This is a genomic window from Coprococcus sp. TM115-187 (assembly GCF_027679115.1).
GTDB classification, from domain to species: domain Bacteria; phylum Bacillota; class Clostridia; order Lachnospirales; family Lachnospiraceae; genus Allocoprococcus; species Allocoprococcus comes.
Genome location: NZ_JAQEKS010000004.1, coordinates 101,183 through 158,853, shown reverse-complemented (window position 1 = coordinate 158,853; position 57,671 = coordinate 101,183). Strand labels below are relative to the sequence as shown.

General features: G+C 44.1%; 59 protein-coding genes, 2 pseudogenes and 1 other annotated feature (1 of these 62 cut by a window edge). Of the genes and pseudogenes, 2 read left to right on the top strand and 59 right to left on the bottom strand.

Features of this window, described 5'->3' with window-relative positions; all coding sequences use genetic code 11:
• From PGW42_RS04885 to PGW42_RS04610, 56 genes and pseudogenes are all read right to left on the bottom strand, one after another.
• On the bottom strand, positions 1 to 1,054 hold the 5' portion of the coding sequence (locus PGW42_RS04885) for a glycoside hydrolase family 32 protein (protein WP_270202875.1). The gene continues 413 nt to the left of window position 1, outside the view; only the first 1,054 of its 1,467 coding nucleotides appear in the window; the start codon lies at positions 1,052 to 1,054; the stop codon falls past the left edge of the window.
• A 13-nt stretch (positions 1,055 to 1,067) separates the two neighbouring features.
• Positions 1,068 to 1,331: pseudogene (locus PGW42_RS04880) on the bottom strand (ABC transporter substrate-binding protein); the annotation flags it as partial.
• A 48-nt stretch (positions 1,332 to 1,379) separates the two neighbouring features.
• Positions 1,380 to 3,014 (bottom strand): Na/Pi cotransporter family protein, encoded by a 1,635-nt coding sequence (locus PGW42_RS04875; RefSeq protein ID WP_055248996.1) that lies wholly within the window; start codon positions 3,012 to 3,014, stop codon positions 1,380 to 1,382.
• Positions 3,015 to 3,162: 148 nt separating this feature from the next.
• A complete protein-coding gene (locus PGW42_RS04870; protein WP_022220978.1) occupies positions 3,163 to 3,519 on the bottom strand; it encodes a SpoVA/SpoVAEb family sporulation membrane protein in 357 nt (118 codons plus the stop codon).
• Positions 3,520 to 3,532: 13 nt separating this feature from the next.
• The gene (spoVAD, locus tag PGW42_RS04865) at positions 3,533 to 4,543 is read right to left on the bottom strand and encodes a stage V sporulation protein AD (protein ID WP_022220979.1); all 1,011 of its coding nucleotides are present in this window, start codon (positions 4,541 to 4,543) and stop codon (positions 3,533 to 3,535) included.
• 16 nt (positions 4,544 to 4,559) lie between these two features.
• Entirely contained in the window at positions 4,560 to 5,018 is a 459-nt protein-coding gene (locus PGW42_RS04860) for a SpoVA/SpoVAEb family sporulation membrane protein (RefSeq protein ID WP_008372960.1), read from the bottom strand.
• A 12-nt stretch (positions 5,019 to 5,030) separates the two neighbouring features.
• Complete coding sequence (locus tag PGW42_RS04855) at positions 5,031 to 5,447, bottom strand: stage V sporulation protein AB (RefSeq protein ID WP_022220980.1); 417 nt, start codon at positions 5,445 to 5,447, stop codon at positions 5,031 to 5,033.
• Complete coding sequence (locus tag PGW42_RS04850) at positions 5,437 to 6,072, bottom strand: stage V sporulation protein AA (RefSeq protein ID WP_022220981.1); 636 nt, start codon at positions 6,070 to 6,072, stop codon at positions 5,437 to 5,439. The genes PGW42_RS04855 and PGW42_RS04850 overlap by 11 nt, the downstream gene beginning before the upstream one ends.
• On the bottom strand, positions 6,056 to 6,238 hold the full coding sequence (locus PGW42_RS04845; protein ID WP_044999057.1) for a hypothetical protein: 183 nt from the start codon (positions 6,236 to 6,238) through the stop codon (positions 6,056 to 6,058). Before PGW42_RS04845 ends, PGW42_RS04850 begins: the two co-directional genes overlap by 17 nt.
• Positions 6,239 to 6,312: 74 nt before the next feature.
• A complete protein-coding gene (gene sigF / locus PGW42_RS04840; protein ID WP_008372953.1) occupies positions 6,313 to 7,032 on the bottom strand; it encodes an RNA polymerase sporulation sigma factor SigF in 720 nt (239 codons plus the stop codon).
• Positions 7,011 to 7,481 carry an anti-sigma F factor gene (spoIIAB, locus tag PGW42_RS04835; protein WP_008372952.1) on the bottom strand — a complete coding sequence of 157 codons (471 nt, stop codon included), beginning with the start codon at positions 7,479 to 7,481 and terminating at the stop codon, positions 7,011 to 7,013. The genes sigF and spoIIAB overlap by 22 nt, the downstream gene beginning before the upstream one ends.
• Complete coding sequence (locus PGW42_RS04830) at positions 7,481 to 7,795, bottom strand: STAS domain-containing protein (RefSeq protein ID WP_008372950.1); 315 nt, start codon at positions 7,793 to 7,795, stop codon at positions 7,481 to 7,483. Before PGW42_RS04830 ends, spoIIAB begins: the two co-directional genes overlap by 1 nt.
• Before the next feature lie 193 nt (positions 7,796 to 7,988).
• Positions 7,989 to 9,359 carry a tetratricopeptide repeat protein gene (locus PGW42_RS04825; protein ID WP_008372948.1) on the bottom strand — a complete coding sequence of 457 codons (1,371 nt, stop codon included), beginning with the start codon at positions 9,357 to 9,359 and terminating at the stop codon, positions 7,989 to 7,991.
• 11 nt (positions 9,360 to 9,370) lie between these two features.
• Positions 9,371 to 9,505 (bottom strand): hypothetical protein, encoded by a 135-nt coding sequence (locus PGW42_RS04820; RefSeq protein WP_270202876.1) that lies wholly within the window; start codon positions 9,503 to 9,505, stop codon positions 9,371 to 9,373.
• Positions 9,498 to 10,805 carry a bifunctional folylpolyglutamate synthase/dihydrofolate synthase gene (locus tag PGW42_RS04815; protein ID WP_270202877.1) on the bottom strand — a complete coding sequence of 436 codons (1,308 nt, stop codon included), beginning with the start codon at positions 10,803 to 10,805 and terminating at the stop codon, positions 9,498 to 9,500. The genes PGW42_RS04820 and PGW42_RS04815 overlap by 8 nt, the downstream gene beginning before the upstream one ends.
• Before the next feature lie 29 nt (positions 10,806 to 10,834).
• A complete protein-coding gene (locus tag PGW42_RS04810) occupies positions 10,835 to 13,063 on the bottom strand; it encodes an LTA synthase family protein (RefSeq protein ID WP_270202933.1) in 2,229 nt (742 codons plus the stop codon).
• 182 nt (positions 13,064 to 13,245) lie between these two features.
• Positions 13,246 to 15,900: a valine--tRNA ligase gene (locus PGW42_RS04805; RefSeq protein ID WP_270202878.1), complete on the bottom strand. Its 2,655-nt coding sequence runs from the start codon at positions 15,898 to 15,900 to the stop codon at positions 13,246 to 13,248.
• Positions 15,901 to 15,974: 74 nt separating this feature from the next.
• Positions 15,975 to 16,206: a binding site (T-box leader), on the bottom strand.
• 144 nt (positions 16,207 to 16,350) lie between these two features.
• Positions 16,351 to 17,622: a phosphoribosylamine--glycine ligase gene (gene purD / locus PGW42_RS04800; protein ID WP_022220987.1), complete on the bottom strand. Its 1,272-nt coding sequence runs from the start codon at positions 17,620 to 17,622 to the stop codon at positions 16,351 to 16,353.
• A 16-nt stretch (positions 17,623 to 17,638) separates the two neighbouring features.
• A complete protein-coding gene (gene purN / locus PGW42_RS04795; RefSeq protein WP_022220988.1) occupies positions 17,639 to 18,265 on the bottom strand; it encodes a phosphoribosylglycinamide formyltransferase in 627 nt (208 codons plus the stop codon).
• Complete coding sequence (gene purM, locus PGW42_RS04790) at positions 18,259 to 19,284, bottom strand: phosphoribosylformylglycinamidine cyclo-ligase (RefSeq protein ID WP_270202934.1); 1,026 nt, start codon at positions 19,282 to 19,284, stop codon at positions 18,259 to 18,261. Before purM ends, purN begins: the two co-directional genes overlap by 7 nt.
• Before the next feature lie 43 nt (positions 19,285 to 19,327).
• Complete coding sequence (gene purE / locus PGW42_RS04785) at positions 19,328 to 19,840, bottom strand: 5-(carboxyamino)imidazole ribonucleotide mutase (RefSeq protein ID WP_008372927.1); 513 nt, start codon at positions 19,838 to 19,840, stop codon at positions 19,328 to 19,330.
• Positions 19,841 to 19,993: 153 nt separating this feature from the next.
• On the bottom strand, positions 19,994 to 22,030 hold the full coding sequence (locus PGW42_RS04780; protein WP_117823525.1) for an aminopeptidase: 2,037 nt from the start codon (positions 22,028 to 22,030) through the stop codon (positions 19,994 to 19,996).
• Positions 22,031 to 22,393 (bottom strand): DUF6142 family protein, encoded by a 363-nt coding sequence (locus tag PGW42_RS04775; protein ID WP_117823523.1) that lies wholly within the window; start codon positions 22,391 to 22,393, stop codon positions 22,031 to 22,033.
• Positions 22,374 to 22,838: a VanZ family protein gene (locus PGW42_RS04770; protein ID WP_117834969.1), complete on the bottom strand. Its 465-nt coding sequence runs from the start codon at positions 22,836 to 22,838 to the stop codon at positions 22,374 to 22,376. The genes PGW42_RS04775 and PGW42_RS04770 overlap by 20 nt, the downstream gene beginning before the upstream one ends.
• 15 nt (positions 22,839 to 22,853) lie before the next feature.
• Positions 22,854 to 23,006, bottom strand: a complete 153-nt coding sequence (locus PGW42_RS04765) for a hypothetical protein (RefSeq protein ID WP_008372918.1) — start codon at positions 23,004 to 23,006, stop codon at positions 22,854 to 22,856.
• Between the two features lie 12 nt (positions 23,007 to 23,018).
• The gene (gene pyrE / locus PGW42_RS04760) at positions 23,019 to 23,699 is read right to left on the bottom strand and encodes an orotate phosphoribosyltransferase (protein WP_270202879.1); all 681 of its coding nucleotides are present in this window, start codon (positions 23,697 to 23,699) and stop codon (positions 23,019 to 23,021) included.
• Between the two features lie 30 nt (positions 23,700 to 23,729).
• Entirely contained in the window at positions 23,730 to 24,632 is a 903-nt protein-coding gene (locus PGW42_RS04755) for a dihydroorotate dehydrogenase (protein ID WP_008372915.1), read from the bottom strand.
• The gene (locus PGW42_RS04750; protein ID WP_022220989.1) at positions 24,632 to 25,417 is read right to left on the bottom strand and encodes a dihydroorotate dehydrogenase electron transfer subunit; all 786 of its coding nucleotides are present in this window, start codon (positions 25,415 to 25,417) and stop codon (positions 24,632 to 24,634) included. Before PGW42_RS04750 ends, PGW42_RS04755 begins: the two co-directional genes overlap by 1 nt.
• A gap of 71 nt (positions 25,418 to 25,488) precedes the next feature.
• The gene (pyrF, locus tag PGW42_RS04745) at positions 25,489 to 26,415 is read right to left on the bottom strand and encodes an orotidine-5'-phosphate decarboxylase (RefSeq protein ID WP_008372910.1); all 927 of its coding nucleotides are present in this window, start codon (positions 26,413 to 26,415) and stop codon (positions 25,489 to 25,491) included.
• A 146-nt stretch (positions 26,416 to 26,561) separates the two neighbouring features.
• The gene (locus PGW42_RS04740) at positions 26,562 to 27,770 is read right to left on the bottom strand and encodes a S41 family peptidase (protein WP_441047115.1); all 1,209 of its coding nucleotides are present in this window, start codon (positions 27,768 to 27,770) and stop codon (positions 26,562 to 26,564) included.
• A 29-nt stretch (positions 27,771 to 27,799) separates the two neighbouring features.
• Positions 27,800 to 28,972, bottom strand: coding sequence for a murein hydrolase activator EnvC family protein (locus tag PGW42_RS04735; RefSeq protein WP_270202881.1), 1,173 nt, complete (start codon positions 28,970 to 28,972; stop codon positions 27,800 to 27,802).
• 26 nt (positions 28,973 to 28,998) lie between these two features.
• Complete coding sequence (gene ftsX, locus PGW42_RS04730; protein ID WP_175305341.1) at positions 28,999 to 29,907, bottom strand: permease-like cell division protein FtsX; 909 nt, start codon at positions 29,905 to 29,907, stop codon at positions 28,999 to 29,001.
• Positions 29,897 to 30,583 carry a cell division ATP-binding protein FtsE gene (gene ftsE / locus PGW42_RS04725; RefSeq protein WP_008372900.1) on the bottom strand — a complete coding sequence of 229 codons (687 nt, stop codon included), beginning with the start codon at positions 30,581 to 30,583 and terminating at the stop codon, positions 29,897 to 29,899. The genes ftsX and ftsE overlap by 11 nt, the downstream gene beginning before the upstream one ends.
• Before the next feature lie 34 nt (positions 30,584 to 30,617).
• Positions 30,618 to 31,706 (bottom strand): PucR family transcriptional regulator, encoded by a 1,089-nt coding sequence (locus PGW42_RS04720; RefSeq protein WP_008372899.1) that lies wholly within the window; start codon positions 31,704 to 31,706, stop codon positions 30,618 to 30,620.
• Positions 31,707 to 31,934: 228 nt separating this feature from the next.
• Entirely contained in the window at positions 31,935 to 32,615 is a 681-nt protein-coding gene (locus tag PGW42_RS04715) for a WecB/TagA/CpsF family glycosyltransferase (protein ID WP_270202882.1), read from the bottom strand.
• A 112-nt stretch (positions 32,616 to 32,727) separates the two neighbouring features.
• Complete coding sequence (locus PGW42_RS04710) at positions 32,728 to 32,940, bottom strand: small, acid-soluble spore protein, alpha/beta type (RefSeq protein WP_022220993.1); 213 nt, start codon at positions 32,938 to 32,940, stop codon at positions 32,728 to 32,730.
• Positions 32,941 to 33,082: 142 nt separating this feature from the next.
• Positions 33,083 to 33,274 carry a PspC domain-containing protein gene (locus tag PGW42_RS04705; protein ID WP_008372894.1) on the bottom strand — a complete coding sequence of 64 codons (192 nt, stop codon included), beginning with the start codon at positions 33,272 to 33,274 and terminating at the stop codon, positions 33,083 to 33,085.
• 89 nt (positions 33,275 to 33,363) lie between these two features.
• Positions 33,364 to 34,227, bottom strand: coding sequence for a DUF4097 family beta strand repeat-containing protein (locus PGW42_RS04700; protein WP_270202883.1), 864 nt, complete (start codon positions 34,225 to 34,227; stop codon positions 33,364 to 33,366).
• Positions 34,224 to 35,063, bottom strand: a complete 840-nt coding sequence (locus tag PGW42_RS04695) for a DUF1700 domain-containing protein (protein ID WP_270202884.1) — start codon at positions 35,061 to 35,063, stop codon at positions 34,224 to 34,226. The genes PGW42_RS04700 and PGW42_RS04695 overlap by 4 nt, the downstream gene beginning before the upstream one ends.
• Positions 35,060 to 35,383: a PadR family transcriptional regulator gene (locus tag PGW42_RS04690; RefSeq protein WP_117557754.1), complete on the bottom strand. Its 324-nt coding sequence runs from the start codon at positions 35,381 to 35,383 to the stop codon at positions 35,060 to 35,062. The genes PGW42_RS04695 and PGW42_RS04690 overlap by 4 nt, the downstream gene beginning before the upstream one ends.
• 544 nt (positions 35,384 to 35,927) lie before the next feature.
• A complete protein-coding gene (locus tag PGW42_RS04685) occupies positions 35,928 to 36,200 on the bottom strand; it encodes a DUF1294 domain-containing protein (RefSeq protein ID WP_270202885.1) in 273 nt (90 codons plus the stop codon).
• The gene (gene addA, locus PGW42_RS04680) at positions 36,193 to 39,834 is read right to left on the bottom strand and encodes a helicase-exonuclease AddAB subunit AddA (RefSeq protein ID WP_270202886.1); all 3,642 of its coding nucleotides are present in this window, start codon (positions 39,832 to 39,834) and stop codon (positions 36,193 to 36,195) included. The genes PGW42_RS04685 and addA overlap by 8 nt, the downstream gene beginning before the upstream one ends.
• A complete protein-coding gene (locus PGW42_RS04675) occupies positions 39,825 to 43,178 on the bottom strand; it encodes a PD-(D/E)XK nuclease family protein (RefSeq protein ID WP_270202887.1) in 3,354 nt (1,117 codons plus the stop codon). The genes addA and PGW42_RS04675 overlap by 10 nt, the downstream gene beginning before the upstream one ends.
• 3 nt (positions 43,179 to 43,181) lie before the next feature.
• Positions 43,182 to 44,423 (bottom strand): GTPase HflX, encoded by a 1,242-nt coding sequence (gene hflX / locus PGW42_RS04670; RefSeq protein ID WP_022220997.1) that lies wholly within the window; start codon positions 44,421 to 44,423, stop codon positions 43,182 to 43,184.
• A 60-nt stretch (positions 44,424 to 44,483) separates the two neighbouring features.
• A complete protein-coding gene (locus PGW42_RS04665; RefSeq protein WP_182420291.1) occupies positions 44,484 to 45,038 on the bottom strand; it encodes a tetratricopeptide repeat protein in 555 nt (184 codons plus the stop codon).
• Positions 45,039 to 45,077: 39 nt separating this feature from the next.
• The gene (locus PGW42_RS04660) at positions 45,078 to 45,437 is read right to left on the bottom strand and encodes an ArsR/SmtB family transcription factor (protein ID WP_022220999.1); all 360 of its coding nucleotides are present in this window, start codon (positions 45,435 to 45,437) and stop codon (positions 45,078 to 45,080) included.
• 301 nt (positions 45,438 to 45,738) lie between these two features.
• Positions 45,739 to 46,413 (bottom strand): uracil-DNA glycosylase, encoded by a 675-nt coding sequence (locus PGW42_RS04655; RefSeq protein ID WP_117834952.1) that lies wholly within the window; start codon positions 46,411 to 46,413, stop codon positions 45,739 to 45,741.
• A 16-nt stretch (positions 46,414 to 46,429) separates the two neighbouring features.
• The gene (gene hisF / locus PGW42_RS04650) at positions 46,430 to 47,194 is read right to left on the bottom strand and encodes an imidazole glycerol phosphate synthase subunit HisF (RefSeq protein WP_270202888.1); all 765 of its coding nucleotides are present in this window, start codon (positions 47,192 to 47,194) and stop codon (positions 46,430 to 46,432) included.
• Positions 47,195 to 47,205: 11 nt separating this feature from the next.
• Positions 47,206 to 47,811 (bottom strand): imidazole glycerol phosphate synthase subunit HisH, encoded by a 606-nt coding sequence (gene hisH, locus PGW42_RS04645; RefSeq protein WP_270202889.1) that lies wholly within the window; start codon positions 47,809 to 47,811, stop codon positions 47,206 to 47,208.
• A gap of 143 nt (positions 47,812 to 47,954) precedes the next feature.
• Positions 47,955 to 49,415 carry a sensor histidine kinase gene (locus PGW42_RS04640; protein WP_270202890.1) on the bottom strand — a complete coding sequence of 487 codons (1,461 nt, stop codon included), beginning with the start codon at positions 49,413 to 49,415 and terminating at the stop codon, positions 47,955 to 47,957.
• Positions 49,412 to 50,092, bottom strand: coding sequence for a response regulator transcription factor (locus PGW42_RS04635; protein WP_022220129.1), 681 nt, complete (start codon positions 50,090 to 50,092; stop codon positions 49,412 to 49,414). Before PGW42_RS04635 ends, PGW42_RS04640 begins: the two co-directional genes overlap by 4 nt.
• A 113-nt stretch (positions 50,093 to 50,205) precedes the next feature.
• Complete coding sequence (locus PGW42_RS04630; protein WP_270202891.1) at positions 50,206 to 50,769, bottom strand: manganese efflux pump MntP; 564 nt, start codon at positions 50,767 to 50,769, stop codon at positions 50,206 to 50,208.
• 441 nt (positions 50,770 to 51,210) lie between these two features.
• Entirely contained in the window at positions 51,211 to 52,893 is a 1,683-nt protein-coding gene (locus tag PGW42_RS04625; RefSeq protein ID WP_055261806.1) for a phospho-sugar mutase, read from the bottom strand.
• 131 nt (positions 52,894 to 53,024) lie between these two features.
• Positions 53,025 to 53,177 (bottom strand): annotated as a pseudogene (locus tag PGW42_RS16080) (NADAR domain-containing protein); the annotation flags it as partial.
• A 97-nt stretch (positions 53,178 to 53,274) separates the two neighbouring features.
• The gene (locus PGW42_RS04615; protein ID WP_270202892.1) at positions 53,275 to 53,841 is read right to left on the bottom strand and encodes a chromate transporter; all 567 of its coding nucleotides are present in this window, start codon (positions 53,839 to 53,841) and stop codon (positions 53,275 to 53,277) included.
• Positions 53,838 to 54,404 (bottom strand): chromate transporter, encoded by a 567-nt coding sequence (locus PGW42_RS04610; RefSeq protein WP_118199680.1) that lies wholly within the window; start codon positions 54,402 to 54,404, stop codon positions 53,838 to 53,840. Before PGW42_RS04610 ends, PGW42_RS04615 begins: the two co-directional genes overlap by 4 nt.
• A gap of 181 nt (positions 54,405 to 54,585) precedes the next feature.
• Here PGW42_RS04610 and PGW42_RS04605 point away from each other — a divergent pair, with 181 nt between their 5' ends.
• A complete protein-coding gene (locus tag PGW42_RS04605) occupies positions 54,586 to 55,227 on the top strand; it encodes a GDSL-type esterase/lipase family protein (protein WP_270202893.1) in 642 nt (213 codons plus the stop codon).
• A 41-nt stretch (positions 55,228 to 55,268) separates the two neighbouring features.
• Here PGW42_RS04605 and PGW42_RS04600 read toward each other — a convergent pair whose 3' ends face one another.
• Together PGW42_RS04600 and PGW42_RS04595 are read right to left on the bottom strand one after the other, a co-directional pair.
• Positions 55,269 to 55,604, bottom strand: a complete 336-nt coding sequence (locus tag PGW42_RS04600) for a hypothetical protein (protein ID WP_195250434.1) — start codon at positions 55,602 to 55,604, stop codon at positions 55,269 to 55,271.
• Positions 55,605 to 55,617: 13 nt separating this feature from the next.
• On the bottom strand, positions 55,618 to 56,025 hold the full coding sequence (locus PGW42_RS04595) for a helix-turn-helix domain-containing protein (RefSeq protein WP_117557698.1): 408 nt from the start codon (positions 56,023 to 56,025) through the stop codon (positions 55,618 to 55,620).
• 213 nt (positions 56,026 to 56,238) lie between these two features.
• Between PGW42_RS04595 and PGW42_RS04590 the strand changes: the two genes are divergently transcribed.
• Complete coding sequence (locus PGW42_RS04590; protein ID WP_117834945.1) at positions 56,239 to 56,943, top strand: 3'-5' exonuclease; 705 nt, start codon at positions 56,239 to 56,241, stop codon at positions 56,941 to 56,943.
• 182 nt (positions 56,944 to 57,125) lie between these two features.
• On the opposite strand, the gene PGW42_RS04585 is transcribed toward PGW42_RS04590, so the two are convergent.
• The gene (locus PGW42_RS04585; RefSeq protein WP_117557694.1) at positions 57,126 to 57,467 is read right to left on the bottom strand and encodes a VOC family protein; all 342 of its coding nucleotides are present in this window, start codon (positions 57,465 to 57,467) and stop codon (positions 57,126 to 57,128) included.
• Between the last annotated feature and the right edge of the window lie 204 nt (positions 57,468 to 57,671).

The following is a 57,671-nucleotide window of genomic DNA, read 5'->3' as shown; positions in this document are numbered from 1 at the left end:
GTTCATAGCAACATGGATTCTGATGATAATTTTTCAGTTCTTTCACCGGATTCTGCCAGATACGGTTTTCTTTTATCTCCAATTCTCTCGGAAATGTCATCATTCCCTGCCAGTCCTGCGAATTCGGTATCACACAGGCATCCCATGATTTCATCCATGCGATCATGATCCGTCTGCCATCCGGAAGTTCTGTTGTCTGTGGAGCATAGAAATCCATACCATAGTCAAGTGTATGCGGCTGTTCTTTGCTGAATCTGCATCTGTTTGCATCGTAGTCTCCCAAAAAATACACCGAATTATGTCCATTGTGAAACTCATATTTCCGCGCCTTCATATCCTGTGGCGAACAGATCAGCACATGTTTGTCTTTTAAAGCAAAGAAATCCGGGCATTCCCACATCGTTCCTATATCACCATTTTCATTTGATGCCAGAATTGTCTCAAATTTCCAGTCTGTCAGATTTTTGCTCGAACAAAGCACAACTTGCCCAACCTGATTATCATTCTTATTTCCAACAATCAGATAATAGGTATCGTTTTCTTTCCAGATCTTCGGGTCGCGGAAATCAATCCGGCTGCATCCATCCGGAAGCATCTCACCTGTCACAACCGGATTCTTTTCATACTTTACATAATCTTTTCCATCACCAAATGCAATACACTGATTCTGCCGTTCCTGCTCACTTCCATCTGCCTGCTTTACTCTGGTAACTCCGGTATATACAAGTACATGCTTTCCATCTGCTTCGATCGCACTTCCGGAAAAACATCCTGCCTTATCATATTCCTGATCCGGTGCAATCGCTGCCGGAAGCTGCTCCCAGCGGACCATATCATCAGTCACACTATGTCCCCAATGCATTGGTCCCCACTCTCTCTGATATGGATTGTACTGATAGAACAAATGTATTTTCCCATCATATACGGAAAAACCATTCGGATCATTGATCCATCCGGTCGGTGCCGTAACATGGAACAGTGGTTTGGTCGTTTTCTTTACATACACTTGTTTTTCTGTCTCATAATTTCTTGCTTTTTCTAACATCTCACTCATGCATTTTCTCCTGCTACTTATTCTCTTCTGAAAGCGATTTCTGGTACTGGTCGAAATATTTCTGTTTAATAGCCAGATAATCGGAAAGTCCGTACTTTTCCATTTTATCAAGGTAAGAATCCCACTCTTTTTCAATTCCACCATTTAAGATCCAGTCGGCTTTCTTCTGCTCTGCATATTTTTTGATGTCGGTATCATACTGTGACACTTTATTGGTATCTTCGATACTCATGAATACATTTGGATATACATATTTGCTGTTCATATCTTTCAGAAAAGTGCATGCAGCCGTCAGGCCACATGCACTTTTGCATTTTCCTATCTTCTATTCCGCCAGCACTTCTTCCGCAATATTTCTGGCATGGTCGGAAATTCTTTCCAGGCATACCAGAGAATCAAGGAATACCACTCCGGCTTCTGTGTTACACTGCTGGTTGGTAAGACGCTTGATATGCTTTGCGCGGAGGGAAATCTCCAGCCCGTCTGCCTCTGTTTCTTTCTCGATGGTCTTTAACGCACTTTCGCGGTCATTGGACTCAAAGGCTTCCAACGCATACAGATAACTTGCAATGCAGACATCCAGCATCTTGTTCAGATGTTCCACTCCAACCTCAGAGAAATCCACCTGCTTTTCCAGCAGTGATTCCGCGAACTCAGAAATGTTTTCACAGTAATCACTGATACGTTCCATATCTGACACGATCTGGAGCATATGCGCCACCTCTTCATGCTCACGTTCATTGATCTGCAGAGTCGACAGCTTGATCGCATAGGATGTGATACCGGCACTTAACCGGTCTACCTTGCTTTCTTCTTCCTTCAGGAACGCAATCTGTTCTTCTTTTCGTTCGAACATAACTTTTCTTGCAACCTCCAGAGAATCCGCAACCACATGTCCCATTCGGACAAGCTCGGAAACGGTTGACTGAATCGCGATACCAGGGGTCTCCAGCATACGGTCATCCAGAAGGACTACACTTTCATCCTGTACCTCTTCTTCCACATGTCCGATCTTCTTGGCAAGCTTGATGATCCAGTCAGAAACCGGGAACAGCAGAACGGTTGTCACAATATTGAATACCGTATGCACCATACTGATCTGTGTCTGGGTAATATTTCCCTGCGCCCATGCCGGATTCACAATACTCAGATATGCGATCGCAATAATACTGAAAATGATCGTTCCGATGATATTAAAGATCAGATGCATCAGCGCTGCGGTTTTCGCATTTTTCTTTGCACCCACACTGGACAGGATTGCAGTTACGCAGGTACCGATATTCTGTCCCATGATAATATAGATTGCTGCGCCAAACGGTACAAGACCTGCTGCTGCAAGGCTCTGCAGGATTCCGACCGATGCAGATGAGCTCTGGATGATCGCCGTAACTGCTGCACCCGCCACAATTCCAAGCAACGGATTGTGTCCCAGTGATACGAAAATATTGCAGAATGCTGCATTATCTTTCAGTGGTTCCACCGCTGAGGACATGGATGAAATCCCGACAAATAAAAGTCCGAAACCAACCACAATACTTGCGATATCTTTTGTCGAACGCCTCTTTCCGGTCAGCATAATGATCACACCGATCATGATCGCAACCGGTGCCAGATTGGACGGACTTAAAAATTTGGCCCATTCCACACTGGATACCAGCCATCCGGTAACTGTTGTACCGATGTTCGCACCCATGATAACTCCCATCGCCTGCTGAAGGTTCATGATACCGGCATTTACAAAACCGACTACCATGACGGTCGTCGCAGATGAGCTCTGGATCACTGCGGTAATGAATGCTCCAAGCAATACGCCGAAGAACTTATTCTTTGTAAGTGCTTCAAGCAATGACTTCATCCGGTTGCCGGCAGCATTCTCCAGCCCCTGTGCCATGATCTGCATTCCATAAATGAACATACCAAGGCCTCCGACAAACGGAATAATGATACTTGTGTACTTCATAGTCGTGTTATCTCCTCTTATGTACTTTTTCTTTTTCACTCTGATTCTTATTTTACAGGCCATTTACACAGCCACGATTTCATCTTAACATCATTTTTCTCTCTGTACAATAAATTTTCTTTCGTAGTTCTGACGAAAATTATTTCCATTACCCCTTCATCTTTGGTTCAAATATCCATGATGCAATGTACCCAAAAATCAATGCGCCGCTGATTCCTGCCGCACTTGCCTTGAATCCTCCAAGAAAAATTCCGATAAATCCTTCCTTGTCGACTGCCTCTTTTACCCCGTTCCATAAAGTATTTCCAAAACCGAGCAGTGGCACGCTCACGCCTGCCCCCGCATACTCCTGCAATGGTTTAAATATCTGTACAAAACCAAGAATACAGCCAAGTACCACCAGGCTTACCATGACTCTTCCCGGCATCATTTTCGTCCGGTCAAGCAGAATCTGCGCCAGTGCACAGATGAGTCCTCCTACCCAGAATGCATTGATATAGTCCATTTTCTTTCCTCCTTTAACAATGTTCCAGCACAATTCCATGTGCAATTCCCGGAACGCTTTCTCCTTCATTGAAGCTGACCGTCGACATCAGCGCCCCCGTTGGTACAAAAAGGATCCTTTTCCACTCCCCCGATATCAGCTGTGGCATAATATATGCTGCAAGAGTGATCGCCGCGCAGCCGCAGCCGCTTCCACCGGAATTGGTATGCTGTGTCTGCTGATCGAATATCGTCATTCCGCAGTCCATATGATTTTCTTTGATATCCAGCCCTTTCTTACGAAGCAGGTCAAATAAAATCGATTGCCCCACATAGCCCAGGTCTCCGGTAATGATCCGGTCGTAATCCTTTTCACCTCTTCCAAAATCCATAAGATTCTGCAGAATCGTATCACACGCTGCCGGTGCCATACACGCTCCCATATTCTGTGAATCCTTCAGCCCATAATCCACAATTTTCCCAATCGTCACTCCACTGATCCGCACCCGGCTTTTCTTTTTTCCTACCAGAAAGGCTCCGCTTCCTGTCACTGTCCAGGTAGAAGAAAGTGGTCTCTGATTCGCATAGCCAAGTGGAAAACGGAATTCTTTTTCTGCACTTCCAAAATGACTCGATGTTGCAGCAAGCACCAGATCTCCATAGCCTGCCGCCACAGTCATTGCAGCAAGGGCAAGTGCCTCTCCGGATGTGGAACATGCGCCGAAAAGACCAAACACCGGGATCTGAAGTTCTTCCGCCCCCATCGATGTAGCAATTCCCTGTCTTAAAAGATCGCCGCCAAAGAGATAGCGTACCTCCTCCGGCTGTACTCCCGCATTTTTCAATGCCAGCTTACACGCAAGCTTCTGCATTGTTCCTTCTGCAAGCTCCCAGGTTTTCTCTCCGAAAAGGTCATCCTCCGATGCAATATCAAAATATTTTCCAAGTGGTCCTTCTCCTTCTTTTTTTCCGGCAACCGATCCGGCGCTTACCAGATACGGACTTTCCGAAAATGCAATACTCTGTGTCCCTTTCATCGCATTCATGTCCATCCCTCCTTGCTCACACAATTCCGATCAGCGTCCCAATCCAGTAGAGCAGTCCCAGAACCCAGCTGGTGAAAACTCCGTACAGGATCACAGGTCCTGCGATCGTAAATATCTTGCAGCCAATTCCGAAAACCTGCCCCTCTTTTTTGTATTCAATTGCCGGCGCCGCAACGGAATTGGCAAATCCGGTGATCGGCACCAGTGCTCCCGCTCCTCCCCAGTTCGCGATCTTCGGATAGATTCCAAATCCGGTCAGCACCACACTTGCCAGGATCAGGATCAGTGAACACCAGCTTGCAGAAATATCCTTTGACATTCCCGCCTTTTCGCACGCATTTAAGATCGTCTGTCCAATCGTACAGATGATCCCGCCGGTCACGAATGCTTTTGCCATCGCAGGTCCAGGCTTCCTGACCGGTGTTTTCTCTTTTACATATGTTTCATACTCTTTTTCTTTCTCTTGTTGCTTCATTTTCTCCTCCAGTTACCATCTTTTATAGAAAAACAGAAGTGCTCCAAGGCTTTTCCCAAGCGCCATCCCAAAAATCAGCCATGGCACACATTTCAGAATTTTGATCCTCCGGATAAAAATCGGAAAAATATTCAGGATTTCCGCAAGTGCCATTGACCAGCAACCAACAAAAATTCCGGAAAAAAGTCCAAACACCGGAACGATCCATTTGCCGCCAGGCATTGCGAGCCCGTATACCCAGAAAATATTTCCAAGGATCCCACCTGCCATAATGCAGTTTTCATACAGCATGACATGCTTCCCGGTATGTGTCCGGTCTGCAAAATCTGACACTACGCCAAGTCCGATAATAAATGAAAACAGTCCTGCCGCGACTGCAAATCCGGATGCAAGACCAACCACCGCCACCAGAATCTGCCTAATCCACATCGACTTCTTTTTCCTTTCTCGCATAAGCTTCGATCAAAGTTTCCTGAATATCATTTTCATACAAACGCATTTCCACTTCCATCGGCGTCGGATCTGCTGTAAATTTCTTTCTTCCTAAATGATTGAAGAAAATCAGGATCCCTACGATCAGCCCGATGCAGTAAGTCAGTTCTATCAGGGTAAATCCATTCGATTCTTCTCCGGTAAGAAGCAGATAAATCCGGGAAAACATCTTTGTCACCGACACATCATTGTTAAATGCCATGATGGAAAATGCTGCTCCGATAAATGTGATTCCCGCAACTACAACCACTTTAATTCCCTGCCAGATAGCATTTCGTTTTTTCTCCCCTTCATAGGTAATGATCAGGTCACTTTCTCCTTCGTTCTGAATCTGTAGTCCGGGAATTTCCCGATGGATACATTCTATGATTTTCAGAACAGACACCACATATCTGTGCTGTTCTTTTTTCGGGATTTTCAGGATCCGCAGTGGTTTAATCCTGTTCATGATGGAAGAATTGCTGCATTCCATTGTCAGGATATCTCCCAATGTCACATTTGGTTCTTTCACTTCGGTATTCTTTTCCCCTTTGATATAAAGTATTTCATTTCCCGAAGACATCTGTATCCGTCCTTTCTTTTACCGGTAGCGCCTGCCAGATCAGCGTTCCTTCACTTACCTGGTCTGTCCCCCGGACGTCATTATAATAGTAGATCATTCCGATCAGAACAGCTGTCAGCAGGGCACAAAGAACACAGCCCCAGATATATTTTTTTCTTCTTTCCAATCGCATCCGCCTCCTTTGTGATCTGTTTCAGATAGGAAATAGTATCCCTGTTTTTCCAGAAAACATACATCCTTTTATTCTTTTGCGTGTTCCCGCATGGTTTTCAGGATCTTTTTCTCCATCCGCGATACCTGCACCTGGGAAATTCCAAGCTCTTCGCCGATTTCTGTCTGCGTCTTATCTGCAAAATAGCGCAGATACAGAAGCTTTCTCTCGTCTTTTTTTAATTCTTTTATCAGCTCTGTAAGCAGAAGATGATCCAGGATCTTTTCTTCTGCACCGCCTGTATCTGCAATCTTTTCCAGCAGCATTACTTCATTTCCATCTTTCATACCGACCGGTCTGTGAAGCGATTCCACTTCTCCTGCTGCCTCCATCGCCATCACCAGCTCTTCTTTTTCCACACCCGTTTCTTCCGCAATTTCTTCCAGCAGCGGTTCTCTTCCAAGCTTTTCCGTGAGCGCCTCCTTTGCCTGATATGCTTTATATGCAATCTCTTTTAAGGAACGGCTGACCTTCAACATCCCATCATCACGCAGGAAACGCTTTATTTCTCCCGTGATCATCGGAACTGCATAGGTTGAAAATTTCACATCATAGCCCAGATCAAACTTATCGATCGCTTTTAAAAGCCCGATGCTTCCGATCTGAAATAAATCCTCTGCCTCTGTGCCCCGTCCGTAAAATCTTTTCACCACACACCAGATCAGACCGGTGTTTTCCTCCACAAGCTGTGCCCTCGCATTTTCATCCCCTTCGTGAGCCCGTCTGATCAATGCGATTGTGTGGTCCATACAGCTTCCTTCTTTTCCCCTCCTGTCGTTTTCTTCATCCAAACCGTAGTCCCTTTTCCAGGCACAGATTCCACCTGTACTTCATCCATAAATGCCTCCATAAATGCAAATCCCATCCCGGACCGATCCATATCCGGTCTGGTCGTATAGAGTGGCTCCATCGCCTGCTCCACGTTTTCGATACCGATGCCCTGATCCTTCACTGTGACCAGAATGGTCTTCTTATCTTTTTCAATCCCGCACCAGACCGTGATCTTTCCGGACGTCCGTCCCTCATATCCATGAATAATGCTGTTCGTCACTGCTTCGGAGACCGCTGTCTTCACGTCTGCCACTTCCTCCAGAACCGGATCCATCTGCGTCATAAACGCAGCCACTGCCACCCTTGCAAATCCCTCATTCTCCGATCTGCTGTCAAAAACTACTTCCATCTCGTTAAAATATTCCATTACATCATTCCCTCCTCATAAATCTGTATGATCTTCGTCACGCCGGACATATTCAGAATCTGCCGCATCCGTTCACTTGTATGTATCGCCCATACTTCCCCGCCAAGAAGAAAGATATGCCGGTACCGTCCCATGATCACTCCAATCCCGGAACTGTCCATAAAATTCGTTCTTCCAAAATCAAAGATCACATATTTGATATGTTGCTCCTCGATCACCTTATCCGCCTCCCGTTTGATCTCCTCCGCATTGTGATGATCCACCTCCGCCGGAAGAAAAATCGTAAGACAATTTTCTTTGATCTGATACTGCATTTTTGCTTAAACCCCTTTCTGTCTTTTTTATTTATACAAATACGCCAATAGCCTTGATGGATTTATAAAAAGAGTGCGCATTTACGGTACATAGTGCCTTTTGTTTTATAGGAAGTTCCTTCGGAATTTCCTATAAAACAAAAGAGAAAGTAACGCCTTTTTTCGCTACTTTCTCTTTTGTGCCTTTTATATTTTATTGTCCCTGGGTGCCTGTTCCACCGGAAGTATTCTCCGAAGTTCCATCTGATCCCATTGCATCCAGTGCGCTCTGTGCCGAATATGCTGCCTGTGTTCCCGGATAATCGGTCGCTGCTTTTTCGTAATTGCTCTTTGCATTGTCCTTATCACCTTTACCGGCATACGCGTCTCCAAGAAGCTTGTACACACCACCATCACTATAAGAGTCATCCATCTTCTGGATCTTTTCAAGATCCGAAATGGCATCATCATAATTTCCACTCTGCACTTCATACTGCGCGGTCGAATACAGGCTCACACATACTCGCGGGAACACGGAACCGGAGATCGAATCGTAGATTTTCTGTCCCTCTTCTCCCAACGAATCCCTGTTCAGTCCAAGCAACGTATCTGCCATATCCGCATTGCTCGTTGTTCCGCCATAATACTGCTGATATACCTTGATCAGGGCATCATAGCTGTCCTGTGTGGATGCGGCGGTCTGCTTTGCCGATTCTACCTCATCACTGCTGTTACGGTATCCCTCCAGTTCATCCTTAAGCGTCTGGATCTGTGTCTTCTGTGAAGCTATCTGCTCGCTTAGTGCAATGACATTCCGGTTTTTTGTAGACGACTTTGTCTGGTTTACCGCCGGAGCGATCAGGAACCACACCACTGCCGCTCCAACCACCATACCGATCAGAATATTGACAACTGTCATCACTGCCGCATTGTCTCGCAGTGTTGCTGCAGGCTGGATAATCGTCTCATTTCCCAAATTGTATGTGACAACCGACTGTCTGCCATGCTTTTCCTCTTTAATATGTGCAACCTGCCGATTCCGCTGACGGTTCAGCTCATGCATATACCGGAGCGTAATATCATTCGTCACATCCAGCTTGAGTGCCGTCTTCAGGCTCTGTCTTGCTTTGGAATACTGTCCGGAATGCATATAAAGAAGTGCCAGAAGCTGATATGCCTTCAGGAAAGACGGATGTGCCACAACCACCTTTTTCAGCTGGATGATCGCAAGATCTTCTCCATTCTGTCTACAGTATCCAAGACACTGGTTGTATTTGTGAACTGCCTGATTCACCTTCTCCAGCTCACTTGGATTATCCTGAACCTTACTGATATAGTAGCTGGCAATATTCTCTGAAGCCCTGAAGTTTTTACTGATGATCCACTCTACAAGAGCCTCCGCTACTTCTCCACGTCCATAATAGACAAGTCCGAGAAGATTCCTCGCTGTGATATTTTCTCTGTTAAACTGCAAACTTCTTTTTAACGACACAATTGCCCCGGACAGATCCCGGATCTGCGCTTTCTTCAGTCCATCATTGTACCAGTAGTTCGACTGGTACTCGAGTTTCTGCTTATAGTCCATCAAAATCTCCCCTATTTTTTCTGATCCATCATCTCTCTTAAGATATCTGTCATATCAGACAGATCCTCCTGATATACTGCATTCTCGATATCTTCTACTTCCAGACCTGGTTTGAACTTCTTAAGTTCTTCTTCAAAATTAAGCATCTTCTCCTCCTATCAGTTCTTTTAACTCCCCTACCAGATAGAGCGACCCCAGACAGTAAAGTTTCCCTTCGCTGCCCTTTTCATTCAGTGCACGTGTAAATGCATCAGCAAGCGTGTCCTCCCGATAGACCGGTCTGTCTGTATACTTCCGGAACAACGCGGCAAGTGTATCTGCCTGCGCTCCCCTTTTATTATCTACTTTGGCAATGACATAAGCATCTGCTTTCGATTCTCTGCATAAAAGCTCGATCATATGACTGTAATCCTTATCTGCAACGGCTGAAAAAAGGATTATCAGTGGATGGATTTCCCCTTCCGCCTCTCTTTGCAGCCGGATACTCTTTGTAAATTCACGGATTGCCGCAAGATTATGCGCCCCGTCAAAGATAACTCCGGGAAGAACCTCTTCCATTCTTCCCTGCCATTTAACAGATGCAACCACCTTCTGCCATTTGCAGATTTCTGCCTTGTCGCCAAATGTATATCTCATCGCCCGGATTGCAAGTGCTGCGTTCATCACCTGATAGATTCCGGTGCTGGCCACCTGCCATACGGTATTATTATCATACTCATCCAAAATAGAAAAAGCAATATGTTTGTCTGTAATTTCTTGAATTTTCAACGCATCTTTTTCCATTTTATACCACGGTGCTTCTACATTTTCGGCAGTTTCTTCTATAACCCGACTACTTCTTTCATCAGAGCCGTCAAAAAATACCGGTACGCCTTTTTTGATGATTCCGGCTTTTTCTCCCGCGATCTTTTCAATCGTATCTCCAAGGATCTCTGTGTGATCCAGTCCGATCGATGTGATCACGCTCAGGAACGGATGCTCGAAGGAATTAGTCGCATCCAGCCTTCCGCCAAGTCCTGTCTCCAGTACAATATACTCTGCATCATTCTCTTCAAATGCAAGCATACCCATTCCATACAGGAATTCAAAATAAGAAGGATGTTCCATCCCTTCCTTTTCCAGTTCTTCTGCCACCTGCCGCACCTTTGCAAAAATCCGGCAGAAGGTATCATCGTCAATATCTTTTCCATTGATCCGGATCCGCTCGTTGAGCTTCACCAGATGTGGTGATGTAAAAAATCCGACACGCTTTCCCTCAAAAAGAAGAATCGCCTGCATATATGCGCAGACGCTTCCCTTTCCGTTCGTCCCTGCCACATGAAGAACCTTTCTTCCCTGGCAGGGATTCCCCAATCTTCTCATAAATTCACGGGTATGCAAAAGCGTATGCTTCTTTGTAAATTTTGGTATGTCCTCTATATATCGGACTACTTCTTCATACTTCACAATCTTTCCCGTCTTTCTTAAGCGGAACTCTACTGCTGCCCGCTCTTTTCTTCTTTATTATTCTGATCCTGCTGTTCTCCGGACTGTCCGGCATTTTCTGTCTTCTGCTGATCGCCGTCCGTCTTTACAGAATTCTTCTGTTCTTTTTCTTTCTTTAGCTGTTCTTTTACTTCATCTGTATATTCCAGGATTTTTCCATCCATGTAAATATATTCGCTTGAAGTCCTGAAGATGGTATTGCTTGATCCGACCTGGCTGACCGTAATGATGTCTCCATCCTTCAGCTTACTGTCCGGAAGTTCAATCCTTGTATTATTGAGGAAAGTAGATTCCTGCTTTTCATCATTGATGTAAACCTTGCTCCATTTAGTAAAGTTTGTTCCGTAGAGGCTATAGGTCTCATCCAGATTTTCTACAAGATCCGTGAGCGTAACCTCCTTGATCCCCATCTGCATATGGCCTTCTGTGATCGGTGGCTTACCATTGTATACATACTGGTCTCCATACAGAATATCATACTGTAACAGCTCCAGATCCTTCAGATAATCCTTTGTCTGGCGTCTCTGCTGGTGATAGTTGAATACCGTACCGGAATGTAATCCCAGGCGGTCCATCACATCCGCCATGATCTGGTAGGACGGAATGTTCCGGTCCTCTTTCTGAAGTCCAAGATTGTCCCAGATCACATAATTTGTATTGTACAGATAACGGTTCTTCATATCCTTTGCTTCCAGTCCCATTGTCGGCAGATGGTCACCATAGAATACGATCACAGTCGGCTCACCGCGTTCTTCCATCATTTTTACCAGATTACCGGCAAACTGATCCATCTCATATACCTGGTTCACATAGTATTCCCAGGCATTGTTCTTCTCTTCTGTCGGTGCTCCTGTTACGGTGATCTTCGGGTTCTCAATCACTTTTTCTGTCGGATAATTTCCATGTCCCTGTACACTGACTGTAAATACAAAATCCTCCTGCTCGGTAGAGTCCAGAGCGTCTTTGATGTGCGTCAGAAGAATATCATCCTTCGACCATCCATTCTCTGTTGTCTGGAGAATATTCATAAACTCTTTACTTGTAAAGCTGTCAAAACCAATATTGTTAAATACCTTCGCACGGCTGTAGAAATTACCACCGTTGTTGTGAATCGCATGGGTTCCGTAACCGAATGCAGAAAATGCAGTTGCTGCACTTTCACATACCTGATTCTTAAGCTTTGTCTTATAAGGATACTCGCCCGGTCCGAAATAACGCAGGTTCATACCTGTCAGCACTTCAAATTCTGTATTGGCTGTTCCGGCTCCTACCGAAGGAACCTTAAAATATCCGGAAGAATAATTTTCAAACATCTTGCGCAGATTCGGAATCGGATCCTCTGACATCTGCAGATCCTCATATTCAATAGGATCAAAGAAAGATTCCAGCTGTACAAACAAGACATTCGGTCTCACACCATTGTCGGATGTGCTCTCTGTCATCTCTCTATTATCCGTGATCTTCTCGATCGTGTCTTTGTTATAATCATTCGGTTCTGAAATACCTGTATTAAAAAGGCTGGCCGAGAAACAATACGGAAGTCCGTAATCCTGATAAGCAAATGCGATATTTCCAAAGTAAGTAGAAATAATCCTCTTATCTACAGCAACATTTGTCAGTACAGAATATCCAAAAAACGCTGCAACAACAATAATCAGCATCGGAATCCTGTGCATCTTTCCTTCATACTGTCCGGCACGTCTCCACATGGCAACCAGCCAGATGAGTAGTGCCGGAACACCAATTCCCATCATCACAAGCTCTGCCACCGAGAAATAGTTTGTAAACAGTGACAGTCCTTCTGTAAATGTCTTTAGATCCTGTGCATTAAACGGCGTAACACGCTTTGCCAGCATCACTCCGTTAACAACACCCAGAAAGAGCCACAATGCACTGATGATCAGTCGTGTAAACACCCGGCGCCGCACCAGATAAGCGATTAAAAGTGTAACGAAAATCATTCCGGCATTGTACAAAAATACCAGCGGTGTTCCTGTCATATATTGCCAAGCTGCAATTGCAGAATGTCTGGACAGTGCTTCAATGATAAAGTTAATGATACAAGCCCACAGTGCCTGAAGCGGCAAAGAGAACCGGTTCATTATCTTATAGTACGGTGCCATCTTTTTTGCGAATTTGCTGTTTCGCCGCTTTTCAAGAATCTGCTGTCTTCGCTCATGCTGCTTTTTTAAATGCGCCTTTATATCTCCTGGCTTCATATTCTTCAGCTTCTGCCATTTTCCTTTCAGATCCGGTTTTTTCCACTGAATCTTTTTAAAATGAATTTCCTTCATCGTCTTTTAACCCCTTACGTGTTTCTGTACCGTCAGGCGCAGTTTATGCTACGCCTGACGGTATATCCGGCTAAAAAAGAATATGCCTTAGTACTTTCCTGCAGTGATTATCTTCCTGCCTTTAAAGCCTCCAGACGTTCTTTCACCTGTTCCATCATCTGTGTATACTTTTCAAGCTTTGCTTTTTCTTCATCAACCTTTGCCTGTGGTGCTTTGCTGACGAATTTTTCATTTGAAAGCATTCCCTTTGCACGGTTGATTTCTTTTGTAAGCTTTTCTTCTTCTTTTGTCAGACGCTCGATTTCCTGTTCGAAGTCAATCAGCTCTTCCAGTGGTACATATACAGAAGCATCCGGTACTACGATCGATACGGCATCATCCGCAATACCTGCCTTATCAGCCTGGACAGCAAGTTCAGAAGCACTCATAAGCGGGCATGCGCATGTTGTCAGCTCTTCGAATCCTTCACAGAGCTTCTCATCTTCGCATACTACATAAACCTTTGCTTTACGGCTCGGCGGTACATTCATTTCTGCCCGCGCATTTCTGACACCACGGATAACTTCTTTCATATGATCTGTTATATTTTCAGCGTCTGCATAGCACCAGTCTTCGCTAAACTGCGGCCAGTCTGACATCATCAGAGATTTTTCCTCCGGTACCAGTGCGCTGTAGATTTCTTCTGTTACAAATGGCATAAATGGATGTAACATCTTCAGTGCATTACCAAGAACCGTCTTCAGTGTCCAAAGTGCTGCATTAGCGCTCTTATAATTTTCATCAGAATGGTAGATCCTGTATTTTACAAGCTCGATGTACCAGTCACAGAATTCATCCCAGATAAAGTCATATACTTTCTGTACAGCAATACCCAGTTCAAATTTATCCATGTTCTCAGTTACATCTTTTGCAAGTGTATTTATCTTGGATAAAATCCATTTATCGGTTACTTCAAAGTCTGCCTCATCCGGTTTGGAAATTACCTTATCTTCCATGTTCATCATGATAAATCTGGATGCATTCCATACCTTATTGGCAAAGTTACGGCTGGATTCTACACGTTCGTTGTAGAAACGCATATCATTTCCGGGTGCATTTCCTGTGATCAGAGTCAGACGGAGTGCATCTGCACCGTACTCATCAATGACCTCCAGCGGATCGATACCATTTCCAAGAGATTTACTCATCTTACGTCCCTGGGAATCCCTTACCAGTCCATGGATCAGAACAGTATGGAACGGTGCTTTTCCAGTATGTGCATATCCGGAGAATACCATACGGATTACCCAGAAGAAAATAATATCATAACCGGTTACCAGTACATCTGTCGGATAGAAATACTTGAAGTCCTCTGTCTCTTCCGGCCATCCAAGTGTTGAGAACGGCCACAGTGCTGAACTGAACCAGGTATCCAGTGTATCTTCATCCTGTGTCAGATGTGTGCATCCGCAATGCGGGCATTTTTCCGGCATCTCACGTGCAACAACCACTTCTCCACATTCATCACAATAGTAGGCCGGAATTCTGTGTCCCCACCAGATCTGACGTGAAATACACCAGTCACGGATATTTTCCAGCCAGTTCAGGTAGATCTTACCAAAACGTTCCGGTACGAATTTTAATTCGCCGGTCTTGATCGCATTGATCGCCGGTTTGGCAAGCTCATCCATCTTAACAAACCACTGTGGTTTAATCATCGGTTCAACGGTTGTCTTACATCTGTCATGTGTTCCAACGTTGTGTACATGTTCTTCGATGCTTACAAGGTATCCTTCTTTTTCCAGATCTTCTACGATTGCTTTTCTTGCTTCGTAGCGATCCATTCCGGAATATCTTCCGTATCCTTCTACGATGGTAGCATCATCATTCAGGATGTTGATTTCCGGAAGATTATGTCTCTTTCCTACTTCAAAGTCATTCGGGTCATGTGCCGGTGTAATCTTAACCGCACCTGTTCCGAATTCTTTATCAACGTAAGCGTCTGCCACGATCGGGATTTCTCTTCCAACTAACGGAAGGATGACATTCTTTCCTACGATATCTTTGTACCTGTCATCGTCCGGGTGTACGGCGATCGCTGTATCTCCAAGCAGAGTTTCCGGACGTGTAGTTGCGATCTCAAGGAAACGTTCTGTTCCTACGATCGGGTACTTGATGTGCCAGAAATGTCCTGCCTGTTCCTCATGCTCAACTTCTGCGTCAGAAAGGGAAGTCTTACATACCGGACACCAGTTGATGATTCTGGAACCTTTGTAGATAAATCCTTTTTCGTGAAGACGAAGGAATACTTCTTTGACCGCATTCGAGCATCCTTCATCCATGGTGAAACGTTCTCTGTCCCAGTCACAGGATACACCAAGCTTTTTCAGCTGACCTTCGATGGTTCCTGCGTACTCTTCTTTCCACTGCCAGGTTCTCTTAAGGAATCCTTCTCTTCCGAGTTCTTTCTTATCAATTCCCTCTGCCTTTAACTGGTTTGTAACCTTTACTTCTGTTGAAATTGCAGCGTGGTCTGTTCCCGGGATCCACAGTGCATTATATCCCTGCATTCTCTTGTAACGGATCAGGATATCCTGAAGTGTATTATCGAGAGCATGTCCCATATGCAGCTTACCGGTGATATTCGGTGGCGGCATTACCGTTGTAAATGGTTTCTTACTTCTGTCAACTTCAGCGTGAAAATACTTTTCTTCACACCATTTTTCATAAAGTTTCGCTTCAATCTCTTTCGGATTGTAGGTCTTTTCAAGATTCTTACTCATTGTTTCCTCCTCTTATAAGTCCACCGCGCACTTTTGCTCTCTCTCTAAAGAATAAAAAAAGCCCTTTACAATATGTAAAGGGCGTGTATAAACGCGGTACCACCTTTGTTCCACGAAATAAATCCATCTCGTATCTCTCACAGTTCTATAACGGAAACCACCCCGTGATATCCTACTCGCCCTTTTTCAGATACCCGGCTCCAAAGCTACCTTCTGCAACCACTTCCCGTAAACCGTCTCTCAGCCTGTGAACGGTTCTCTCTTCTTCGGACCAGTCTGCATACTCCTCTTTCTCATTGCCTTTTCCCATAACTATTGATAATCATAGTATTCAAAGTCCGATTTGTCAAGAAGTTCATGAAATCTTTAGAACTTCTTAAAGATTAAATTTTTCACTTAACTCAAAAAAGGCGAAATCCCTCTGAATAAGAAAGATCCCGCCCTAAATTCCTAAGCCTCGTCAATCGCTTTTCCGATATCGTGGCGCATATATTTGTTATCAAATTTAACCCATTCGGTTGCTTTGTAAGCATTGGCACGGGCCTCTTTGAGCGTTGCTCCTTTGGCTGTCACACCGAGGACACGTCCTCCGTTTGTCACGATCTGGTCTCCGTCGAATTTGGTTCCGGCATGGAAGCAATAGTATCCTTCATGTTTCTTGAACTCGTCAAGACCTGTGATCGGAAGTCCTTTTTCATAAGCGACCGGATAACCGTCAGATGCAAGTACCACACAGACTGCTGCATTGTCTTCAAACTGAAGATCTACCTGATCCAGTGTTCCGTCGATACAGGCTTCGATCACATCGATCAGATCATTCTTCATACGCGGAAGAACAACCTGTGCCTCAGGATCTCCGAATCTGGCATTGTATTCCAGAACCTTCGGTCCGTCTTCGGTAAGCATCAGTCCGAAGAAGATGATCCCCTTGAACTCTCTTCCCTCTGCTGCCATTGCATCTACCGTCTTCTGGTACACATATTTCCGGCAGAATTCGTCAACTTCTTTTGTATAGAAAGGACTCGGTGAGAAAGTTCCCATACCACCGGTATTCAATCCCTGATCTCCGTCTTTGGCTCTCTTGTGATCCTGCGCGCTTGTCATAGTCTTGATGGTCTTTCCATCTACAAAGGAAAGAACAGAAACCTCACGTCCTGTCATGAATTCTTCTACAACCATGGTATTACCGGATGCACCGAATTTCTTGTCCAGCATGATCTCTTTCACGCCGGCTTTTGCTTCTTCCAACGTATTACAGATCAGTACACCTTTTCCAAGTGCCAGACCATCTGCCTTCAGAACGATCGGAAATTTGGCTGTCTCCAGATAAGCCAGCGCTTCGTCTGCATTGTCAAAATTCTCATATGCTGCGGTCGGGATGTCATATTTTTTCATCAGATCTTTTGAAAATGCCTTGCTTCCCTCCAGGATTGCTGCATTTTTTCTTGGTCCGAATGCGCGGATCCCGGCTTTTTCAAATTCATCTATAAGGCCGCCAACCAACGGATCATCCATTCCTACGATTGCCAGATCGATCTCTTTTTCCTTTGCAAATGTAACCAGCTTGTCAAATTCCATCGCACCAATCGGTACGCATTCTGCAAGCTCTGCAATCCCGGCATTTCCCGGTGCACAGTACATCTTCTCTACCTTGCTGCTCTTTGCTACACAATATGCAATTGCGTGTTCTCTTCCGCCACCGCCTACGATCAATACTTTCATTGGTGCTCCTCCTTCTCTAACGGGCAATTGACACTCTGCCATCTTTTACTGTTACTTTTCCATTTGCGATCAGGTCGATCGCATGTGGAAGGATCTTCCACTCCGCCTGCTCCATCACACGTCTCTGCAGAACCTCCGGTGTATCGCCTTCTTCTACTTCGACAGCCTTCTGGAGAATGATCGGACCGGTATCCGTTCCTTCGTCTACAAAATGTACGGTCGCTCCAACCACCTTTACCCCTCTGGCGAGTGCTGCCTCATGAACCTTCAGTCCATAGTATCCCGTTCCGCAGAATGACGGGATCAGAGATGGATGGATATTGATGATCTTATTCCGGTATCTGCTGATCATTTCTTCCGGGATCACAACCAAAAATCCCGCCAGAACGATCAGATCCGGTTTCAGTTCGTCTACCTTTTCAAGAAAAACTTTGTTAAACTCTTCTCTTGTCTCAAAATCCTTCGGCGAAACGCACTGTGCCGGGATCTGATGATTCCCGGCTCTTGTGAGTGCATATGCGTTCTTATTATTGCTGATGACACCGACCAGCTCTGTATTGGTGATCGTGCCATTTTCCACTGCATCAATGATTGCCTGCAGATTGGTTCCGCCTCCGGATACAAGTACAGCAACTCTTAACATAAAGTAACTCCTTTTTCTCCTGCTTCTACATAACCAACCACAAATGCTTCATCTCCAGATTCTTTCATTGCCTTAATTGTAGCATCTACATCCTTTTCATCGACAGCGACAACCATACCGATACCCATATTGAAGGTATTGTACATCATCTCTTCTGCAATGTTGCCAGTCTTTGCGATCAGGTTGAAGATTGCAGGGATTTCATAGCTGTCCTTCTTTACCACTGCACGGATTCCTTCCGGAAGCATTCTCGGAATATTTTCATAGAATCCACCGCCTGTGATATGGCTGCATCCTTTGACTCTTACACCGGCTTCTTTTACGTTCTTCAGTGCTTTTACATAAATTCTGGTCGGAGCAAGAAGTGCTTCGCCAAGTGTCTTTCCTAATTCATCATAGTATGTATTTAAGGATTCTTCTGTAATGTCGAATACCTTACGAACCAGTGAAAATCCATTGCTGTGAACCCCTGTAGACGGCATTGCAACAAGTACATCACCTGGCTTAATATCAGAACCATCGATAATATCTTTCTTATCTACAACTCCGACTGCAAAACCTGCAAGGTCGTAATCATTCTCCGGCATCAGTCCCGGATGTTCTGCTGTCTCTCCACCTACAAGTGCACATCCTGACTGCTTACAGCCCTCTGCCACACCGCTTACGATCGTAGCGATCTTTTCCGGGTAATTCTTGCCACAGGCAATATAATCCAGGAAGAATAACGGTTCTCCACCAGAGCATGCGATATCATTCACACACATGGCAACGGCATCAATACCGATCGTATCATGCTTGTCCATTACAAATGCAAGCTTCACCTTTGTTCCACATCCATCTGTTCCGGAAAGAAGTACTGGTTCTTCCATATTCTTGATTCCACTTAAATCAAATGCACCTGCAAAACCACCAAGCCCTCCTAACACTTCCGGTCTCATGGTTTCTTTTACATGCTTTTTCATAAGTTCTACTGATTTATATCCTGCCTCGATATCTACGCCGGCTGTCTTATAATCCAACATTTTCTATATCCTCCTGGTATTTTCACTGACATCTGTATGCCTACATCTGCTTGATATATTCTTTGTGTCCGATTTTTTCAAGCTTTTCTGCTTTTTTCTGGACGGTTTCTTTCATTTCTGCAGTGTAATCCTTCAGTTTCTGAAGAAGCTCAGGATCTGAGGTTGCAAGAATCTTTGCAGCCAGAATTGCTGCGTTTGCTCCGCCGTCGATCGCAACTGTGGCAACCGGGATTCCAGGCGGCATCTGAACGATTGAATAGAGTGCGTCGACACCCTCCAGATTCTTCCCTGACATTGGGATTCCGATAACCGGCATCGGGAAGATTGCTGCACACATTCCAGGAAGATGTGCTGCCATACCTGCACCTGCAATAATTACTTTGAAGTCTTTTGCTTCTGCAGACTTCGCATATTCATAGAATACGTCAGGCTCACGGTGTGCCGAGATGATCGTCATCTCATAATCGATTCCAAACTTTTCCAGCATGTCAGCAGCTTTTCCCATTACTTTCATATCTGAGTCGCTGCCCATTACGATTCCAACTTTTGGCATAATGATCTCCTTTTCTTTTATCTATAAGTATTTTAATAAATAGCTAACCACTTATAAGTTATTTTACTAAGTCTGTTGCGGTATGTCAACCGTTACTTATCTGACCATTATTTAATTTTACTTATTGGTATTATTGAAAATCCATAACTAATACTAATTCAGAGGTTCATTGAGGATCTCTGTTCCCGGAAGAACAAACCGTCCATCACGGATAATTTCTGTCTCTGTTCCGTCTTTCGCCACTACAACAATGCTTCCCAGCTCATCATAAGGGATGGTGATATCGGTATGGCACTGGAAATATGCTTTCGACGGATCCTCTTTTCTCAAGATCGATATACTGTTGTCTCTTGCAATAATCTCTTTTCCATCCGGATTGTAAACCTTTACATCCTCTGCCCAGCTATAGCAGGTATCCCCTACTGCAAAATGCGGTCCCGTCTTTTCAGCGATCAGAATCGTATATTTATCTGCAATATCATATTTCTTCGCAACCGCATAAGCTGTGGTATTGGTTCCGATCGCAAACTCGCCAATCGGAAGTGTCTGATGATTGTGCAGAATGTTATCGAAAATATATTTTTTATTTTCTTCTTCTGAATCAAAATTGGTGCAGGTATACTCTGTGATCTTTCCTTCTTTAAAACTGATCTTCAGATTGTAATACGGAAGTCCGTGAAGGAATACCTTGCTCACAAAAAGGGTACCTTCTGTTCCTTCCAGTACCGGAGAAGTGAACACCTCACCTACTGGGATATTGACATCGGCAACACAGTTTTCAAAGATCGTCTCTTTTGCCGGATCGGCAAGCGGATGAAGCATCACTTTCAGATCCGTCTGGTTTTCGCCTGAGCCTGTTACTTTTACATACTCTCCTTTATCCAGTGCATCGATCATTGTCTGCTGCACCTTCTGGTAAAGCTTGTAATCCAGAGTATTGATCTTGATCGTTTCATCAAAGATCTCATGATACTGCTCTCCGATTTCCGGAACCGGCCAGGAAATGATCGTAAAACTTCTCTCATCTCCCGGAAGATATTCATTGGTCAGACGTCCGGCCCTTCCATTCATCGCAACCAGAAGTTCTTCCTGCTTTTCGCTTAATTTAACTGCCTCTGGTTTAGCCTGCGGAACAAAAGTCTTTTCTCCGAAAATGTCGATCACTGCCGGTCCTGCATAGCCTGCTGCAATCTCTTTATTCTGCTCGTAAGTGGTACGCATCACTTCCAGCTTTCGCTCTACATACTGTTTATCCATCACAAGCCCGATATCATCTCTGTGGTCATAGACATACTGCTTGTTGCCGGAAATATTGAAAAATCCGATCTGGCTGTTGCGTCCTCTTGTGATCACGCTGTGACTTGTCCGGAAAATACTCGGCTTTAATCCCATTTTGGCAAAATTCTCAATGGCTTTTTTTACGATCCGTTCAAATCCCATTGCATAATAAATGTTGACTACAGATTTTTTTGACAGATCTTTTCCGGTATTTACAAAACCAATCCTGTATCCTTCACTGAAGGTATCTGCCATCTTATCAATCTTCTCCTGTGAAAGTGAATTTAAGTATGCGGCTGTCTCTCTTTCATTTACCCCCACATATTCTCCCATACGGTAGAGATAACGCAGATCGGAAAGATCTTCATTCATGATCATATTCACAATGAAGCATCCTCTTTCCGGATCGATCTGGTCTTTGATGCGGTCTGCCGCAAATACATCGCAGTAATCACTTGCATACCAGTAAAAGATTTCCTTCAGGCTTTCCGGCTGCGGCTGCTTTTCTTCTTCAAATTTGTTGTAAATTTCAATCAAAAGCTCTGCTCCGATCACAACATACTCCATACGCTGTTCCTGAACATAAGAAATGCCTCCGCGGATCTCGGTGTAAACCGCAGACAAAAAGCTTCCCAGTTCTCCTCCCAGCACCGAAACCGCATAAGCCGGATTTGCATAAGATTTCTCATAGTTTGCTTCCAGTTCGTCTGCATAAAGATCCTTCATCTCTTCCTGCAGCTCTTCTTCTGACATCTCTTTCTGCTTTCCGCTTTCCACATTCTGTTTCAGCTCATCAAGCTTTAAAATAAACCGAGCCACATGCTGGAAATACTCCCGATATGGCTCTGCTACTGTTTTTTCTTCTATTATTGCTTTCATTCTGTCAATTGCCAGATTATATCTTTCTTCCATTTATACACATCCTCTTATAAATACTAAGATCAGGGCAAGTAAAATAAGTCCGTTTACAACGATTCCGATCTTGCAGGTCAGATAATTTTTATCTCTTTCTTTAAATCCTTTTACACCAGTTACAATACCGATGCAGGCAAGAATCATATTGAAAACCCCAAAGCTTCCTACCATCGCTGCTGATTTCCCTTTATTCAAAAATGCCATTACAATCAATCCCGCTATCACTGCCGTAACAAGTACTGCCATCACACAGGACCAGATTCCCTTGCGGGAATGCTTTCTTTTTATCTGACCATACTTCCGGTTTCTTTTATTTCTATCTCTTTCACGTGCTCTTTTTTTATCTCTCCTGCTTCGCATCGTGCCATCTCCTTATCATATTACAAATCGCGAAGACGATATACCCAATCACACCGCCAAGGGTGTTGAGCAGCATATCATCCACATCAAAACTCCCCACTCTTGTTACCAGCTGAAAGCACTCCACAAAGAAGCTCACTCCAAAACTGTAGAAAAGGGTAAGAAAAAAGCTGCGATAACGGCTTGCCATCGGCATAAAAAATCCAAATGGCACGAAAATCAGGACATTTCCGAACAGATTTGCATAAGCTACCCATCCCAAAACATCTCGATACAGCCAAAATCTTTTTATTTCACAGAAAAGAACCAGGTTATAATGATATTCCCCGGTTCCTTCCCGTCCATACCAGTCAGAAAAAATCAGAAAGTAAAATAAAAATCCAATATACAGGACAAATAAAATCTTCCCAAGAACCCGAAGTCTTTTTCTGTTCTTTGCTTTCAACTTAAAGCGCCCTTCCTAAAATGTCAGTCCCTTTTTCGCACCAAGCAGCTTTCCACCGCTGACAAGCAAAATGATCCCGGTTGTCACACCAACAACAATAGAAATAATTCCGATCGCAATATTGGCACCGCCGGCAAGTCCCATCACTTTATATGTCTTTTCTGTCACTGTAACTCCTCCTTATTTTGCACCATACTGCTCATAGTATGCGTCGATTGCAGCCTTGATCTTGTCATCGATAACAATTTCACCATTGCATGGTTTGTTGTACAGATGCTCTACTACATCCTTCATGGTTACGATTGCATTAGTTTCAAATCTGTAAAGATCCTTTACTTCATCGAGTGCGCATTTCACACCGCCTTTTCCTACTTCCATGCGGTCAAGGGATACCATCAGTCCAACAATTGTTACATCAGCGGCTCCTCTTACCTTCGGTACAGTCTCTTCCATGGATTTGCCGGATGTGGTAACATCTTCGATCATAACCACGCGGTCTCCGTCCTGAAGCTTGCTTCCGAGGAAGCTTCCCTTATCTGCTCCGTGATCTTTTTCTTCTTTACGGTCTGAGCAGTAACGGATCTCTTTTCCGTATAATTCACTGTAAGCGATCGCGGTTACAACTCCAAGCGGGATTCCTTTGTAAGCAGGTCCGAATAATACATCAAAATCATCCCCGTATTTGTCATGGATTGCTTTTGCGTAATATTCACCGAGTCTTTTGAGCTGTGATCCTGTCACATAAGCTCCTGCATTCATGAAGAAAGGGGACTTTCTTCCGCTTTTCAGTGTAAATTCTCCAAATTTAAGAACGTGGCTTTCTACCATAAAATCAATAAATTCCTGTTTGTAGCTTTCCATTTTATTTATCCTCCATCTCTTATCTGTTCTTTATTTTACAATTCCAACCATATCTTTCACAGACTCAAAGCCATTCTTCTTCATATAGGCTTCAATTCCATCGATTACTTCCATCGTCACTGCCGGATTGTGAAAGTTGGCTGTTCCTACGGATACGGCACTTGCTCCTGCAAGAAGGAACTCGATCGCATCTTCTGCGCAGGAAATACCGCCCATCCCGATGATTGGGATGTTCACTGCCTGTGCTACCTGATATACCATGCGGACAGCGATCGGTTTAACGATCGGTCCTGATACACCTCCGGTCTTATTTGCCACTGCAAATGTCTTGCGATTGATATCAATCTTCATACCGGTCAGTGTATTGATCAGGGAAACTGCGTCCGCACCGCCTGCTTCTGCCGCTTTTGCTATCTCAGTAATATCGGTTACATTCGGTGTCAGCTTCATGATGATCGGCTGCTTTGCGATCTTCTTGATCTGTCCGGTCAGCTCTTCTACATGCTTTGCATCCTGTCCGAAAGCAAGGAATCCTGCATTGACATTCGGGCAGGAAATGTTGATTTCCATCATATCGATCGGTTCATCCGCAAGGCGTTCTACCACTTCAAGATACTCTTCCGGTGCATGTCCGCAGACATTCACAATGATCTTGGTATCATAGTTTTTCAGATACGGAATATCTCTTTTACAGAACAGATCGATTCCCGGATTCTGAAGTCCTATGGCGTTCATCATTCCGCCGTAAACCTCGGCTACACGCGGAGTCGGATTGCCCGGCCACGGTACATTTGCCACACCTTTTGTTGTCACAGCTCCAAGCTTGTTCAGATCTACAAATTCAGAAAACTCTTCTCCTGATCCGAAGGTTCCTGATGCCACTGTTACCGGATTCTTCCATTCTACTCCGGCAATATTTACACGCATATCCATTAGATTTCCACCTCCGTAGAAAGAAATACCGGTCCGTCTTTACAGATACGTTTGTTGTGCACATTGCTGTGCGCATCCTTTTCCTTTGACTTGCACACGCACGCAAGACAGGCACCGATTCCACATGCCATTCTCTCTTCCAGAGAAATATAGCATTCGATTCCGTTTGTTTCTGCATACTGTTTGATCGCACGGAGCATCGGAGTTGGTCCACAGGCATAGATCATATCTGCTTCCAGCGCATTCTCACGGATTGCATCCATAACATTTCCTTTTGTTCCGACACTGCCATCTTCGGTTGAAATATAAAGCTCTCCTGCCTGTTCAAATTCTTCTTTCAGGAAGGTATGTGCATCACGGTATCCAACCACAATCTGCTTTTTCTCACATTCCATCTGTTTTGCAAGCTCCAGGATCGGCGGCACACCGATTCCTCCTCCCATCAGAAATACCTTCTTTCCTTCGGCCTTCTCAAATGGGAATCCATTACCAAGTGGTCCGATCACCGGAATGGTATCTCCTGCCTTCATCTGTGAAAATTCTTCTGTTCCGGTTTTTTCCCCTGTTACACGGTAAACCACACGAAGTTTTCCACCTTCTTTATCGATCTCACAGATACTGATCGGGCGTGGAAGAAGCTTGCTTCCATCATTGGTATACATGGAAATAAACTGCCCCGGTCTTGCACTCCCTGCTGCTTCTGTCTGGATCCACATACTGAAGATTCCATCTGCAAGCTGCTCCTGCGATACAACCTTTGCCTGTTCTTTTTTCTTTGTAGTCATCTTCTATTCTCCTATAATCCGGATTTGCCGGTATGTCAGAAGCTTCTGTCACACCGGCTCATTCTTTTCTCTTATCTGTTCTCAAGCGCGCCTTTGATATCTGCTACCATGGCTTCTACTGCTGCACGGGATGCATCTCCAAAGTTCTCTGCACCGTATTTTGCATAAGCTTCCTGCTTATATGCTGCAATGATTCCTCTGGATGAGTTTACGATTGCTCCAAGTCCATCTTCATTGAAGAAATGAACCAGATCTTTTCCTTTTCCACCTTGTGCACCGTATCCCGGAACCAGAATGTAGGATTTCGGCATTACTTTACGAAGGACTTTTCCCATCTCCGGATAAGTAGCTCCCACAACTGCTCCGATGTAGCTATAATCATCACCCATGCAGTCTGCTCCCCACTCGGCAACCTTTTCTCCGACCAGTTCGTAAAGCGGACGACCATCGATCAGCCGATCCTGGAATTCTCCACTGGATGGATTGGATGTCTTAACAAGGATAAAAAGACCTTTCTTCTCTTCTTTACATACTTCGATAAATGGCTTTACTCCGTCAGATCCAAGATATGGATTCACAGTAGCGAAATCTTCATCGAACGGTACATAGGATTTGCTTCCTACCTGAACTCTTCCAAGATGTCCAACAGCATATGCTGCTGAAGTAGAACCGATATCACCTCTCTTGATATCTCCGATGACAACAAGTCCTTTTTCTTTACAGTAGTCTACCGTCTTCTTGAATGCCTGAAGTCCCGGAATTCCGAACTGTTCGTACATAGCGATCTGCGGTTTAACTGCCGGGATCAGATCATAAGTCTTATCCACGATCTCTTTGTTGAACTGCCAGATAGCTTCTGCTGCTCCTTCCAAAGTCTCGCCATACTCTGCAAATGCCTTTTTCTGTACCTGCTCTGGTACATAGGAAAGCATCGGATCCAGTCCGACAACGATAGGTGCTCCTGTTTTTTTAATGTTAGCGACTAATTTGTTAATCATCTTATTCCCTCCAGTTTTCTATTTATATTTTTGCTGTAACAGAAAGTATTGTCCTTTTGTTACCTGAAAAAAAATATTCTTTACTTATGATATCATATTAAAAACTAAAAGGGAATGCCGTTTTCGGCATTCCCTCCGGATTTCTGTTATTGATTGATTTTATTTCTCACCTGTTCCAATGCTGCATCAAGCTGATTATCTGCATTCGGATTATTCTCATCCCGCTGATATTCAACTTCTACGTCCGGCGTAATTCCTTTTTTGTGAATATTTCTTCCATTCGGAGTATAGTACTCAGCCATTGTCAGCTTCACACAGGTTCCGTCTCCAAGATCAAAAATCTGCTGAACGATTCCTTTTCCGTAAGTTGTTGTTCCCACGATCGATCCAAGTCCGTAGTCCTGGATCGCTCCTGCAAAAATCTCGGAAGCACTTGCACTGTTGCCGTCAACAACAACCGACATCGGCTTCGTAAACTGGTGTTCATCATCCGATGAGATCACCTCTTCGTGACCACTCTTGTCTTTTGTTGACACGATCGTACCTTTTGGCAACAGCAGATCCAGCATCTGTGTGACTGTCGCAAGATTACCTCCCGGATTAGCCCGAAGATCAACCACAAGTCCTTTCATCCCCTGGTCCTCCAGACTGCCGAGTGCACTCTTGAACTGGTCATAGGTCACACTGTCAAATTCCGTAACCCGAATATAACCGATCTGGTCATCCTTCATTTCAGACTTGACTGTCTCTACCTGGATTTTTCTCCGGGTAACCGTCATTGTCACTTCCTTCGCATCATCCCCACGCAGGACTGTGATATCAACAGTCGTATTCTCTACACCGCGGATCAGCTGTACAACATCGGAAAGATCCGTTCCACTTACGTCCTTATCTCCAACCTTATACAGAATATCATTTACCTGAATACCTGCTTCATTCGCCGGGCTGTTCTCATAAACCTGAACTGCAGTGATCACCTTAGTTTCCTGATTCTGCGAAAAAACAACTCCGATTCCCGAATACTCTCCCGAAGTTGATTCCTGCAGGGATCTGGTCTGTTCTTCATCATAATATACAGAATACGGATCTCCCAGTGCATTAATGTATCCACTGTAAAGTCCGTTCTCCAGATCTTCTTCTTTCAAATCATCTGTATAAAGATAATTTTCATCAATCAGCTTTTTCAGTTTATTCAGTTTTTTCTCTTCCTGCGCATTTACGACCTTTTCCTGACTGGTTCCAAGGTCTACACCTGCGACATTCATAATTCCAAGTGCCGCAGCACCTACCATAAACATGGCGAGGGCGCCTGCAAGCGCCCCCTTCCAAAAATTCTTTTTATTATTTTCCATCATTTACTCTTTCATACCTGTTATGTATTATCTTACAGATAGTTCAGTGGATTGACCGGTACACCACCTACATGAACTTCAAAGTGAAGATGTGGTCCTGTGGAAATTCCGGTCGTACCGACATTTCCGATCACCTGACCTCTTGCCACCGTCTGTCCCACGCTAACATTCATCGAACTCAGATGCTGATACCATGTCTGCATTCCATTACCGTGATTGATTACGATGTAATTTCCACGTGCACTATTGTACTGTGCGGTAATAACAGTTCCAGAATCAGCCGCATAAACTGCTGCTCCGTATCCTGCACCATAATCGATTCCGTCATGACCGGTTGTTGCACCTGCAGTCGGTGCCACACGTCCGCCAAAGCCACTGGTAATCGCTGCTCCCGGTACCGGATGTGTAAGTGATCCGGTTCCCGTTGCACTTGCATTGCTGCTTGTATTGCCTGAACTGCTTGTGCCTGCCGAAGCTGATGCCTGAGCTGCCGCCGCTGCCTGTGCAGCCTGAGCGGCTGCCGTTGCTTCTGCTTCTTTTCTGCGAGCTTCTGCCGCCTCTGCTTCTGCAATCAGCTGCTTCAGTTTGTCAGCATTACTACTGATCTCAGATGTCAGGTTATTGATCTGAATGTTCTTATCAGCAAGAAGCTTTTCTACATTTGCCTGTTCTCCCGCAAGTTCATCCTGCAGGCTTTCCAGCTCTGCATACTCTTTTTTAAGTGCATTTTCTCTGTTCTCGACATCTTTTCTTGTATCTTCGTATTCTACAAGAAGTTCACGGTCACATTTGGAAATCTTGTTGATGTATTCTGCTTTGTTCAGCAGATCTGCAATACTGTTAGCTTCCATCAGGATCTCCAGGAATTCATTGCTCCCGTTCTCATACATATACTTGATACGTAGCTTCATTGTCTGGTACTGGTCATCTTCGTTGGCTTTCGCAGTTACCAGCTCTGTCTCTGCATCATTGATCTCCGTCTCTTTTGCAGTCAGATCTGACTGTGTCTTCTCCATCTTTGATACAATGGAATCCAGTTCAGAAGAAAGTTCCGACTTCTCTGCCTCAGCCGTATTCTTCTGCTGTTCCAGCTCCTGCTGCTTCTTTTTCGCATCCGAAATATTATCAGCCTGTGCCGGAATTACCATACTGAAGCAAAGCGTAAACGCCAGTAACGCCCCAAGTATCTTTTTCCCTCTTATCATATTCGTCTCCCTTAAATATTATGCGACTAGACTCTTAAGTGCTTTCTAATCGTAAAGAAACTTCCCACAAAACCAATTCCGATTCCCAGTAAAAGTCCGACCGGAAGCAGTGTCTTGTATACCTGCCCCACCGGAAGGAAATCCAGAATATTATTCAGCAGACTGAATTTTGTAAGAATATAAGTAATTGCTTTGTTATAAAGTACATAAAGGATACCAAGCGGAATCGCCGCACCGACAAGACCGATCAGGATACCTTCAATGATGAACGGTGCCCGTACAAAACCATCCTTCGCACCGATATATTTCATGATTGCAATCTCTTCCCTTCGGACAGTAATACCCATTGTGACCGTATTGCTGATCAGGAAAATGGATACTGCCAGAAGAATCGCGATGATAACAACCGATACATACCATACCAGCTTGTTCACGCTGTTCAGTGTATTGGCTACGGTATCTGATTTGTTAACCTTACGAACCCCGTCAAGGCTTTCTGCAAAGGAAACCAGCTTCTTCTGTGAAGCCACATCTGTCATATATACTTCATAGTTGTCAGATCCTGCCAGAGGGTTATCATTTTTAAATCCTTCTGCAAGGTCACTTGATTCGCCAAAATACTGATCTTTAAATGTCTCCCATGCTTCGTCCGCAGACACATACTTGATATCTTTTACACCATCCTGCTTTTTAAGCTGTGCGCCAATATTATCAATCTGCTCCTGCGTTGCATCATCATTAAAAAATACAGTGATTGCCACACCTTCTTCTGCTTTGTGTACAATATACTGAAAGTTCATAATAATTGAGAAAAACAGTCCGAACACAAAGATACATGCAGCCATAGTTGCAACAGATGCCAGTGAAAACATCTTATTTCTTCCAATATTCTTAACTCCCTGTTTCACGGAGTATCCAACTGTACTAATCCTCATGCTTATACCCACCTTCTTGTTCGTCGCTGACAATGACACCCTTCTTCATCGTAATAACGCGCTTTTTCATCTCGTTTACAATTTCCTGGTTGTGAGTAACTACCAGAACTGTAGTTCCTCTCTCGTTCGCTTCTTCAAGAAGTTTCATGATCTCCCATGAGTTGGTTGGATCCAGGTTTCCTGTCGGCTCATCAGCCAGCAAAATAGCAGGCTCATTTACAACAGCTCTGGCAATTGCAACTCTCTGCTGTTCCCCACCGGACAATTCCTTCGGGAACGCTTTGTACTTCTGTGCCAGTCCGACAAGTGACAGAGCCGCCGGCACTTTCTTTTTGATGACACGGGTTGATTTTTCTGTAACCCGCTGTGCAAATGCAATATTCTCATAAATATTGCGGTCTTTCAGAAGTCTGAAATCCTGGAATACAACGCCGATTCCTCTTCTGTACTGCGGAATCTGGCGATGTTTCATACGATTCAGATTCTGACCGTTGACAATAATCGTACCTGACGTTGGTTCGATCTCCTTCATCAGAAGACGTATCAACGTAGACTTTCCGGAACCGCTGTCTCCAACTACGAATACGAACTCTCCCTGTTCGATCCGAAGGTTGATACCATTGAGTGCAGCAATACCCTTCGAGTATTCCTTGGTAACTTCTTTAAGTTCTATCATATGCTCCTCCTAATTATCCATACTCCGATATAACTTAATACTCCAGTGTTTCCATGTATTTCATATATTTGACTACCATCAGCGCGATCTTAAATGTGATTGCGTCCTCAAATACGCGCAGATCCAGTCCTGTGCTCTTCTGCAGTTTGTCAAGACGGTACACCAGTGTATTTCTGTGAATATACAGCTGTCTTGATGTCTCGGAAACATTCAGGCTATTCTCAAAGAACTTATTGATGGTCGTGAGCGTCTCTTCATCAAATTCGTCCGGAGATTTCCCCTCAAAAATTTCGCGGATAAACATCTTGCAGAGCGGAATTGGGAGCTGATAGATCAGTCGTCCGATTCCAAGCGCACTATATGCAATAACTTCCTTCTCGTCGAAGAAGATCTTTCCTACATCGAGCGCAAGCTTCGCTTCTTTGTAAGACTTGGATACTTCTTTGATGTCATTGACGATCGTACCATATGCGATACGGATATTCTCTTCTCCTTCTGCTTTCAGAAGATCAAGAATCTCATGCGCAGTCTTGTCCATCTCCGGATATCCATCGCCAGGACCTAATTCTTTTACTACGATGATGTTCTTCTCATCAACAGCTGTAATAAAGTCCTTGCCCTTTCCACCCAGAACAGAACGGAGACTGTCAAGCGCACTGACATCTCTCTCCCGAGAAGTCTCAACTATAAAGATATCACGTTTTACCTCTGTGTCAATATGTAATTTTTTGGCGCGATTATAAATATCCACCAGAAGAAGGTTGTCAAGAAGGAGGTTTTTGATGAAATTATCCTTGTCAAAACGCTCCTTATATGCTACCAGAAGATTCTGGATCTGGAAGGCTGCAATCTTGCCAACCATATAAACATCTTCACTGCCGCCATTGGCGATCAGAATGTACTCCAGCTGGTGTTCATCATAAATTTTGAAAAACTGATACCCCTGAATCACCTGGCTTTCTGCCGGAGATTCTACAAACGAAAGAACGGCATTCTCATAATCTCCAGGCTCCGGAAATGTTGTCGCCAAAGTCTTTCCATCTGTATCCATCACTCCAAGATCAATCCTTGTAATTGATTTCAACCCTTCAATCGTATTCTGCAGTATCTGATTTGATATCATATTCTCTCTCCTCCATCCTCCGTGGTTCTATACACTTTGTACAATCTTCATCCCCCGCAACTGTGGACTTAGCCATATACATATAATACTTTAATACATATTACCAAAAAAATAAAGAGGAAATCACATTTTTTTATGCATTTCCTCAATTGAGTTTATTATAAAATTTATTCTATCAAAAAAGATTTTTTGATTTTTTTTATTATTTTCAGTCTTTTGTCGCTTCAATTATACTTCTTTTCTTTTTTGCTCTTTTTTGATCTCCCGTTTTAAAATCCTTTTACCGATAAAATTTTTCAGGTGATCTGCCCAGTTCTCACCATTTGCAAAGGAAGCAATACTATGTCCTGTTCCAAACCACATTCTGGTATTCAGCTGCTCTTTGCACCGGTAAACAAACTGTTCCTGCCAAGGGAAATCCATGCTGGCAATCACACAGTCTACTTCTCCGCCGTTGACCAGATTGGTGATCCTGTCATCTTCACTTTCGTCTGCCGGTACTGCTTTCATACCGACAACCTGAATCCCACTGTATGCCTCATGCAGATAGCCCTGCAGTCTGTCTCCTTCTTCCTCAGATCCTGCCAGTATAAATATCTTACAGCGGTTCTTATGAAAATAATGGAATACCATCTTCAGCATCGTCTGATCCTCCATCTCCTGGATCCGCTTTCTATCTGTGATCTTTGCAGCTTCAAGAATCGTCATATCTCCCGGAAGCAGAAGATCCAGTTTCTCCAGCTCTTCTTTCATACCGTCAAGCTGTGTCGCTCTCATCAGGGTATCCACCGTAACAATATCTACTGTGTTAAGTTCTTCTGTCTGCATATATTCTGCAATGATCTTCATCGCATCTTTTGCCGTACAGTTATCAAGCTGTACGTCCAGTACGTTCATTTTTTCATTCATTTGCCTCACCCGTTCCATTTTCTCGGTTTTTGCGGTCAAGCGATTATATCAAACATACAGTGCTTTTTCAACAAACGTTGCAAAATATTCACATTTTTTAAAATTTGTAATATTATTGTAAATTCCCAGTCTCATTCTTCCTGGATTTTTTTGAAATGATTCCTCCGATCCGCCCGGTTTCTTTTGATGACAGACTCTTCCAGCCATCTTCCAGAACCTTATCGAGAAGTCCAAGCTCCTCCGCAATCTCGTATTTTACCCGCTCACTTGTTTCCAGATTGGGGATATCTTCGCGTCTGATTTTCTTTGTCTTTGTGCTTTTCATACCTTTCAACTCCTTTTTCAGAGTGTTTCCCCAATTACGGATTTTATACATTTATACCTGATTATTATAAAAGAAGCCGGAAACATTACTTCCGACTTCTTCTCCTTCTGCCTTTTCTTTATCGGCAAAGCTCTCTTATTTTTTATTCCGGATCCGGAATGATAACTGCTGCAACAAAATAGGCAACCACGGCAGTCCCACAGCTTACGCAAGCCAGCAAAACACCTCCAAGCCGGATCAATGTAGGATCGATATTAAAATATTCTCCAAGGCCTCCACATACACCGCAGATCTTACGGTTTGTTACGGATCTGTATAATCTTTTCTGTTCCATAAAAATTCCTCCTAAAAGTTTCTCCTATTTTTGTGTTTCTTCTATTATATATGTGTTTCATCTGATACATTTTTCTGTCTATGTTAATTCTAATGGAAACAGATCTCCACGCTGCCTGCTCCGTTCGATATCTCAATCGTGCGTTTACTGCCATTATCGATTGACTTCTCTGTGCTTAAGCCGCCAAGATCTATATCTTCTCCAATTTCTACCGAACCGGCACTGCTATCCAGTTCATAATTATAATCCTCCACTTTTCCTTCCAGATTCAGTGTGACGCTTCCAGCACCACAGTCAATGTCCACTTCTTTTTCCACTGTTCCATAAAAATCCAGACTTCCGGCACCTGTTTCTACATCTAACTCCTCTATATCTGCATTTTTTATTGTACAGCCTGATGCCCCGCTTTCAATCTTAAGGCTTTTCGCATTTAGTCCATCGATCTCTGCTGTTACTGCACCATATTCCATGTCCACCTGATCGAACTTGTAATCTCTTGGAAGATAGATCACAAGTGTTCCCTTTGCGTTTCTCACATTTTTGAAACTGAAACTGCTGCGCATTTTCGTTGTTATTTCCAGAGTTTTTCCGTCATGGGACAGCGTTTTCTGCACTGCGTTTTCCGTTTTCATTCCGGAATCATCCACATGGATCTTGTCATCTGTCCCCGTCTTGATCCGCACCTCACTTGCACCGATATCAAGCTTCAGATTCTCCACACCGGAAAATGCCTCTTCCGATACAACATTTTCTGTATCATCCAGCTCATCATCATCATCCCAATCGTCATCAAAAGAAACATAATTCTTTCTCATAATACCAATTCCATTCGGATATGCTTTTTCAAACTGTGAAAATGTGACTCCAAGGCATAACGCAATGATACAAAATACAACTCCTGCCCCTGTCAGGCTTATAATAACTGTCCAGAAAATCTTCCATCCTTTTTTCATCTGCATTCACCTCTCTTTTTCTGAAATGGTATGCGACAAAGATTTACAAATCCACGGAACATCATTGGAATCAGTTTGATGCATCCCCATCCGATCAATACTGTAAATACTGCCCCAAGTGCCAGCAGCAGGCAGCCGACACCAAGCATTCCGATTCCAAGAGCCGGGAAATAAAACAGCTGACCAAATCCGTGAATCCCCAACAGAATCCCTACGGCTGCGGTTGCAACTGCTGCCACCCAGATCGCTATTGCTGATATTGCAAGTACGACCAGAACTCCAAATGCCGCTAAAAGAAGACCAAGTGCTGTCGGAACTACAATTGGAAGCCCAATCACAAGGATACAGATGATCAGAATGATCTTGCCGGCACTGGATTTCTTCCGTGGCATTTCTGTCATCTGACCCGCACCATATCCCTGATTTCCCGCATATGTATATCCCTGATTAGAATTAGCTGTATAAGAATACTGTCTTTCCGAAAATGGATTCCTGTCATTCTGTGACTGGCTTTCTCCATATGTCTCCGAATAGCTATCTTTATAATAGTCATCTCTTCCTGCCGGATACTCACTGCTGTCAAAACGCCTGTCCTGATATCCTCGCTCTCCGTACTCTCCATAACTTTCCGCCTCATCGGTATTGCCATTTATCCCGGCACGGATCGTTTCGGCAAGCTTTGCAGGACTTCCCAGCTCTTCGATTACTTTTTCTTCATTCTCGCTTCCGGCGTCATCAAAATAATCATTGTAATACTGCATTGCTTCTTCTCTTTCTTCTTTCGAAATTCCATGAAGCAGTGCATCTAATTCCCTCATATACTCTGTACGGCTCATTCGGCTGCACCTCCCTCGAACATCTCTGTAATCTTCCTTGTGTAGTTCTTCCATTCGACTTTATATAAATTCAGCTGTGCCATTCCTTTTTCTGTAACTTTATAGTATCTGCGGTTTCTTCCGTCAAACTGCATATCATAGACCTCCAGACATTCATCTTTCTGAAGTCTTCTGAGTACCGGATACATTGTTGACTCTGATACATTCAGAACTTTCCGGACATCCTGGGTAATCTTATATCCATAGGTTCCTTCCTGCTCCCGCGACACAACAGCAAGCACGATCGCATCAAGGAGGGCAGCTCCGGTGTTAAATACCATATGATTCACATCCTTTTATTGTTTGTTATATTGTTTTGTTAAGTATATTATACGTTATATAATATAGTGAGTCAATATAATATTGTATAAGACTTTCTGAAGATTTCCTAAAGAAATGGGTGGGAGACGGATGGTGGGAGGAAGGTTGTGACAGCTTGCGGATAGAAATAAAGTCCACCGCTTCCCACGGGGCGAAGGCATTCCGATGAGCCTCTGAATGCAAACATTGTGTCAGCAATGGCTTCCACAATGTTTGAGTCTCATCTCCATTGCCCCTCAAGGGAAGTGGTGGACTTTATTTCTATCTGCAAGCCGCTCAAGGTTATCGAATGACCAGCCATCCGCTTGGGCGGGCTGCCAGGGCTGATGCTGGGACGAAATTTGAAGGATTGTGAAAGGGGGACGGGCGACTGCAAAATTTGGAGAAGGGAAGTTATATAAAGAAGCGCAGCGCCCCTGGGTGGATAGTTTCGTTTGGTATTATATTTTGGATAAAGGGGACGCACAGCGCCTGTAAGGCGACTGTGCTGGGGGATCAAATATTTTAAATATGGGGGTAAAGAAAAAATGTGATTACTATTTGAATGATTAGAATAATAGGGATTCCTAATTTGAATTTCAGGTGGCGGGTTTTGTGGTGGTAGTGTTTCATGGCGAGGAGGGCGGCTGGGGAGCCGCCCAGAAGAGCCAGGAGGATGAGGGTGCGTTCGGGGATTCGCCATTTGTTTTGGCGGGCTTTGGTTTTATCGGCGGCGTAGGTGAAGTAGGTGATGATGTTGATCAATAGCAGGTATGCAAGGAGTATTATTTTAATCATTTTTGTAGTCCTCCAGGTGGATTTCTTTGCGAAGGGTGAAGGAGTAGATGATCTGTTCTTTTACTTTTTTCCGGATGATCTGTTCAAGGGCTTTGGTGTAAAGGCGGAGCTGTTCCCGGTAGCGGTCTTTTAGTTCGGCTTCGGTTTGTACACGGTCGGTTTTATAATCGAGTACGATGATTTCTCCGTCTTCTTCAAAGTAAGCATCAATAATTCCCTGGATCAGTACCATTTCGCCCTTTTTCTGATCCGGATAAAATTCTTTTGCATCTACACCGAGAACAAACGGCTGCTCGCGGTAAAGTGTTTTTGCCCTGGCTGCATTTTGCATTCTTTTTCCCACATTCGTATTAAGAAACTCCATAATTTCTTTTTTTTGAATACACCCGGCTGTTCCCGCATCCAGGTATCCTTCGTTTTTCAGATTCTCTATGTTTTCCCGCAGTAAATCCATCGTATATATTTTCGAAAAATCAAGAAGCTCCATTACTTTATGATAAGCTGTTCCTTTTGTTGCTCCTTTTACCTCTTCTTCCTCTTTCATAAAATTCGGAAGGATTGGAACAATCTCCTCTTCCGGAATCAGTATTTCTCCATCTTCTTCCGAAGCTGCCGCATATTTTTTCAGCTCTGACACGGTGTACTTCATTTTCATCTGATCTTCACCCTGATACGGATATCTGTAGGAAAATGCTTCCTCGATTTTTGCCCGAAAACGTTCATCCGTCACAGCCATCGGATGTTCTTCTGCTTCTACTTTTTCAAGGAACACCTCTTTTTCCAGATAATCTGCTGCTTCCTTATCCACTTCACCTTCTACAAGCGTATCAACACCAATCACTTTTAATTCGATTGGAATTTCTTCTGTTTTACGCACTGCCGCCGGAAGGATCCAGTCATAATAAGACGTTGCACGTGCAAGTTTTGTAAAGTCCAGTGTTTCTTTCTGACTGTTTTCCTGTTCCAGCTGACAGGCTTCCAGCTTGTCTGCCGCATGTGGAACCGTTCCGGTAAGAATCAGCTTTTCCTTTGCACGTGTAAGTGCTACATAAAGCACACGAAGCTCCTCACCAAGATTTTCCAGACCGATTTCATTTTGAATAACTTTCTTTAATAGTGTCGGAGATTTGGTTCGCCGCTCCAGATCGATCGCATCGATTCCAAGCCCCAGATCCGGATGGATCACAACGCTTGCCGTGGTATCCTGAATGTTGAACCTCTTTCCCATTCCGGCCACGATCACAACCGGGAATTCCAGTCCTTTACTCTTATGGATACTCATCAGACGAACTGCATCCGTCTGCTCATCGTAAAGCCCGGCTTCCCCAAAGTCTACATTATATTTCTTGAGCTGATCAATATAACGGACAAAATGATACAGTCCCTTATAGCTGGTTGCCTCAAATGCCTTTGCCCTGGTGATCAGCATATCAAGATTCGCGCGCCTTCCTTTTCCTCCTGGCATTGCCGCGATATAATCCCGGTATCCTGTCTTTTTCACGATCTCCCACAGAAGATCATGGATTGCCGTGTACGGTATCCGCTCCCGGAAATAAAAAAGCCATCCAAATACATCGCGCACTTTTTTCAGAATGCCTGCCGGAAGATCGGTCTTTTTTCCCGGATCCGCTGTTTCCAGTACATTCTGATAAAATGGTACTTCTGCATTCAATTCTCTGATCTGTGCCAGTTCCTCATTTGTCATTCTTCCAAACGGAGATTTCAGCACCGCAACGAGTGGGATGTCCTGACGAAAATTGTCAAGTACACGCAGATAGTCCATCATCCATCCAATTTCCAGAGTTTCAAAATACCCATCTGCCGATTCAGCCAGAACCGGTATTCCCTCCTCCTGCAAAATTCGTGTAACAATATCGGTCCATCCTGCAGGGCTTCTTGTCAGGATTACAATATCCTGATAGCGTACCGGTCGCAACATTCCCGTTTCTTTATCTACAATCTGCTGACTTTCCATCAGCTCTCCGATTCTTTGTGCGATCAGACGGACTTCCAGCTCTTTTGCCGTCTGGCTTCCGCTTCGCACAGAAAGCCCGGTATCCTCTTCCTCACTTTTTGTATCCAGAAGAAGGATTTCTGTCTCATTCTTTTCGGATTCCGGGTAAGAAGCTCCCACATAAAGTGCAGCATTCTCATCGTATGTGATCCTTCCAAGCTCTTCGGTCATGATCTGTCGGAAAATGAAGTTTACCGCATCCAGCACTTCTGCCCGGCTTCGGAAATTTTTGTGCAGATCGATTCGCCTGTTTCCTCCGTCCGTCAGACTGTAGGTATTGAATTTTTCCATGAAAAGCTCCGGCCTTGACAAGCGGAAACGGTAAATACTCTGCTTCACATCTCCTACCATGAAGAGATTATTTCCCCCTCTGCTGATCCGGGACACACTGGTCAGGATTGCCTCCTGGATCAGGTTACTGTCCTGGTATTCATCGATCATTACCTCCTCAAAGGTATTCTGATACTCCTTTGCCACCTCAGAAGGCACTCTTTTTCCGTTTTCTTTTCTTGTCAGGATCTGCAGGGCAAACTGTTCCATATCCCGGAAATCGATCAGATTTTTTTCTGCCTTCTTAGCTGCAAGTACCCTCTGGTATTCTTTTACCAGACTGACCAGCTCATGCATCACCGGAATGCAGATTTTCCGGTCTGCTTCCATCTCAGATGGCGGCTGGAAAAAATAATTGTTTCGAATATCATCGATAAGTTTCTTCCAGGTATCCCGATAGGCTCTTACCTGCTCTCTTTTTGTCGGATCTACTGCGTCATCTTTCTTTCTGGACAGAGTTTTCCATGCCGGCTTTTCTTTCAGTGCCTCATACATTTCTTCATAGCTCTTTGCCGCAAAAAGCTTTCTCAGTACTTTCTGATCTGCTTCCAGCATTTCTCCATACATATACGGTCCGTCCGGTTCCATGCAGATCTGATCCGCTTTTTCCATCAGCATCTGCATATCCGCAACTATTCTCCGGATATACTCCATCACCTTTTCAATATAGATGGCATTTTCCCCGCTCTCTTCGTACATCCTTGCACAGCCATCCAGCCACTCCTCCGGGTCCGGATAACTTCCGGCAAATTCATACAGTCTGCTGATGATTTCTTCCACCTGCAGATCTTCCCTTCCGGTTGCAAAAGTCTCCACAAAACGCAGGAAATCCTCGTTTCCTTCTTCATATTTTGCTTCCAGAAGCTCTTTCATCACGTCCTGCTTCAAAAGCTTTAATTCTCCTTCTTCCGCAATACGGAATCCCGGATCCAGATCGATCGTGTGAAAATACTCCCGGATCACAGACAGGCAGAAGCTGTGGATCGTTGTAATCTTTGCTGTATGGATCAGGGCAGACTGCCGCTTCAGATGTTCACTTGACGGATCCTCCTCCAGCTCCTTCTCAATCGCAGCACCGATTCTTTCTTTCATCTCAGCAGCCGCCGCCTCAGTGTAGGTCACGATCAGCATATGGTCGACATCCACCGGATTTGCATCCCTTGTCAGCCTCGCAATAATCCGCTCCACCAGAACAGCAGTTTTCCCGGAACCAGCGGCTGCTGACACCAGAATATTATGATCGCGCAGGTCGATCACCTGCTGCTGTTCTTCGGTCCATTTTACTCCCATGTCTGCTTCTCCTCTTCCAGCTTCGCCATAATTTTCTCCATTACAATTTCCTTCGGAAGCTTCTCCAGCTTCCGGTATTCATATCCTTCGATCTGCTCATCAAATCCGCAGATATCCCGGTATGGGCAATACGCACAGCCATTTTGCGTACCCATCTCATACGGCAGTGCCTCCGCCTTTCCGCGGTACATTGCTCCCTGCAGATCCGTCCGTCTTTTCTCTGCATAAGTCAGCACTGCATCAAACTCTTCCGGCAGGAGCATTTTGGATGATTTGGAATAGCCGCTTTTCGTCTTTCCTGCCGGAATCACAAGCGAATTCCCCGAAAAATCCGCATCCAGTCTCTGAATCACGGCATCCTCCTGACGGATGATTCCATCCAGCCGAAGCTCCTTTAAAATTGCCTCTTCCAGTTTTTCTTCATCCAGCTCTTTCCCGACGATCGGATCCTTCATCCGATAGTAGAAAATGCCTGCCGGCACAATCTTTTTACCCGGATGTTTTCTTTCCTCCAGCCGGACTGCTTCTTCCATATACACCACCAGCTGCATCTGCAGACCATGATAAAAAGCTGCCATATCAAAACTCTTTGCCCCGGTTTTATAATCCAGGATCTTCACATAGACCTGATCTTCCGTCTCACAGGTATCGATCCTGTCAATCTTTCCGCTTCCAAAGCTTACCTCATAACCCTCCGGTTTAAAGCTTCCCTTCCGAAGCTGCTTTGTCATCGCCCAGACCGTCCGGTTCATCATACGTTTCATACGTGGCACGATATACGCGTTCCGCGCACTGCTGTAGATTACGGTATTGCTGTAATCTACGATACTCTCATCCACGCTTTCCGACGCAAACTGTTCCTGCTGCTCCTTTGTAACCTCAGTCCATTCCAGGCCTTCCCGTTCTACCCGTCGGGCATATTTTTCCAGTGCTTTATGAAAAATATTTCCAAAATCAAGAGCAGCAAATTCATAGACCTCTCTCTCCTTAAGGCGAAGTCCATAGGTCAGAAAATGCGCACAGGCACAGGCAGCAAATTTCTCCAGTCTTGAAATGCTTGGTGCCCAGTCTCCATAAAGCTTCCGTGCGGTCTGCAAAGTCAGATTGTCCTCCGGCCTGCGGTATCTGCTGATCCTTGCCAGATCGTGCACCTTTTCGTTCCAGTCCTCCTGCGCACAATACCAACGGTACAGCTCCTGCCAGCTGCCTTCCTCCATCTTTTTCGGGTTCTGTAATCCTTCGATCAATGACCCGATCCCGGTCTGTGGAAGCATTTCTTTTGTCTCCATCCCATACTGATCCATATTAAATACAGGAAGCTTTGTATACATCCGCTTCAGATCCCCGATCAGATATGCCGCCCTCCTGCTCTTTCCATCGGCCGATACTTTACTGTAGGTCAGCATCAATTCTTCCGTCGGCTTTGTCATGTGCAGATACAGATAAAATTTCTGGATGTAACTTTTTTCTCTTGTTCCCGGTGCAAGCGCAATTCCTCTTTCTTCAAAACGCTCCCGGTCTCTGTCTGAAATCAGTCCACCTGCGGATGCATTTCCCGGAATCAGAGAATCATTGACTCCCAGAAGGATCAGCGCCCGGATATCTTTCAGTCTCGTTCGCTCAATATCTCCTGCCATCACTTCATCCAGACTTGGCGGAATTACACCGATCCTTGCCTCTTCCATTCCGGCATCCAGAAGCTCCCTGTACTCTTTGAGCGCAATCCGCTCATCTCCAAGAAGACTTACAAACTTGTCAAACAGCTCCATCACCACACGATAGATCTGTGCATATTCTTTTGCAAGTGCAAGCTCTCCTGCTTCTGTAAATTGATTCTCCAATACTTTTACCTGCTTCTGGATTTCTTCTTTTTCCAGAAATTCACAGATTGCAAGCGTCACATCCCGCACTGTCTTCTGACGCTGCTTTAAGACAAACACCAGCTCTTCTGTTTTTTCCACAAAGCATACCCGGAGATGATTCAGTACCTCCAACTCTTCCTCGGTCGTATCCTTCGCTCTGCGGATCCATTTTTCCTGCCATTTTTTGTAACCACGGATGCCCAGCGCAAGTACATAATTTTCCAGAAGATCCAATTCCTCACCGGTAAATCCGACCAGATCCGTTCTTAAGAAACGGAACACACTTTCTGCAGAAAAATTCTGTTCTGCCATCGCAAGAAGACTCCGGATATACTCCACAAAAGAATTTAAAAGTACATTCCGCTTATAATCCATGAAAACCGGAATCTCATACTCCCGGAAAGTCTTCTCGATCTCATCCGCATAGAGATTCATGTCACTTGCGATCACCGCGATCTCCCGGTAACGATATTCTTTCTTACGAATTAAAAAACGTATCCTCTGGGCAGCGCATTCTACTTCCATCCTGGGATTTGCCGCTGCATAAACCCGCACATTTGACTGCTTTTCCCTGTAAGTCCTGCCACTGTAACGGAACAGTTCCTTCTCCAGAAATGCAAGTGCCGGCGCATTTCTAAAACGCCAGACCGGCTCCTGGTACAGACAGACCGGCTCTTCGACCAGCACCTTTTCCTCCCCTGCAATCTTCACAAGAGACGTCACCATCTGCTTACTCAGCGCAAACAGCTGATACTTGTCTTTCATCACGTAAGGATCTTCCCTCTTATCCATCGTGACAGTAATCATCACCTTCTGACAATGATGCAGCATTTCCCCCAGTACCTTGTTCTGAAGCGGCGTAAATCCGGTAAACCCATCCAGCGCGATCACACTGTCCTTCAGCATTCTCGATTTGTCCATCACATTGCAGAGAATGTCCAGAATTTCTTCTTTTGTAATATATTTATCTGCAAGATATTCTTCAAATGCCTGATACATCACCTGGATATCCTTCAATTTCCAGGCAAGATACGAAGACTCATCTGCCTCCGTGATCATATCATCCATGCCATCCAGGGAAATGTTGTACTGCGTCAGCTCGGAAATAACGGATTTCACCTCACTGATGTAACCTGGCTTTTTGATATTTCCTTTTAAAACCTTTAGCGAATCTTCTTTTTTCCCCGCGAGTCGCCTGAGAATCAGATTCTTTCCTTCATCATCCAGAATCTCCCTGCTTCCATTCCCTGTTTCTTCCAGAACACGAAAAGCAAGACGTGCAAAACTCAGCACGTCTATGTTCATAATTCCATGTCTCGGATGCCGCAGGACCAGTTCCTTCTGCGTCTGCATCGTGAACTGTTCCGGCACCAGAATAATATAATTAATATCAGGATGTTTCATTGATTCCCGAATGATATGTTCATATAGATAATGTGACTTGCCCGAACCCGGATTTCCAAAAATAAACTGTAAAGCCATCTGTTATACCCTCCCGTCAAGCTCTTTCGGCACGTATGCAGATACATGGATTCCATCTTCTTTGTATTCTTCCTCCAGCAGTTCTCCATACTTCCGGATGAGCTGGATTTTCCCGGATTCCTGATAGGAATAAACTCGTTCGATATAAATTTTCTGCTCCCGCAGGATCTCTTCTATTGCCTGAAGAAGCGCCTCCAGACCTTCTCCGGTCTTTGCAGACACCTGTACGATCCGGTCTGCCTTAAAGTCCCGTACCGTCAGGCTTTCCCCGATCCTGTCCATCTTGTTAAATGCCGTGACCACCGGTTTGTCCATTGCCTCCAGACGCTGCAGTGTCTCATACACCACATACATCTGCTCGTCCATCTGTGGATTGGAAGCATCGACTACATGCAGGATCAGATCCGCATACTTCGCTTCTTCCAGCGTACTTTTAAATGCATCGATCAGATGATGAGGCAGCTTCCGGATAAAGCCTACCGTATCTGTCAGAAGAATCTCCTGTCCGCTTGGCAGCTTCCGGCTTCTTGTCGTCGGATCAAGAGTTGCAAAAAGCTGATCCTCCTGCAGCACACCGGCTCCGGTCAGTGTGTTGAGAAGCGTGGACTTTCCGGCATTGGTATAACCGACAATTGCCACAACAGGGATCCGGTTCTTCGTCCGCTGCTCACGTGTCAGTTCCCGGTGTCTCTTCACCTCCCTGAGTTCACGGTTCAGCTGTGCGATCCGGTTCTTGATGAGTCTCCGGTCCATCTCCAGCTTCTTTTCTCCCGGTCCTCTGGTTCCGATTCCGCCTCCCAGACGTGACATCGCCCTTCCTGCCCCGGTAAGCTGTGACTGCCGGTACTTAAGCTGTGCCAGTTCTACCTGGATCTTTCCTTCACTTGTAGAAGCCCGTCCTGCAAAAATATCCAGAATGACCATCGTCCGGTCCATTACCTTCACATCCAGAATATCCGTCAGATTGTTCATCTGTGCCGGAGACAGCTCATCATCACAGACGATCCCGGTTGCGTCAAGCTCCCACAAAAGCTCCCGGATCTCCTCAATCTTGCCTTTTCCGACATAAGTTCCCGGATGGACAAGCTCTCTTTTCTGGATTACCCGTCCGACCGCTTCCGCACCTGCCGTCTTCACCAGATCCTTTAACTCATCCAGAGAATCTTCCGTGTCATCGTTCTCCCTTGTACTGACACCGACCAGAATTACCCTTTCCTTTTCTTCTTTTATTTCATAAAGTGCCATATTATTCTCCCCTGCCAGATTTCTTTCCGTCCCGGATCAAATCTGCTCATCCGATCCGCTCTACTGCTGATCTCCTTCCGAAATCTGTGTATTTAAAAATTCCTGCTCTTTCAGCGCTTTTTTGTCATCTGGATTTGCTTTCAGATAACTGTCCAGCTTCTCTTTTGCAGACTGGTAATCCCCTGCTTTTTCATAGGCAACTACCAGATTATATGCCATTTCTTTTAGCAGCTCTTTTCCTGCGCCTGAAAGCTCCTGCCCATTTTCAAAATAATACACTGCCTTTTCCGGTTTATCCAGTTCCAGATCGCAGATTCCCAGAATATTATAAAGAGTTGCCGTCTCTTCCGTTCCATTCTTCAATGCTTTTTCCAACGCCTTCTCTGCCTTTTCATACTTTTTCTGTTCCCAGTAGCAGAGTCCGAGTCCGCGATAAGCCTCTCCCAGATTCTTCTTTTTGTCTATCGCATCCTGGAATTCCACCTCTGCATTTTTATAGTCTTTTTCTTCCAGATACTTCGTTCCTTTTTTTACAGAACCGGCGCATCCCGTTACTGTCATACAAAGCGCTACAAGGATCCCTATGATTACCTTTTTCTTTCTTCCTGCTGTCACTGTTATCGTTTCCTTCCTTCTATATTGATATATCATCTGTTATTCCAGAATATGCTCCATTCCCTGGTTCATGATGGTCTGGATATGATCATCAGCAAGGGAATAGAACACCGTTTTTCCTTCCCGTCTGTTCTTCACAAGCTTCATCTGCTTGAGCATCCTGAGCTGATGGGAAATCGCGGACTGCGTCATTCCAAGAACTTCCGCCAGATCACAAACACACATTTCAGACTGAAAAAGAACACATAAAATCCGGATCCGTGTGGTATCTGCAAATACCTTGAAAAAATCAGCAAGATCCTTCAAAACTTCTTCATCCGGTATATGCCCCTCTGCCTTATGTACAAGTTCTTCATGTATACAAAATGTATCACAACATTCTACTTCTGTCTTTTTCATAGTTACCCCTTTCATATGAATAAGTATTCATATATCTATTATGCCAAATGATCTCTTTACGGTCAACTATTTCCATTGATTCCGGCATGCAAAGGAAAAACAGACGTTACTGTTCACAGTACCTGTGACCAGCAACGCATCTCGCCATTTTAAATCGCCTTTGGCGATGGGCGAGATGCCATTCAAGATAAAAGTGCATCCTCCGTGCCAATCAGCGTAGTGATTGACACGGGAGTGAACAGAAACAAACAGACTGCAAATAAATCTTCACAGTCTGCCCGAAATCTCTATTTTTTATTCTTTACAGTTCATCAATCTGCCAGTCGATCGGCTCTACACCATGCGCCTCAAGGAATTTGTTGGTCTGGCTGAACGGTTTGCTTCCGAAAAATCCACGATACGCAGAAAGTGGACTCGGATGTGGTGCTTCCAGGATCAGATGGTTCGGATTGGTCAGCATTCTCTTTTTCATCTGTGCCGGTCTTCCCCACAGGATAAATACGATCGGCCTGTCCTGGGTATTGAGTACACGGATTGCTGCATCTGTAAATTCTTCCCAGCCAATTCCACGATGTGAATTAGCCTGATGCGCTCTTACCGTAAGAACCGTGTTGAGAAGAAGCACTCCCTGCTTCGCCCATTTCACCAGATTGCCGTGGCTTGGGATCGTACATCCCAGATCATCATGCAGTTCCTGATAAATATTCACCAGTGACGGTGGAATATCAACCCCTGGTTTCACAGAAAAGCTTAACCCCTCTGCCTGTCCATCTCCATGATATGGATCCTGACCAAGGATCACAACCTTGACATCCTTAAGCGGTGTCAGATGAAATGCATTGAAAATGTCATCTGCCGGAGGATATATCCGGTGTGTCCGGTATTCCTGATTCACTGTCTCAAATAGTTTCTTATAGTATGGCTTGGAAAATTCACCTTTCAGTGCATCCAGCCAGTCATTGTTAATTGCTGCCATATTCCCCACCTTTTCTCTACAGACGTACCGATACGCCTTTTTCTCTCAAATATTCTTTTACTTCTCTGATCTCCAGCTCTTTATAGTGGAACAAGGATGCCGCAAGCGCCGCGTCTGCCTTCCCCTCTTCACCAAGTGCTTCGTAGAAATGCTCCAGATTACCTGCTCCTCCAGATGCGATCACCGGAATTGATACATTTTCTGCGATCGTCCTTGTCAGCTCCAGATCATATCCGGCCTTCGTGCCGTCACAGTCCATACTGGTCAAAAGAATCTCTCCTGCACCAAGAGCTTCTACTTTCTTCGCCCACTCGACCGCATCAATCCCCATATCAATGCGTCCGCCATTTTTATAAATATTCCAACCGCTGCCGTCTGCCCTTCTTTTCGCATCAATCGCGACAACCACGCACTGGCTTCCAAACTTCTCAGCTGCTTCCCGGATCAGTTCCGGTCGATTGATCGCAGAAGAATTGATGGAAATCTTGTCTGCACCTTCCCGAAGCAATGCCTTAAAATCGTCAACGGTCCGGATTCCACCACCTACCGTAAATGGAATAAACACACACTCAGCAACTTTACGCACCATGTCAATCACCGTGCTTCTGTCGTCCGAAGATGCCGTGATATCCAGAAATACCAGTTCATCCGCACCTGCCTTATCATAAGCCTTCGCAATCTCAACCGGATCTCCTGCATCTTTGAGATCCACAAAATTCACACCCTTTACAACCCGTCCGTTCTTCACATCAAGACATGGGATAATTCTCTTTGTAAACACTGTCTGCCCTCCTACAATTCTACAAAATTTTTCAGTATCTGAAGTCCTGTATCACTGCTCTTTTCCGGATGGAATTGGCAGGCAAATACATTTCCCTGTTCAACCGAAGCATGAATATGTGTGCTGTACTCGGTTGTCGCTTTTACAATACTTTCATCTGCTGCTTTTAAATAGTAGGAATGAACAAAATATACATACGGCTCTTCAGGTAAATCTTTAAACAATCTGCCGTCATTCTGAAGCTTCAGAGAGTTCCATCCCATATGCGGGATCTTAAGTCCCGGACAGTTCGGAATTCTAAGAATCTCTCCTTTTAGAATACCAAGTCCCTCCACACCTGGCGTCTCGTCACTTCTTTCAAACAAAAGCTGAAGCCCAAGACAGATTCCAAGAAGCGGAATTTGTCTTTTTGCTACTTCACGAAGCACTTCATCCAATCCATATTTTTTCAAATTGTACATGGCATCGCCAAATGCACCGACTCCCGGAAGGATCACTTTATCGGCAGAAAGTATCTCTTCTCTGTCTCTTGTGATAACCGCATCCTCACCAAGATATTTTAACGCTTTTTCTACACTTTTAATGTTTCCTGCATCATAATCAATAATCGCTATCATCCGCATATCCTCACGATTTTTATATTCTTGTAGTTATTCAAAAGAACTTTTTCCGCTCATGTCACAATCTTCTTCCCTGTGTCAATCAGTAATAAGCTCTTTTATAATGTACCACGTTACAGTGCGAATTGCAAGATTCGCGTTTATTTCATGTCCAGTTCAAACCAGAACTCAACACCATTGGTATGATTGATCGCACCGTATCCTTTTCCAAAGGAGTCCATGATCGCCTTCACAATGGAAAGCCCGATACCATTTCCACCGTATTCTCTGGTCCTTGCCTTATCAACCTTATAGAATTTCTCCCAGATATGTGGCAGATCTTCCTCCGGAATCGGCGTTCCGGTATTGAATACGGTAATTTTTGCCATATCATTTTCCTGGGTGATCTTGATCTCGATCACCTTCTCACCATCGACATGGTTCAGTGCATTGTTGACATAGTTCCGGACAACCTGCTCAACCTTAAACTCATCTGCCCAGACATAAACAGGGTTCTTGTGGCGGAAAATCACTTGTGCTTCTTTCTGCTCAATCAGAATATCCAGACTCTGCAGGACACCCGAAATCAATGAAGTAATATCAAACCGTTCAAACTGTACATCATCCTCACCAAATTCCAGCTGGTTCAGGGCAAGTAGATTCTTCACCATCCGGTTCATCTTTCCTGCCTCGTCCATAATGACTTCACAGTAGAATTCTCGGCTCTCCGGATCATCATTGACTCCTTCTTTCAGGCCTTCTGCATATCCCTGGATCAGGGCAATCGGCGTCTTCAGTTCATGGGAAACATTCCCCAGGAATTCGCTTCGCATATTTTCTCGTTTTTCTTTCTGCTCAATGTCTTTCTGCAATTTATAGTTGGCTTCTTTCAGATTGGAAATCGTCTGCTCAAGTCTTTCTGACATCCGGTTAAAGTTCTCTCCCAGTACACCGATTTCGTTGCTTCCGCCGCTGGTATATTTTGCATCAAAATCCAGATCGGCCATCTTCTGTGAAAGTGTTGCGAGCTCCATGATCGGCTCCGTGATCCTTTTTGAGAAATACCACGCAAGCAATACACTCACAAGAATCACACATCCGCCGACAACTCCGATAAATCTGTTAAAAATCATGACTGCCGAACGAATACTCTCCAGCGGGCTTCGCATGATAAAGATATCACCATTGTCAAAGTTTCCCCACATGGTCAGGTACTCTGTATTATTTTGCGGATCAACCGACTTGCAGATATCATAACTGTCCGTTTTTTCCAGAACCTCCTGATGATTCTTATCGTACAGATATCCGAAAAGCTGTACGACCATCATCTGTTTTTCTCTTACATTAGTATAAACCACATTGTATTCTGAATCGATGACTGCAATGGAAATATTATTTTTCTCTGTAAATCTTCCCAGGTCTTTTTCCGGTGTCTCAGAATTGATTGTCCCGTTCTCCACACCTTCCTGCACCATTGTATAAGCCTTTATAAATTCTGATTTCTTATTGGAAATATAATATTTCTCCAGAAAGCTTCCGTTGACGATCATAAATACAACGATCATAAACAGAATCAGACCTACAAAAACAGTCATCATCTGTCTTTTTATTGAATATTTCATGACTGTACCTCGAATTTATACCCCATACCCCAGATAGTCTTAATATAATCTCCTTTATCACCAAGTTTACTTCTCAGCTTCTTTACATGGGTATCAATGGTTCTGGCATCCCCGAAATAATCGTAATTCCATACATTGTTAAGAATCTTCTCTCTCGATAAAGCAATCCCCTGATTCTCCACAAAATAAGTCAGAAGTTCAAACTCTTTGTAACTGAGTTCGATCGGTTTTCCATCGATCTTCACCATATGTGCTGCTTTATCAATCTCGATCCCGTCCGCATGAAGCAGATCATCCGAAGCAAGCGCATTGGTTCTGCGCAGAATCGCAGTAACTCTTGCAACCAGGATCTTCGGGCTGAACGGTTTGGAAATGTACTCATCCACACCGAGTTCAAACCCCTGAAGCTCGTCCCTCTCTTCACTTCTTGCGGTCAGCATAATGATCGGAACCTTTGATTCTTTACGGATCTCACGGCAGGTCTGCCAGCCATCCATATGCGGCATCATGACATCCAGAATGATCAGTGCAATATCTTTTTCTTCATAAAAAATGTCCATTGCTTCCATACCGTCTCCGGCTTCGAGTACAGCATATCCTTCTCTTTCCAGGAAATCGCGCACCAATTTGCGCATACGGCTTTCATCATCTACTACAAGAATTTTCAGTTTATCCATAACTCTCACGGGCTCCTTTTTATCACTTTATTTCTAATTATACACCAGAATAGCAGATAATTGTGTTCTTTATGTGAAAGAAGAACAACAGGATCGTAGTTTCGTATTTATTTTTATTCTAAAAAGCCAAGATGCTCTAACAAAATCTTCAGACCAAGCAGAATAAGGATGACCCCACCGACAATTTCGGCTTTGTTCTTATAGCGGGCTCCAAAGACATTACCAATCTTTACTCCGGCAAAGGAAATGATGAAGGTCACGATTCCGATAAAACAGACCGCCGGAATAATATTTACCTTAAGAAATGCAAAGGTAATTCCTATAGCGAGTGCATCAATGCTGGTTGCTACTGCGAGAAGGAACATGGTCTTCACATCCAGGCTTGCATCGGCTTCCTCTTCGTCATTGTCCAATGCTTCGTGAATCATATTTCCACCAATCAGCGCAAGTAATACAAATGCGATCCAGTGATCTATAGAAGCAATGGTTTCCTGGAACTGCGCTCCTAAAACATAACCAATTGCCGGCATCAATGCCTGAAATCCGCCAAACCATAAGCCAACGATAGCCGCCTTTTTGAAAGTGCACTTCGGCATAGCAAGTCCTTTACAGACAGAAACTGCAAATGCATCCATGGACAGCCCTACTGCAATCAAAAACAATTCAATTAAACCCATAATTTTTCTCCTTTTTAAAGCTAATCATCTTATCCAATGTGAAAATAATTGTCTGCGGCAATGCTTTGCCTGCACTTGGCTCATCGTATATAATCGAGCAGGCTGACTCCTACTCGATTTGTATACTTTGTACACCATCTCGCTTAACAGCTTGATGATGTACATTCGCCAAATGCAGATACTTGTGCAAGCACAAATCTGCACTTGGCTCATCGTATGCACAAAAAAAGACTTATTCGTAGCATAAAATACTACGAATAAGTCTCATTATTTAAAGCTATGCCAGACAGCCATTGCTGTCAGTATGTTGACAAAGCTACGTCATCGCGCCAACTACTCCCTTATCGATAAAAATTATTATATCGGGCAGGTTCCTTTCTGTCAAGCCTGATTCTCTGCAAATTCAGATCAGACTCATTCTCCAAAATCAGCTTTTGACTGCTACGCCATGATCGGCTTTAATGCTTCTGCGAATTTGTCTTTCTTTGCCTGTGCTTCTTCCAGATCTTTTCCAAGTGTTGTGTAATAGATCTTAATCTTCGGCTCTGTTCCTGAAGGACGAACAATAACAGTCTCGCCATCTTCCAGTTTGTAGATCAGTACATTCGCAGAAGGAAGTCCGGTTTCTTCCGGTTTGGTGTAATCTGTAACAGATGCAACCTTGATTCCGGCTACTTCTGTGAGCGGATTCTTACGAAGGCCTTCCATAATACCTGCCATCTTGTCCATTCCGCTAAGTCCCGGGAATTCAAAGCTGTCTACTTTGTTCAGATAACGTCCGTACTGCGCGTAGATTTCTTCCAGTCTCTGCTTCAGTGAGCTTCCGATGCTTCTGTAGTAAGCTGCCATTTCGCAGATCAGCATAGATCCGATAACAGCATCTTTATCACGTACATACGGTCCTGCAAGGTATCCGTAGCTCTCTTCAAATCCAAAGATGAAACGGTCTACTTCTCCGGCTTCTTCAAGCTGTGCGATCTGGTCACCGATCCACTTGAATCCGGTAAGTACGCTTCTGAGTTCTACACCGTAATGCTCTGCAACTGCATCTGCAAGCGGAGTAGATACGATTGATTTTACAGCAACTGCTTTCTCAGGCATGGTTCCTTTTTCAATACGTCCTGCGCAGATGTAATCGAGAAGCAGAACACCGACTTCGTTACCACTTACCAGTTCGTAAGAACCATCCGGGCACTTCATTGCAATACCTACACGGTCTGCATCCGGATCTGTTGCAAGCATCAGATCTGCATCTGTCTCTTTTGCAAGGTTAAGTCCAAGCTCCAGAGCTGCAAAAATTTCCGGGTTCGGATAACTGCAGGTCGTGAAGTATCCGTTTGGATATTCCTGTTCCGGAACGATTGTGATATCTGTGATTCCGATGTCTTTTAATACCTGTGTTACCGGAACAAGTCCTGAACCATTGAGCGGGCTGTATACCAGCTTCAGTCCTGCTGTCTTGCAAAGTCCCGGTCTTACCTGACGTGATTCGATCGCTTCATAAAGCGCCTTCTTGCAGTCATCTCCTACAAAACGAATCAGCCCTTTTTCTACACCTTCTGCGAAGGATATGTATTTTGCACCTGTGAGGACATCTGTCTTCTGGATCTCAGCATATACGATTGCTGCTGCATCATCTGTCATCTGGCATCCGTCCGGTCCATATGCTTTATAACCATTGTATTTTGCCGGGTTGTGCGATGCAGTTACCATAACACCTGCATTGCAGTTATAATAACGTGTCGCAAATGAAAGTGCCGGCACCGGCATCAGCGCGTCATAGATTCTGACATTGATTCCGTTTGCTGCCAGAACACCTGCTGCTGTCTTTGCAAATACATCACTCTTCAGACGGCTGTCGTAGCTGATTGCCACAGTCTGTGTGCCACCCTGTGTCTTAACCCAGTTCGCCAGTCCCTGTGTTGCCTGACGTACTACATAAATATTCATACGATTCGTTCCTGCTCCGAGAACTCCACGAAGTCCGGCTGTTCCAAACTTCAGAGCTACAGCGAAACGATCTTTTATCTCTTCGTCATTTCCTTCAATTCTCGCTAATTCCGGACTCAGATCGGCATCTTCCAGATCTGCTTCCAGCCAACGTTTGTACTCTTCCTGATACATCTTGACCTCTCCCTACTATAATTTGTTCTTATTTTTGTACATTTTGACAAAAATATACTTTAAATATACCATATCTTTGACTAACCCGCAATGATTTGGGTAAGAAAAGTCCGTTAAAACATTCTTCATTTTCATCTTCCTCCATAACTAAATTGTTCTCTCACCATCATCAAAGCATATCCAAGTAAGTTCTGACCTTTCCACTTATCCAGATCAAATCTGTTCTCGTCTTTCATGGATAACCCAATTCCCCATATCTGATCTTTTACCACACATTCTGATAAATACCAATTCCTAAATATCCATTTTCTTCATCTGGATTATGAAAACAAATAATCTCCATCACTGTTCACCCAATCTTTCACTACAATCATACCAGATTTATATCTTTCCTGCCATCGCAACAAGCACTTTCATCACCCCGGCAAGCACCATCACCCAGATTGGATTCATCTTCACCTTCCTGAGCAAGACCACACATACCACAAATATTCCAACCATCAGCCAACTGGTATCAGATATCACCATTTTCCCGGAAACTCCCCAGAATGCTGTCTGCAAAATGGAAATTCCCGCCGATCCGATCAGTGCAACCACCGCCGGTCTGATTCCTCCAAGTATTCCCTGCAGCATGTCCATTTCCCGGTATTTTAAGTACAATTTTGCAATGATCGTCACGATAATGCAAGATGGTGTGATATATCCAAGTGTAGCCACAACCGCTCCCGGCATTCCGGTCAGTTTCATCCCAACAAAGGTTGCTGCATTGATTGCAATCGGTCCCGGAGTCATCTGGGAAATGGTGATCAGATCCGTAAATTCCGTCATGCTGAGCCAGTGATGCACATTTACGACCTGCCCCTGGATCAGTGGAAGTGCCGCATATCCACCTCCAAAGCTGAACAAGCTGATCTGAAAAAAGCTTAAAAATAATTGTATATACATCATACTCTTTTCCTCCGTCTGTTCCAGATTGTCCGGATTACACCAAAAACTCCACTTGCAATCACAATATAAATCACATTGATTCCCAATACACAGGCTGCTATAAAGGCTGCAATCATAACAATCGTTGCCACATTATCTTTCTTTTTTATAATTCCACATCCCATTTCATAAGTGACCGAGGCAATCACAGCTCCGACACCTGCCTGCATCCCTTCCAGCATCTGACTCACCAGATAATTATCCCGAAATGCATGATAAAAAGCAGAGATCAAAGAAATGATCACAAACGGTGGAATAATCGTTCCAATAATTGCAACCAGTGTTCCTGCAAGGCCGGCAAGCTTATACCCAACCACGATTGCCCCATTTACCGCAATCGGTCCCGGTGCTGACTGCGCGATTGCCACCAGATCCAGCATTTCATTTTCTTCAATCCAATGATAATCATCCACAAACTTTTTCTTCATCAGTGTGATGATCACATAACCGCCGCCAAATGTAAATGCACTTAGATATAATGTAGATAGAAAAAGTTTAACCAACACTTCTCTTTTATTCTTCATAATTTTTATCCTCCACCCATTAGTATATCTTTGCTTTATACAGATGTAAATTAAAATCCAGGTAAATTTCAAAACCTTTCCGAAACCTTTCCAATACAATTTTACCTCTTGACTTTTCCAACAATCTCGTTTATCATATATAACATATCAATTTAGTAGGTTTATAAAGGAGTGACACAGAATGAACATCTTATGCTTTGGCGACTCAAACACATATGGCTACAAACCGGACGGAACCGGCAGATTTGACACCGACACCCGATGGACCTGTCTGCTTCAGAAGAAGCTGGGTGCTGACCACCGTGTGATCGAAGAAGGTCTTTGTGGAAGAACCACTGTATTTCAGGATGATCTTCGTGAGGGACGCCGTGGACTTGATCTGATCGGTGTCACGCTGGAAATGCATAACCCTATCGATCTCCTTATCGTTATGCTCGGAACCAACGACTGCAAAACAAGATACAATGCGTCCGCAGGAACCATTGCCAAAGGATTGGCTCAAGTCATCCAAAAAGCCCGAAAAAACGTTTCCCAGCCTTTTAATCTCCTCGTCATTTCGCCGATTCATCTGGGTGAAGGTGTTGGCGATCCTGGCTTTGATCCGGAATTTGATGAAAAATCCGTAGAAGTTTCAAAAAAGCTTGCTGAAGAGTATCACAAAGTGGCACTTCTGCATCATGCAGCATTTCTGGATGCCTCTGCTTTCGCATCTCCGAGTACAACCGACCGCGAGCATCTGGATGTAGCCGGTCACGCTGCACTTGCTAATGCAATCTATGAAAAAGTTATCGATATGCAAAAAGAACTGGAAAAAGCGGTATAGATTTTTAACGTCTATACCGCTCTTCGTATTCGTATTCTTCATTAAATATAAATCCGCATGATATTGATCACAAATCCAATCGCCCCAAGTGTCATAAACACAAGCGCAGCTCCTGCTGCCTTTTTTCTTGTTTTAATCTTTTCCTGATCTTCGATGCTCATATTCTGGACCGGATATTTTCTTCTACCGATCAGATAAAGAATCAGTCCACTTGAATTATTTCCATTCATCGCCCAAAATCCCCAGAATTTCGGGTGCTTTAAGCCTCTTGCTTTTGCATCTGATACCGTCATCTGATAAATCTGCCATGCGGTGCAGATTGCTCCTACCAACGCAATTGCTCCGCTTGCTACTGCTGCTATTTGATTCCATCCCATAATAATCTGCCTCCTAAATCCGTTTGATAATCTGATAAAGTAATACCGATGAACTCATGATTACCACACAAAATACAATTACCAGATAATAGGTTCCTTCCGGCAACAGCATGTTCAGCGCAATCAACAGTATCATCAGTATAATATTTAAAAGAATTGCTCCAGTCAGTTTTTTGTTGCTTTTTACAACATTTGTACTCTCTTCCAGATGTTCTGCCATCTTCTGATCTCCTTTCAACAGTTCATCAAGACTTACGGAATATAGATCACTAAGTGCAATGACACTGATAATATCTGGATACGATTTTTCATTTTCCCAATTGGAAATAGTCTGGCGGGAAACATCGATTTTCTCTGCAGCCTTCTCCTGGGTAAGCCCGGCTTCTATCCGTGCATTTTTTAGTTTCTTTCCTATTTCCATAATTCCTGTTTCTTCCTTTCACGGACATCATTCCATATAGAACACCAAAAGTCTATCAAACATCTTTTACAAATGGCATTTTTGCCTGTCAAAATTCTTTTACACCGGCAAATATACCTGTATCTTACCATCCGGAGAGATTTGTATCAAGAAAACTATGGCACTTTCTCCTCGCATCTGTTAAAATAGGATTTCAGAAACGGAGGTTTTGAAATGCTAAAATCCTATGTCTGTTTTGACCTGGAAACAACCGGGCTTGACCCACTATATAATGAAATTATTGAAATCGGAGCACTGAAAGTCCGCGACGGAAAGGTTGCCGAACGTTTTATGGAATTCATTCATCCACAGGAAGAGATTTCCCCGATGATCACGAATCTCACCGGCATTACGAATGAAATGGTTGCAAATGCCAGACCTGCCGATACTGTGATCAGTGATTTTCTTGAATTCTGTGAAGACGATGTCCTGATCGGCCACAATGTAGGCTTTGATTACAGCTTCATGAAATCAGGTGCTTCCAATTTAGGACTTACTTTTGAAAAATTTGGAATCGACACATTTAAGATTGCCCAGCGCACCTTAAAATCACTTCCCTCCAAAAGTCTCTCCAGTCTGTGTGAATACTACCAGATTGAAAATAAAGCTGCGCACCGCGCCTACTATGATGCACTTGCCACAGCCAAGCTGTATCAGACACTGGCACACTATTTTGAAAATGAAGATCCTTCTCTTTTCAAGCCACAGCAGCTTACATACAAAATAAAAAAAGTGCAGCCTGCCACAGCAAAACAGGTTGCTCTTTTGCAGAGACTGTGCAGCCAGAAGAAAAAAGTACCGGAATGGAATCCGGATACGATCACGCGCAGTGAAGCATCTCGGCTGATTGATTCTTTGCTGAAATCCAAAGTAATTTAAAAGCATCGTCTGCAGATTCCCGTTATCTCAGAAACTAAAAAGATAGAGTCCGTCTTGAAAAATTTTTCTTCTCATAAACGTACTCTATCTTTTTTCTTATCCCAGATACGCGATTGCCTCTTCTCTTGTTCCGGAAACGCGTCTTGCATCCTCTGGTATCAGAAACTTCCAACTTCCAAATTCTATTTATTTACCTTCCAGTTTTCCAGAAGTTTTAATTCTATTTTCGTTCCATTCGGCAGTGAGAACCAGTGGTCGTTGATTGCTTTTACCGGATAAGCCTTGATCTTTTCCATCGTTTCTTCCACGGAATCCACCGCGATTGAAATGTGGTCGTAGCCATTTTCTCCCTCTGTGTTAATTTCTTCCATTTCGCAGAGCTGGATTCCTTCTTCGTACCAGCATTTTCTTCCCGGTTTTTCACCGATCTCTCTCCACATATGCATTTCAAATACATCTTCAAAAAATTTCTGTGCATTCTCGTAAGATGCCGTTCTGATTGCTGCATGATCTATCTTTGCCATATTCTATATCCTCCTATTTTCGAAGTTTATGTTCTATTTTAGGATAATTCATTTTGTGAGAGCGTGCAAGAAAAACAATGATATGAGGAGATAGATAAAAGTTATTGACAAATACGGTTGTGACACCCGTCTTCATACAACTGGCAATGTAAACATACCATTTTTTCCATGCAAAAAGAAGCCCTCACACAAGGACTCCTTCGT

Bases quoted from the DNA above. Each gene is read 5' to 3' on its own strand.
- PGW42_RS04615 (WP_270202892.1), bottom strand. From the start codon at position 53,841: ATGATGTATATACAATTATTTTTAAGCTTTTTTCAGATCAGCTTGTTC.
- PGW42_RS04740 (WP_441047115.1), bottom strand. From the start codon at position 27,770: ATGATGGAAAATAATAAAAAGAATTTTTGGAAGGGGGCGCTTGCAGGC.
- pyrE (WP_270202879.1), bottom strand. From the start codon at position 23,699: ATGGAAAGCTACAAACAGGAATTTATTGATTTTATGGTAGAAAGCCAC.
- PGW42_RS04810 (WP_270202933.1), bottom strand. From the start codon at position 13,063: ATGAAGCCAGGAGATATAAAGGCGCATTTAAAAAAGCAGCATGAGCGA.
- PGW42_RS04630 (WP_270202891.1), bottom strand. From the start codon at position 50,769: ATGGGTTTAATTGAATTGTTTTTGATTGCAGTAGGGCTGTCCATGGAT.
- PGW42_RS04720 (WP_008372899.1), bottom strand. From the start codon at position 31,706: ATGATATCAAATCAGATACTGCAGAATACGATTGAAGGGTTGAAATCA.
- PGW42_RS04695 (WP_270202884.1), bottom strand. From the start codon at position 35,063: ATGAGCCGTACAGAGTATATGAGGGAATTAGATGCACTGCTTCATGGA.
- PGW42_RS04660 (WP_022220999.1), bottom strand. From the start codon at position 45,437: ATGAAAAAGACAGAAGTAGAATGTTGTGATACATTTTGTATACATGAA.
- PGW42_RS04750 (WP_022220989.1), bottom strand. From the start codon at position 25,417: ATGACTACAAAGAAAAAAGAACAGGCAAAGGTTGTATCGCAGGAGCAG.
- PGW42_RS04735 (WP_270202881.1), bottom strand. From the start codon at position 28,972: ATGATAAGAGGGAAAAAGATACTTGGGGCGTTACTGGCGTTTACGCTT.
- PGW42_RS04870 (WP_022220978.1), bottom strand. From the start codon at position 3,519: ATGGACTATATCAATGCATTCTGGGTAGGAGGACTCATCTGTGCACTG.
- PGW42_RS04585 (WP_117557694.1), bottom strand. From the start codon at position 57,467: ATGGCAAAGATAGATCATGCAGCAATCAGAACGGCATCTTACGAGAAT.
- spoVAD (WP_022220979.1), bottom strand. From the start codon at position 4,543: ATGAATGCGATGAAAGGGACACAGAGTATTGCATTTTCGGAAAGTCCG.
- PGW42_RS04635 (WP_022220129.1), bottom strand. From the start codon at position 50,092: ATGGATAAACTGAAAATTCTTGTAGTAGATGATGAAAGCCGTATGCGC.
- PGW42_RS04590 (WP_117834945.1), top strand. From the start codon at position 56,239: ATGCTAAAATCCTATGTCTGTTTTGACCTGGAAACAACCGGGCTTGAC.
- PGW42_RS04710 (WP_022220993.1), bottom strand. From the start codon at position 32,940: ATGAAAAGCACAAAGACAAAGAAAATCAGACGCGAAGATATCCCCAAT.
- PGW42_RS04625 (WP_055261806.1), bottom strand. From the start codon at position 52,893: ATGTATCAGGAAGAGTACAAACGTTGGCTGGAAGCAGATCTGGAAGAT.
- PGW42_RS04640 (WP_270202890.1), bottom strand. From the start codon at position 49,415: ATGAAATATTCAATAAAAAGACAGATGATGACTGTTTTTGTAGGTCTG.
- PGW42_RS04755 (WP_008372915.1), bottom strand. From the start codon at position 24,632: ATGGATATGCGTGTAAATATTGCCGGAGTAGAATGGAAGAATCCGGTA.
- purN (WP_022220988.1), bottom strand. From the start codon at position 18,265: ATGTTAAGAGTTGCTGTACTTGTATCCGGAGGCGGAACCAATCTGCAG.
- sigF (WP_008372953.1), bottom strand. From the start codon at position 7,032: ATGGACCACACAATCGCATTGATCAGACGGGCTCACGAAGGGGATGAA.
- hflX (WP_022220997.1), bottom strand. From the start codon at position 44,423: ATGGCACTTTATGAAATAAAAGAAGAAAAGGAAAGGGTAATTCTGGTC.
- PGW42_RS04850 (WP_022220981.1), bottom strand. From the start codon at position 6,072: ATGTCTTCGGGAAATGAAATACTTTATATCAAAGGGGAAAAGAATACC.
- PGW42_RS04875 (WP_055248996.1), bottom strand. From the start codon at position 3,014: ATGAAGTACACAAGTATCATTATTCCGTTTGTCGGAGGCCTTGGTATG.
- PGW42_RS04830 (WP_008372950.1), bottom strand. From the start codon at position 7,795: ATGCAGTATCAGATCAAAGAAAATTGTCTTACGATTTTTCTTCCGGCG.
- purD (WP_022220987.1), bottom strand. From the start codon at position 17,622: ATGAAAGTATTGATCGTAGGCGGTGGCGGAAGAGAACACGCAATTGCA.
- PGW42_RS04825 (WP_008372948.1), bottom strand. From the start codon at position 9,359: ATGGACTATAAGCAGAAACTCGAGTACCAGTCGAACTACTGGTACAAT.
- PGW42_RS04595 (WP_117557698.1), bottom strand. From the start codon at position 56,025: ATGGAAATAGGAAAGAAACTAAAAAATGCACGGATAGAAGCCGGGCTT.
- PGW42_RS04655 (WP_117834952.1), bottom strand. From the start codon at position 46,413: ATGGCAGCAATTAACAATGACTGGCTGGATGCACTGAAAGGTGAATTT.
- PGW42_RS04860 (WP_008372960.1), bottom strand. From the start codon at position 5,018: ATGAAGCAACAAGAGAAAGAAAAAGAGTATGAAACATATGTAAAAGAG.
- PGW42_RS04600 (WP_195250434.1), bottom strand. From the start codon at position 55,604: ATGGGATGGAATCAAATAGCAGCAGTAGCAAGCGGAGCAATTGCGTTG.
- PGW42_RS04705 (WP_008372894.1), bottom strand. From the start codon at position 33,274: ATGGAACAGAAAAGATTATACAGATCCGTAACAAACCGTAAGATCTGC.
- PGW42_RS04690 (WP_117557754.1), bottom strand. From the start codon at position 35,383: ATGGTATTTAACACCGGAGCTGCCCTCCTTGATGCGATCGTGCTTGCT.
- PGW42_RS04780 (WP_117823525.1), bottom strand. From the start codon at position 22,030: ATGGAAGAAAGATATAATCTGGCAATTGACAGAATGAAAGCAATAATA.
- ftsX (WP_175305341.1), bottom strand. From the start codon at position 29,907: ATGAGGATTAGTACAGTTGGATACTCCGTGAAACAGGGAGTTAAGAAT.
- ftsE (WP_008372900.1), bottom strand. From the start codon at position 30,583: ATGATAGAACTTAAAGAAGTTACCAAGGAATACTCGAAGGGTATTGCT.
- pyrF (WP_008372910.1), bottom strand. From the start codon at position 26,415: ATGATTAACAAATTAGTCGCTAACATTAAAAAAACAGGAGCACCTATC.
- hisH (WP_270202889.1), bottom strand. From the start codon at position 47,811: ATGATAGCGATTATTGATTATGATGCAGGAAACATTAAAAGTGTAGAA.
- PGW42_RS04605 (WP_270202893.1), top strand. From the start codon at position 54,586: ATGAACATCTTATGCTTTGGCGACTCAAACACATATGGCTACAAACCG.
- PGW42_RS04610 (WP_118199680.1), bottom strand. From the start codon at position 54,404: ATGAAGAATAAAAGAGAAGTGTTGGTTAAACTTTTTCTATCTACATTA.
- PGW42_RS04855 (WP_022220980.1), bottom strand. From the start codon at position 5,447: ATGTGGATTAGGCAGATTCTGGTGGCGGTGGTTGGTCTTGCATCCGGA.
- PGW42_RS04715 (WP_270202882.1), bottom strand. From the start codon at position 32,615: ATGAATGAAAAAATGAACGTACTGGACGTACAGCTTGATAACTGTACG.
- PGW42_RS04775 (WP_117823523.1), bottom strand. From the start codon at position 22,393: ATGCGAAGCAGGAGAGATAAAAAAAGAGCACGTGAAAGAGATAGAAAT.
- purE (WP_008372927.1), bottom strand. From the start codon at position 19,840: ATGCCAAAAGTTGGAATCGTAATGGGCAGCGACTCAGATATGAAAGTA.
- spoIIAB (WP_008372952.1), bottom strand. From the start codon at position 7,481: ATGGAATATTTTAACGAGATGGAAGTAGTTTTTGACAGCAGATCGGAG.
- addA (WP_270202886.1), bottom strand. From the start codon at position 39,834: ATGGGAGTAAAATGGACCGAAGAACAGCAGCAGGTGATCGACCTGCGC.
- PGW42_RS04820 (WP_270202876.1), bottom strand. From the start codon at position 9,505: ATGCTTAATTTTGAAGAAGAACTTAAGAAGTTCAAACCAGGTCTGGAA.
- PGW42_RS04675 (WP_270202887.1), bottom strand. From the start codon at position 43,178: ATGGCTTTACAGTTTATTTTTGGAAATCCGGGTTCGGGCAAGTCACAT.
- PGW42_RS04685 (WP_270202885.1), bottom strand. From the start codon at position 36,200: ATGATTAAAATAATACTCCTTGCATACCTGCTATTGATCAACATCATC.
- PGW42_RS04700 (WP_270202883.1), bottom strand. From the start codon at position 34,227: ATGAAAAAAGGATGGAAGATTTTCTGGACAGTTATTATAAGCCTGACA.
- PGW42_RS04805 (WP_270202878.1), bottom strand. From the start codon at position 15,900: ATGAGTAAGAATCTTGAAAAGACCTACAATCCGAAAGAGATTGAAGCG.